At 72.5% G+C, this 50,567-nt stretch carries 42 protein-coding genes; 12 read left to right on the plus strand and 30 right to left on the minus strand.

From position 1 onward, the window contains the following. Positions 1–8 precede the first annotated feature (8 nt). Positions 9–1,646 (minus strand): succinic semialdehyde dehydrogenase, encoded by a 1,638-nt coding sequence (locus FNH09_RS12915; RefSeq protein ID WP_152887309.1) that lies wholly within the window; start codon positions 1,644–1,646, stop codon positions 9–11. Positions 1,647–1,898: 252 nt separating this feature from the next. Continuing rightward, on the minus strand, positions 1,899–2,801 hold the full coding sequence (locus tag FNH09_RS12920) for an MBL fold metallo-hydrolase (RefSeq protein WP_152887311.1): 903 nt from the start codon (positions 2,799–2,801) through the stop codon (positions 1,899–1,901). A gap of 105 nt (positions 2,802–2,906) precedes the next feature. Here FNH09_RS12920 and FNH09_RS12925 point away from each other — a divergent pair, with 105 nt between their 5' ends. Next, positions 2,907–3,854, plus strand: a complete 948-nt coding sequence (locus tag FNH09_RS12925; RefSeq protein ID WP_152887313.1) for an AraC family transcriptional regulator — start codon at positions 2,907–2,909, stop codon at positions 3,852–3,854. A gap of 77 nt (positions 3,855–3,931) precedes the next feature. Here FNH09_RS12925 and FNH09_RS12930 read toward each other — a convergent pair whose 3' ends face one another. From FNH09_RS12930 to FNH09_RS12945, 4 genes are all read right to left on the minus strand, one after another. Next, the gene (locus FNH09_RS12930) at positions 3,932–5,584 is read right to left on the minus strand and encodes a serine/threonine-protein kinase (protein WP_152887315.1); all 1,653 of its coding nucleotides are present in this window, start codon (positions 5,582–5,584) and stop codon (positions 3,932–3,934) included. 196 nt (positions 5,585–5,780) lie between these two features. After that, positions 5,781–7,466: a serine/threonine-protein kinase gene (locus FNH09_RS12935; RefSeq protein ID WP_152887317.1), complete on the minus strand. Its 1,686-nt coding sequence runs from the start codon at positions 7,464–7,466 to the stop codon at positions 5,781–5,783. 181 nt (positions 7,467–7,647) lie between these two features. Next, on the minus strand, positions 7,648–10,176 hold the full coding sequence (locus FNH09_RS12940) for a protein kinase (RefSeq protein WP_162468508.1): 2,529 nt from the start codon (positions 10,174–10,176) through the stop codon (positions 7,648–7,650). 167 nt (positions 10,177–10,343) lie between these two features. Further along, the gene (locus tag FNH09_RS12945; protein ID WP_152887319.1) at positions 10,344–12,392 is read right to left on the minus strand and encodes a serine/threonine-protein kinase; all 2,049 of its coding nucleotides are present in this window, start codon (positions 12,390–12,392) and stop codon (positions 10,344–10,346) included. 351 nt (positions 12,393–12,743) lie between these two features. Between FNH09_RS12945 and FNH09_RS12950 the strand changes: the two genes are divergently transcribed. Next, a complete protein-coding gene (locus FNH09_RS12950; RefSeq protein WP_152887320.1) occupies positions 12,744–13,787 on the plus strand; it encodes a serine hydrolase domain-containing protein in 1,044 nt (347 codons plus the stop codon). 32 nt (positions 13,788–13,819) lie between these two features. Here the strand turns inward: FNH09_RS12950 and FNH09_RS12955 are convergent, their stop codons facing one another. Continuing rightward, positions 13,820–15,526 (minus strand): FAD-dependent oxidoreductase, encoded by a 1,707-nt coding sequence (locus FNH09_RS12955; RefSeq protein WP_162468509.1) that lies wholly within the window; start codon positions 15,524–15,526, stop codon positions 13,820–13,822. A 274-nt stretch (positions 15,527–15,800) separates the two neighbouring features. Between FNH09_RS12955 and FNH09_RS12960 the strand changes: the two genes are divergently transcribed. Then, on the plus strand, positions 15,801–17,009 hold the full coding sequence (locus FNH09_RS12960) for a nucleotide sugar dehydrogenase (RefSeq protein WP_152887321.1): 1,209 nt from the start codon (positions 15,801–15,803) through the stop codon (positions 17,007–17,009). A 112-nt stretch (positions 17,010–17,121) separates the two neighbouring features. Here FNH09_RS12960 and FNH09_RS12965 read toward each other — a convergent pair whose 3' ends face one another. The 4 genes from FNH09_RS12965 to FNH09_RS12980 form a co-directional block, all read right to left on the minus strand. Next, positions 17,122–18,246 carry a GuaB3 family IMP dehydrogenase-related protein gene (locus tag FNH09_RS12965; RefSeq protein ID WP_162468510.1) on the minus strand — a complete coding sequence of 375 codons (1,125 nt, stop codon included), beginning with the start codon at positions 18,244–18,246 and terminating at the stop codon, positions 17,122–17,124. A gap of 197 nt (positions 18,247–18,443) precedes the next feature. Next, positions 18,444–19,949 (minus strand): IMP dehydrogenase, encoded by a 1,506-nt coding sequence (gene guaB, locus FNH09_RS12970; RefSeq protein WP_152887322.1) that lies wholly within the window; start codon positions 19,947–19,949, stop codon positions 18,444–18,446. A 312-nt stretch (positions 19,950–20,261) separates the two neighbouring features. Next, positions 20,262–20,849 carry a sigma-70 family RNA polymerase sigma factor gene (locus tag FNH09_RS12975; RefSeq protein ID WP_152887323.1) on the minus strand — a complete coding sequence of 196 codons (588 nt, stop codon included), beginning with the start codon at positions 20,847–20,849 and terminating at the stop codon, positions 20,262–20,264. A 295-nt stretch (positions 20,850–21,144) separates the two neighbouring features. Further along, entirely contained in the window at positions 21,145–21,756 is a 612-nt protein-coding gene (locus tag FNH09_RS12980) for a response regulator transcription factor (protein ID WP_003948568.1), read from the minus strand. Positions 21,757–22,136: 380 nt separating this feature from the next. On the opposite strand from FNH09_RS12980, the gene FNH09_RS12985 reads away from it, so the two are divergent. Next, complete coding sequence (locus FNH09_RS12985) at positions 22,137–22,466, plus strand: WhiB family transcriptional regulator (RefSeq protein ID WP_152887325.1); 330 nt, start codon at positions 22,137–22,139, stop codon at positions 22,464–22,466. Positions 22,467–22,732: 266 nt separating this feature from the next. Here FNH09_RS12985 and FNH09_RS12990 read toward each other — a convergent pair whose 3' ends face one another. After that, positions 22,733–23,629: a LysR substrate-binding domain-containing protein gene (locus FNH09_RS12990; RefSeq protein ID WP_162468511.1), complete on the minus strand. Its 897-nt coding sequence runs from the start codon at positions 23,627–23,629 to the stop codon at positions 22,733–22,735. An 80-nt stretch (positions 23,630–23,709) separates the two neighbouring features. On the opposite strand from FNH09_RS12990, the gene FNH09_RS12995 reads away from it, so the two are divergent. From FNH09_RS12995 to FNH09_RS13005, 3 genes are all read left to right on the plus strand, one after another. Beyond that, a complete protein-coding gene (locus tag FNH09_RS12995) occupies positions 23,710–24,378 on the plus strand; it encodes an MOSC domain-containing protein (RefSeq protein WP_152887326.1) in 669 nt (222 codons plus the stop codon). A 198-nt stretch (positions 24,379–24,576) separates the two neighbouring features. Next, on the plus strand, positions 24,577–25,350 hold the full coding sequence (locus tag FNH09_RS13000) for an SDR family NAD(P)-dependent oxidoreductase (RefSeq protein WP_152887328.1): 774 nt from the start codon (positions 24,577–24,579) through the stop codon (positions 25,348–25,350). A 99-nt stretch (positions 25,351–25,449) separates the two neighbouring features. Continuing rightward, positions 25,450–26,157, plus strand: coding sequence for an ester cyclase (locus FNH09_RS13005; RefSeq protein ID WP_152887330.1), 708 nt, complete (start codon positions 25,450–25,452; stop codon positions 26,155–26,157). Between the two features lie 207 nt (positions 26,158–26,364). Here the strand turns inward: FNH09_RS13005 and groL are convergent, their stop codons facing one another. From groL to FNH09_RS13025, 4 genes are all read right to left on the minus strand, one after another. Next, positions 26,365–27,987 (minus strand): chaperonin GroEL, encoded by a 1,623-nt coding sequence (groL, locus tag FNH09_RS13010; RefSeq protein WP_152887332.1) that lies wholly within the window; start codon positions 27,985–27,987, stop codon positions 26,365–26,367. Positions 27,988–28,122: 135 nt separating this feature from the next. After that, positions 28,123–28,431, minus strand: coding sequence for a co-chaperone GroES (groES, locus tag FNH09_RS13015; RefSeq protein ID WP_003998759.1), 309 nt, complete (start codon positions 28,429–28,431; stop codon positions 28,123–28,125). Positions 28,432–28,682: 251 nt separating this feature from the next. Then, the gene (locus tag FNH09_RS13020; RefSeq protein WP_338017553.1) at positions 28,683–29,492 is read right to left on the minus strand and encodes a polysaccharide deacetylase family protein; all 810 of its coding nucleotides are present in this window, start codon (positions 29,490–29,492) and stop codon (positions 28,683–28,685) included. Continuing rightward, positions 29,489–30,505 (minus strand): polysaccharide deacetylase family protein, encoded by a 1,017-nt coding sequence (locus tag FNH09_RS13025; protein WP_152887336.1) that lies wholly within the window; start codon positions 30,503–30,505, stop codon positions 29,489–29,491. Before FNH09_RS13025 ends, FNH09_RS13020 begins: the two co-directional genes overlap by 4 nt. Positions 30,506–30,595: 90 nt before the next feature. On the opposite strand from FNH09_RS13025, the gene FNH09_RS13030 reads away from it, so the two are divergent. After that, complete coding sequence (locus tag FNH09_RS13030) at positions 30,596–31,756, plus strand: class I SAM-dependent methyltransferase (protein WP_338017554.1); 1,161 nt, start codon at positions 30,596–30,598, stop codon at positions 31,754–31,756. 172 nt (positions 31,757–31,928) lie between these two features. Here the strand turns inward: FNH09_RS13030 and FNH09_RS13035 are convergent, their stop codons facing one another. From FNH09_RS13035 to FNH09_RS13055, 5 genes are all read right to left on the minus strand, one after another. Then, the gene (locus FNH09_RS13035; protein ID WP_162468512.1) at positions 31,929–33,191 is read right to left on the minus strand and encodes a sigma-70 family RNA polymerase sigma factor; all 1,263 of its coding nucleotides are present in this window, start codon (positions 33,189–33,191) and stop codon (positions 31,929–31,931) included. A 49-nt stretch (positions 33,192–33,240) separates the two neighbouring features. Then, a complete protein-coding gene (locus FNH09_RS13040; protein ID WP_152887340.1) occupies positions 33,241–33,597 on the minus strand; it encodes a YciI family protein in 357 nt (118 codons plus the stop codon). Between the two features lie 183 nt (positions 33,598–33,780). Next, the gene (locus tag FNH09_RS13045; RefSeq protein WP_162468513.1) at positions 33,781–34,854 is read right to left on the minus strand and encodes an LCP family glycopolymer transferase; all 1,074 of its coding nucleotides are present in this window, start codon (positions 34,852–34,854) and stop codon (positions 33,781–33,783) included. A 130-nt stretch (positions 34,855–34,984) separates the two neighbouring features. Beyond that, complete coding sequence (locus FNH09_RS13050) at positions 34,985–36,358, minus strand: glycoside hydrolase family 10 protein (RefSeq protein ID WP_202919656.1); 1,374 nt, start codon at positions 36,356–36,358, stop codon at positions 34,985–34,987. Between the two features lie 82 nt (positions 36,359–36,440). Further along, the gene (locus tag FNH09_RS13055; protein WP_238426643.1) at positions 36,441–37,550 is read right to left on the minus strand and encodes a LacI family DNA-binding transcriptional regulator; all 1,110 of its coding nucleotides are present in this window, start codon (positions 37,548–37,550) and stop codon (positions 36,441–36,443) included. Positions 37,551–37,702: 152 nt separating this feature from the next. Here FNH09_RS13055 and FNH09_RS13060 point away from each other — a divergent pair, with 152 nt between their 5' ends. The 3 genes from FNH09_RS13060 (at position 37,703) to FNH09_RS13070 (ending at position 42,745) form a co-directional block, all read left to right on the plus strand. Beyond that, complete coding sequence (locus FNH09_RS13060) at positions 37,703–40,048, plus strand: beta-xylosidase/alpha-l-arabinosidase (protein ID WP_152887342.1); 2,346 nt, start codon at positions 37,703–37,705, stop codon at positions 40,046–40,048. A 196-nt stretch (positions 40,049–40,244) separates the two neighbouring features. After that, positions 40,245–41,699 carry a M48 family metalloprotease gene (locus tag FNH09_RS13065; RefSeq protein WP_152887344.1) on the plus strand — a complete coding sequence of 485 codons (1,455 nt, stop codon included), beginning with the start codon at positions 40,245–40,247 and terminating at the stop codon, positions 41,697–41,699. Beyond that, on the plus strand, positions 41,696–42,745 hold the full coding sequence (locus tag FNH09_RS13070; protein WP_152887346.1) for a hypothetical protein: 1,050 nt from the start codon (positions 41,696–41,698) through the stop codon (positions 42,743–42,745). Before FNH09_RS13065 ends, FNH09_RS13070 begins: the two co-directional genes overlap by 4 nt. Before the next feature lie 83 nt (positions 42,746–42,828). Here FNH09_RS13070 and FNH09_RS13075 read toward each other — a convergent pair whose 3' ends face one another. The 4 genes from FNH09_RS13075 to tsaB are packed head-to-tail and all read right to left on the minus strand — an operon-like array spanning position 42,829 to position 45,359. Next, on the minus strand, positions 42,829–43,089 hold the full coding sequence (locus tag FNH09_RS13075) for a hypothetical protein (protein WP_152887348.1): 261 nt from the start codon (positions 43,087–43,089) through the stop codon (positions 42,829–42,831). After that, positions 43,086–44,183: a tRNA (adenosine(37)-N6)-threonylcarbamoyltransferase complex transferase subunit TsaD gene (gene tsaD / locus FNH09_RS13080; RefSeq protein ID WP_152887350.1), complete on the minus strand. Its 1,098-nt coding sequence runs from the start codon at positions 44,181–44,183 to the stop codon at positions 43,086–43,088. Before tsaD ends, FNH09_RS13075 begins: the two co-directional genes overlap by 4 nt. Further along, the gene (rimI, locus tag FNH09_RS13085; RefSeq protein ID WP_338017555.1) at positions 44,176–44,706 is read right to left on the minus strand and encodes a ribosomal protein S18-alanine N-acetyltransferase; all 531 of its coding nucleotides are present in this window, start codon (positions 44,704–44,706) and stop codon (positions 44,176–44,178) included. The genes tsaD and rimI overlap by 8 nt, the downstream gene beginning before the upstream one ends. Continuing rightward, positions 44,703–45,359 (minus strand): tRNA (adenosine(37)-N6)-threonylcarbamoyltransferase complex dimerization subunit type 1 TsaB, encoded by a 657-nt coding sequence (tsaB, locus tag FNH09_RS13090; RefSeq protein WP_162468514.1) that lies wholly within the window; start codon positions 45,357–45,359, stop codon positions 44,703–44,705. The genes rimI and tsaB overlap by 4 nt, the downstream gene beginning before the upstream one ends. Before the next feature lie 257 nt (positions 45,360–45,616). Between tsaB and FNH09_RS13095 the strand changes: the two genes are divergently transcribed. Continuing rightward, a complete protein-coding gene (locus tag FNH09_RS13095) occupies positions 45,617–46,171 on the plus strand; it encodes a hypothetical protein (RefSeq protein WP_338017556.1) in 555 nt (184 codons plus the stop codon). Positions 46,172–46,224: 53 nt separating this feature from the next. Here FNH09_RS13095 and FNH09_RS13100 read toward each other — a convergent pair whose 3' ends face one another. The 5 genes from FNH09_RS13100 to FNH09_RS13120 all read right to left on the minus strand — a co-directional run bounded on the left by FNH09_RS13100 (position 46,225) and on the right by FNH09_RS13120 (position 50,558). Continuing rightward, positions 46,225–46,416, minus strand: a complete 192-nt coding sequence (locus tag FNH09_RS13100; protein ID WP_152887352.1) for a hypothetical protein — start codon at positions 46,414–46,416, stop codon at positions 46,225–46,227. Between the two features lie 163 nt (positions 46,417–46,579). Continuing rightward, the gene (gene tsaE, locus FNH09_RS13105) at positions 46,580–47,092 is read right to left on the minus strand and encodes a tRNA (adenosine(37)-N6)-threonylcarbamoyltransferase complex ATPase subunit type 1 TsaE (RefSeq protein WP_152887354.1); all 513 of its coding nucleotides are present in this window, start codon (positions 47,090–47,092) and stop codon (positions 46,580–46,582) included. Then, positions 47,058–48,305, minus strand: coding sequence for an alpha/beta fold hydrolase (locus tag FNH09_RS13110; protein WP_162468515.1), 1,248 nt, complete (start codon positions 48,303–48,305; stop codon positions 47,058–47,060). Before FNH09_RS13110 ends, tsaE begins: the two co-directional genes overlap by 35 nt. Continuing rightward, positions 48,302–49,570 carry an alanine racemase gene (gene alr, locus FNH09_RS13115; RefSeq protein ID WP_152887356.1) on the minus strand — a complete coding sequence of 423 codons (1,269 nt, stop codon included), beginning with the start codon at positions 49,568–49,570 and terminating at the stop codon, positions 48,302–48,304. The genes FNH09_RS13110 and alr overlap by 4 nt, the downstream gene beginning before the upstream one ends. 61 nt (positions 49,571–49,631) lie before the next feature. After that, positions 49,632–50,558, minus strand: coding sequence for a L,D-transpeptidase (locus FNH09_RS13120; protein WP_338017558.1), 927 nt, complete (start codon positions 50,556–50,558; stop codon positions 49,632–49,634). Between the last annotated feature and the right edge of the window lie 9 nt (positions 50,559–50,567).

A 50,567-nucleotide genomic window follows, 5' to 3' on the forward strand; every position in this document is an offset into this window, starting at 1 on the left:
GGGCGGGGCTAGCGGAAGCGGAACGCCTTCATGACCTTCAGGCTCCGGCTCATGAACTCCGCGTACTTCTCGTCGCTCATCCCCAGCGCGGGCGCCATCGGCAGCAGTCGCTGCTGGGCGACCGTCTGGGCCTCGGTGTACTTGAGGATGCCCTCGGAGCCGTGGCGGCGGCCGAGGCCGGAGTCCTTCATGCCGCCCATGGGCGACTGGACGCTGCCGTAGGCGGGCGCGTAGCCCTCGTTGACGTTGACCGTGCCGGTGCGCAGGCGGGCGGCGACCTCCCGGCCGCGCCGGCCGTCCTTCGTCCAGACCGACGAGTTCAGACCGTACGGCGTGGAGTTCGCGTGCTCGACCGCCTCGTCGTCGGAGCCGAAGCGGTAGATCGACACGACCGGGCCGAAGGTCTCCTCGGTGCACACGGACATCGGGGCCTCGACGCCGTCGAGGATGGTCGGCTCGAAGAAGTAGGGGCCGATGTCCGGGCGGGCGACCCCGCCGGCGACGAGCTTGGCGCCCTTGGCGACGGCCTCCTCCACATGCCGCTTCACGGTCTCCAGCTGGCGTTCGCCGACCAGGGAGCCCATGTCGGCGCCGTAGGCGAGGGAGGTGCCCAGGCGCATGGCCCGGGTGCGGGCGGCGAAGCGCTCCAGGAAGGCGTCCGCGATCGACTCGTGGACGTACAGCCGCTCGATGGAGATGCAGAGCTGGCCCGCGGAGGAGAAGCAGGCGCGGACGGCGCCCGCGGCCGCCTTCTCGATGTCGGCGTCCGCCAGCACCAGCATGGCGTTCTTGCCGCCGAGTTCGAGGGACACCCCCACCAGACGGGCGGCGGCGCCCTGGGCGACCTCGCGGCCGGTGCGGGTGGAGCCGGTGAAGGAGACGTAGTCGGCGTGCTTGACGACCTCGGGGCCGACCACCGGTCCGTCGCCGAGGACGACCTGGAAGACGCCGGCGGGCAGCCCGGCCTCGATGAGCAGGTCACGGGCCCACAGCGCGGTCAGGCAGGTCTCGGTGTCCGGCTTCATCACGACCGCGTTGCCCGCGACGAAGGCCGGCAGGGCGTCGCCGACGGACAGTTCGAGCGGGTAGTTCCACGGCGCGATCTGGCCGACGACACCCCGCGGGTGGCGCAGCTCGGTGACCCTGGTGAGGGTGGGCATGGCGCCCGCGTGCCGCTTGGGCCGCAGATAGGCGGGTGCCTTGCGGCCGTAGTGACGGGCGGCGACGGCGACGGCCTGCACCTCCTCGTGGGCGTGCAGCCGGGCCTTGCCGGTCTCCAGCTGGATCAGGTCCAGCACCTCGGCCTGGCGGGCGAGGACGAGGTCGTGGAAGCGGAGCAGGACGGCGGCCCGCTGCCGTACGGGGGTCCGCTCCCAGACGGCCTGGGCGGCGCGCGCCGCCTCGAAGGCCCGGCGGACGTCCTCGGGGGTGGACTCGGGCAGATCGGCCAGCTTCTCGCCGGTGAACGGCGTGTGGTTGGCGGTCCGGCCCGAGCCGACCACGCCCTTGGTGAGCTGGGCGACCAGCTCGGGGGTGACCACGTCGGCGGCGGTACGGGCGCCCGCGGGAGCGGGGGCGAGGGGGTTGGTGCCGGTCTGTCCGGGGGTGCCCGTGCCGGTCTTCTCCGGGGCCTGCGAGTCCGTCATGAGCCGCAGCGTATGCCGGTGCGGAGGCTTTGGGTACCCGTCGGTAATCGGGATTCACCGAGTACACACACGCCGCCAGCAGTCACTGGCAACAAAGGCGCTGATCAGGGCGTGTTCCCCTCGATCTCCAGCCGTTCACGGGCGTCCGCGAACTTCGCCGCTTCCGGAGTCGCCCAGGATCCGCCCCGCCCGGGGTTGTCCGCCCCGCCCGGGACCGATCGGCTCCCCCAGGGCCGACCTGCCCGCCCGGGGCTATCCGGCCCAGGGCACGGGCGTGAACGCGCCGCCCCGGCGCCGCACCTCCATCACTCCGGTTCCGCCGAAGTGCGCCGGGATGACCAGCTCGCCCAGTTCCGCGGCCCGTTCGAGGACATGGCGGCGGCCTGCCGCGGCCCGGCGCGGATCGAGGCAGAAGCAGCTGCTGCACTCGGGGTGCACGATCTGCACCGGGCTGTGCAGCACGTCCCCGACGAACACCGCCCGCTCGCCCCGGGAGGCGACCCGCAGGACGGCGGAGCCGGGGGTGTGACCGGGGACGGACTCCAGGGTGAGGTGCGCGTCGACACGGTGGACGCCGTCCCAGAGCCGGACCTGCCCGGCGCGGTGCACGGGCGCGACGCTGTCCTCGTAGGTCAGCCGGTCGTCCACCCGTACGCCGCCCCCGTAGCCGCCCGTGGGGCCGAAGTGGGCGTCGTCGGCGGCCGGGATCAGATAACGGGCCCGGGGGAAGGTGGGCACCCACTCCCCCGCCTCGTCCCGGGTGTTCCAGCCGACGTGGTCGCCGTGCAGGTGGGTGTTGACGACGACGTCGACGTCCTCGGGGCGGACACCGGCCCGGGCCAGCCGCCCCAGGAAGTCCCCTCGGCGTCGGTGGAACAGGGGATTCCCGGGCCGTTCACGGTCGTTGCCCACACCGGTGTCCACCAGTACGGTCCGTCCGCCGGAGCGCACCACCCAGGTCTGGAGGGCGACCACGGCCAGGTCGCCGTCCGGCTCCCAGTGGTCGGGGGCCAGCAGTTCCCGGTGCTCCTTCCAGACCTCGGGACCGCAGTCCGGGACGAGGGCGCGGGTCGGCGCGTAAGGGGCCTGCCACTCGACGATACGGAGGATCTCGACGTCGCCGAGGGTGAGACTCTGCACGTGTTCATCGGTCATGGCGGCAAGCCTAGGAAGGACCAGGTGAGCTTCACGATGCCTGATCGGCTCCTGTCGATACGCGAACGTCTCACTGGCAAGCCTCTGAACGCCTAGGCTGACCCCATGGACGTGGTCAGCGACGCGATCTCCGCCATGCGCATCGGGCGCCCCTCCTCCCAGCGGCTGCGAGTGGGCGGACGCTGGTGCACCCGGCTCGCCCCGTACGAGGGAGCCGGCTTCCACGTGGTGCTGGCGGGCGGCTGCTGGCTGCTGCCGGACGGCGGAGGCGAACCGGTCGCGCTGGGTCCGGGCGACGCGGTGCTGCTGCCGCACGGGACGGGCCATGTGCTGGCCGACGGACCGGCGGACCCGGCGGAGGCGGGCCGGGCGGTGCCGTTCGAGGAGGTGCACGGAACCGGACCCGGCATCGGCACCGGAACGGGCATCGGCAGTCCCGGCGGCGGCGGGCGGGCGACCGAGCTGCTGTGCGGGAAGTACCGCCTGGACCGCAGCCGGGCGCACCCTCTGATGGCCGAGCTGCCGGAGGTGGTGCATCTGCCCAACCGGGTCGGCGAGCACCCCGAACTCCGCACCGCCGTGGACCTGCTCGCCCGCGAGCTGGACGACCGGCGCCCCGGTTCCTGCCTCGCCGTGCCGAGCCTGCTCGACCTCCTGCTCGTCTACATGGTCCGCGCCTGGACGGCGGACGCGGAGGCGGGCGCATGGCCGGCGGTGCTGAGCGATCCCGTGACCACGGCCGCCCTGCGCGCCCTGCACTCCGACCCGGCCGCCCCCTGGAGCAACGAACGCCTGGCCGCCGAGGCGGGCGTCTCCCGCGCCACCCTGGCCCGCCGGTTCACCGGGCTCGTGGGCCGGCCGCCGATGGCGTATCTCACCTGGTGGCGGCTGACCCTGGCGGCGACGCTGCTGCGGAGCTCGGACGCGCCGCTGGCCTCGGTGGCCCGCCGGACCGGATACAGCAGCCCCTACGCCCTCTCGCACGCGTTCAGCCGGGAGTTCGGCGTCACTCCCGGGAAGTACCGGCTCCCGGGCACCGAGCGGCACCCCTGACCGTCCCGGCCGGCCGGAATTGCGGCGGACGCCTGACGTCGGGCCCGTACCGCCGGAATTCCGGCGGACGCCGGACGTCAGGCCCGTACGAACGTGTCGACGGCGACGTCGAAGTACTCCCGGGCCTCCCGCACCTTCCCCACCGGCGCCGACACCCACACGTCGTACATCCGCCCGTTCTCCTCCCAGCACAGGTCGAAAGTGTGCCGGGGGCCCTCGGCCGTGCTGAAGCCCTGCCAGCTGAACTCCCAGAGGGCGGCGGGCCGTCCGTTGTGGGCGGTCTCGACGACCCGGCCGTCGTGGTAGCCGGGGTTGGTGTCCGGGCCCTCGGCGGCGGAGCGCCGCATCACCGCGAGCGGGCCGCCCGGCTTGGTGTCGCTCACTTTGATGCCGAGCCGGAAGACCTCCCCCGGTGACATGTAGAAGATCCGCTCGCCCTGGGGCTTGCGGGTGAAGTCGTCCGGCACCGCGAGCGAGAAGCCGGCCGGGTCGTCGGCGAGGCGGTAGCCGGAAGGGGCGGTGGGACGGTTCGCGGACGCGGGGGCGGGCGAGTGCGTCACGGCCGCGGTGTCCGTGCCGGAGGCGGGGGCGGAGGCCGAGCCGGTGGAGCTAGTGGCGCCCGTGGCGCCGTGCGACGGCGAGGCCGGCCGTGAGCTGACGGGGCCGTGCGAGGGCGAGGACACCGGCGTGCCGCTCCCGTCGCCGCCCCCGTGCATCAGCAGGGCCGCGGCCGACACGCCCGCCCCCGCCATCGCGGCGACCAGCAGCGCGGCCACCAGCACCCCGCGCGTGGAGGGGGCCGGGTCGGCCGGGGCGGGCTCCGCCCGGCTGGGCGACTCGGGCCGGCTCCGCGGCTCGGGGCGCGTCGGCGTGTAACCGGAGGACGCCGGTTTCGGGGTGCGGCCGGTCTCCAGGAAGGCCCGCAGCATCCGCTCCGCCTCCGCCGCCTCCAGCCGCTGCTCCGGATCGCGTTCGAGCAGGCCCCGTACGACCGGAAGCAGTGGCGCGGCCTGCTCGGGCGTACGGATGTCGTCGGAGACCACGGCGTGCAGGATGCCGCCCAGGGAGTCGCGCCGGAAGGGTGACGCGCCGCTGAGGACCGTGCACAGCAGCGCCCCCAGGGACCACAGGTCGGAGGCCGGTCCGGCACCGGCGCCGGACATCCGCTCGGGCGCGGTGTACTCGGGCGAGCCGACGAAGGCACCGGTGTCGGTGATCGTGGTGGCACCCGCGACCTGGGCGATGCCGAAGTCGGTGAGCACGACCCGGCCGTCCTCGCCGACCAGGACGTTCGCCGGTTTGATGTCGCGGTGCAGGACACCGGCGGCGTGCGCCGCGCGCAGCGCGCTCAGCAGGGCGATGCCGATCCGGGCGGCCTCGCCGACGTCGACCGGGCCGCGCCGGGCGATCCGGTCGGCCAGCGAGCCGCCGTCGATCAACTCCATCACGATGTAAGGGCGTTCGTCCTGCTCGACGACGTCGTGCACGACGATGACGTGCGGGTGGCGCAGCTGGGCGACCGCCCGGGCCTCGCGCAGCGTACGGTCGTGCTGCCTGCGGGTCTCCTCCGGGGAGAGCGTCTCGTCGAAGGCGACCTCCTTGACCGCCACCTGACGGCCCAGCAGTCGGTCGGTGGCACGCCAGACGACGCCCATGCCTCCGCGACCCAGCCGGGCCTCCAGCCGGTACCGGCCCGCGATCACGCGGGAGTCGTCCCCCTCGGTCCCCATGAGTCTCATCATGCCGCACCGGACGCCCGCCCTCCGGGCCGCCCACCGGCCAAATCCACCCACTCGGGGCTGATTCACGACCGGTGGGTTCCGTCACAACGTGCCGGTCACGAACGGTCGTTCACACCCGGCCGGAAGCACCGGGCGAGACGGGGGGCCTGAACGTCCGGGTGGAACGCCCCGGCCGGTCAGGACGTCACGCCTCGGGCTGCCAGCTCTGGAGCAGCCGCTTGAACTGCTCCTGCGTGGTGGGCCAGTCCGCGGCGGGCGAGGACATGTACAGCGCGTACTCCACGCCGTTGCGGGCGATGTACACCTCGTCGATCGCGTGCCGCGGTCCGGGGAACTTCGTGTCCTTGGCCAGCGCCGTCCACGTGTACTCCCACAGCGAGGCCCGGCGGTCTCGGTAGGTGTTCGCCCCCAGCTGGAGCTTCTTGTAGTCGACCAGACGGGTGAGCTGCTGGTCGAGGTCGAGCTGGTGCTGGTAGGGATCGGCGAAGTCCGGGGACGTGTCGAGGGCGATCCGTACGAAGTGCTCGCCGCCGTCGGGCGAGTAGTCGATCTGCTTGAGGTCGCCTTCGTCGCTGAAGACCGACCGCTTCCAGCCCTTGGGCAGGGCGATGCTGAAGCCCAGCGGGTCGGGGACGGTCTTCCAGCTGTCGGGGGCCGTCGCCGGGTCGGTGTCCGACGTGCCCGACGCGCTCGACGTCGGGTCGGGCGACTGGCCGGAGGAGCCGGTGTCCGCCCGCTGGCGGCGGGTCTTGTCCCACTGGTGCAGCCCCACCGCCGTGGCTCCGCCGACCAGGGCGGCGAGCACGACCACCAGGACGAGCGAGCGCAGCCGACGCCTGCCGGGGCGTGCGGACGGCACGGTCCCGGCCGGGACCGCGGCGGTGCCCGGCGGCCCCATCGGCGTCGGCCCCACGACCGTCGCCCCGGTCCCGGGCCCGGTGGCCGGCGCCCCGTACGCGGGCCCGTACTCCGTCGCACCGGTCCCCGTCTCCCGCAGCCCGGGAGCGACGGAGCCACCGTGCTGCGTCGGCACGAACGCCTGTGCCGCGCTGGGCCGCCGTCCCTCCGCCGCCTCGGCGAGCATCTGCTCGGCCTGCGCCGCGTCCGGACGGGCGGCGGGGTCCTTGCGCAGCAGGGCGCTGATCACGGGCTCCAGCGGACCGGCGTACTGCGGCCCGGCGACCTCCTCCTCGACGACCGCCTGCATGGTGGTCAGCGGCGAGGTGCGGCGGAACGGCGAGCGGCCCTCCACCGCCGTGTACAGCGTCGCGCCGAGCGCCCACAGGTCGGAGGAGGGACCGGGGTCGTGGCCGCGGACGCGCTCGGGCGCCAGGTAGTCGACGGAGCCCACGACCTCGCCGGTGCGGGTGATGGTGCTGTCGCCCTCGATCTGGGCGATGCCGAAGTCGGTGAGCAGGACGCGGCCGTCGTTGCCGAGCAGCACGTTGCCGGGCTTGACGTCCCGGTGCAGGACGCCCGCGGTGTGCGCGGCGGTCAGGGCGCGCAGCACCCACAGACCGATCCGCGCGGCCTCGGTGGCCTCGACGCGCCCCTGCTCCTTGACCTCGTCGGCCAGCGAGCGGCCCTCGACCAGCTCCATCACGATCCACGGACGGCCGTCGTGTTCGAGGACGTCGTGCACGGTGACGACGGCCGAGTGGTTGATCCGCGCGGCGGCCCGCGCCTCCGCCCGGGTGCGCGCGAGCAGCACGCCCCGGTCCCCGTCGGAGACGTACAGCGCCGCGGTCAACTCCTTGATCGCGACGGTCCGGTGCAGCAACTCGTCGTGCGCCCGCCATACGCGGCCCATGCCGCCGCTGCCGATCGGGTCGGCCAGCCGGTAGCGACCCGCGAGGAGCAGGCCCTGCATCTGATTCACGTTGCCCCGCAATGCTCTTGACAGGCTCAGACTAAGGACCGGTCCGCGTCCAGGGAACACGCGGAGCGCCAAGGACACCGCACTGTGACGGTTGTCGCTTCTGGCCCGCCGCGGGAACCGCGGCCTCACGGTCCGCGAAGCGGCGCGGCGCGCCGGTGCGCCGCTTTCCGGATCAGCCGGTGAACTGGTAGGTGGACGACGCCTGTTCGTACAGTTTGGTCACCTCGTCGCGCTCGGCCTCGGGGCCGCGCACCTGCACCACGTGGTAGCGCCCGTCGATCAGGATCGCCAGGTTGCGCACGAACAGCTGGCGCCCGCCGGCGTCACTCCAGGTGAACTGGCCCTCGGCCATGGTCCGTCCGCCCACCTCGATCGTCCGCAGCCCGCCGGAGGTGGCCCAACTGGACGCCCGGTAGGGCCCCAGCTCGTACTCCTTCTCCCGCTGGTAGACCATCGGATCGGTGCCGTACGTCGAGGCGCGGTCCCGGCCGGGCACCACGATCAGCTCGAAGTCCCCGTGGGTGTAGAGCACTTGGCCGAGCCCGTTCTTCGGGGTGCGGTCCCAGCCGTTCGCCACCGCGATCCGGAAGCCCTCGGTGTCCTTGCGCACGGTGAAGCCGTCGGCGACGTCGGGGCCGCCGGTCTGCGTCGCGGTGGGACCGGAGGACGCGGAGGAGCTCCCGCCGTCCGCGGGCGAGGTCTGGTCGGGTCGGGGCTCGCTGCTCGCCTCGGGGACGGTGTCCCCCTGCGCGGGCGTCGTACGCGCCGAACCGGCGGTGCCGGCCGCGCCGGTGTCCGTGGCCTTCGGCATGAACAGCACGGCGTACGCGATCGTCCCGGCCAGCGCGAGCAGGATCAGCAGGAGCAGGGTGCGGCCCAGGCGGCGCGGCGAGCCGGACGGTTCCTGCCTGGCCCGCTTGTGCCGGCCGTGCGCCGTGGTGGCGGGCAGTCCGGCGCGGCGCCTGCGCACCAGTTCGCCGCGCCGCCGCACGATCGGCAGTCGGCTCGGGTCGACGGGCGGCGCCGCCACGACGTGCACACCGGCGTCCGGCTCCGGTGCCGAGCGCACCAGCGAGCGCAGCCAGCCGCCCAGTTCCTCGAAGTCGATCCGCTCGGTGGGGTCCTGGCGCAGCAGCGACTCCACCACCGGGCGCAGCGCTCCGCACTCCTCGGCGAACGCGGGCGGTTCCGCGCACACCATCTGGACCAGCTCGGCCGTCGACTCCTCCGGATACGGGGCATGCCCCTGTACGGCCCTGAAGAGCAGCGCGCCCAGCGCCCACAGGTCGGTCGCGGGCCCGATGGGCGCGGCGAGCTGCCAGTTCTCGTGCACGGGTCCCGCCTGCTCCGGCGCCCAGCGCTCGGTCACCGGGCCCACCAGCGCCATCCGCGCCTGCCGGGCCCGCTCGGCGGCCAGCGCCGTCGCCGGACCGCGCCGGACGGGGGCGCCGGGGGCGGCGTCGCCCCAGCGGGCCGGGGGCTGCGCAGGATCGGCCGGCAGGAGGGCGCCACGGGCCCCGGGCACGGGAGCCACGGGGCGCGGCTGAGCCCCCTGCCAGGGCGCTCCGCGCACGCCGTAGGGGTCGGCGATCTGCCCCGGCGGCACACTGCCCGTCGGGGTCTGCACCGTGCCGGCCGTGGGCTGCCCAGCGCTCCCGGGGGCGTACGGCGGCTGCGGTCCGCCGTCGGGGCTCGTGCCGTCGGGAGCCGGACGGGCTCCGGGCAGGGCCGGTCGGCCGTTCTGTTGCAGGTCCTGGACCCGGGCCGCGGCCCGTGCGCCCGCGCGGTACGCGGCGATCGCGCCGGCCCGCGCGGCCCGGACGTCCCCGCCGCTCACCGGCGCCGCCCTGCGGGCCACGGCGGCCGAGGCGCCGCCCGGGCCGGCGGCCGGTTCGGTTCCGGTCTGCGGCAGGCCTCCGGCGGCCCGTGCCTCGATGGCGGCCCGCCGGGCGGCCTCGGGATCGACGGCGCCGACCCCGCCGGGGCCACCGAGGGCGCCCTGGGGGCCCGTGAGGTCTCCGGGCGCGCCGACGGGCCCGGGGCCGGCTGCCGTGCCGTCCTCGGCCCCGTCCTCGGGCGGCACCGGGTCGTATCCGCACAGCGCCTCCTGGGCCGTGCCGACCGCGAGCCCGGTCAGCATGACCCGGCCGTCCTCGCAGACCAGCACCGTGCGGGCGGTGATGTTGCGGTGGACCCAGCCGTGCGCGTGCAGCACCCGCAGCGCCATGAGCACATCGGAGGCGACCTCGGCCGCCCGGTACGGCGACAGCGGCTTCTCGGCGAGCAGCGCCGCCAGCGGCCGCGCGGCCACCAGCTCGCTGACGACCCAGAGCGAACCGCCCTCGGCGAACACGTCGAAGACCTGGTCGAGCCGCGGATGGTCGGGGATCCGCGCGGCCGCCTGGGCGGCCTCCACCGCCCGCCGCACCACGGGATCGGCCGGCCTCCGGGTGCTCGCGTCCGTGCGCGGACGCGACGCCGGCCGTCGGGGCGCACGGTCACGCGCCGTGAACCCCTCGGGCAGCCCGTCCGCGTCGAGCACCTCCGCCTCGACGACCTCCGGCAACGGCACCTGCCTGACGAGGACTTCCTGTCCGCTGTAGGTGTCGAAGGCGCGGCTCTCGGTGAGTTCGTACTCGTCGGAGGGCGGCAACGGCAGGCGGTAGCGGTCGGCGAGCACCCGGCCCGCGTAGTCGTCCACTGTGCCTCCCCCGGCCGCCCGGTCGGTCAATTCCGTTCGTCCCGCGGCCCGTTCCGACCGCATAGCGGGATGCGTACGGTCCGCAAGTACTCACGATACGTGCCGGAGGCAACCCGCAATGAGAGGTTGACCGATCTCGGGCCCCCGGCCCTCGGGGACCGGCACCCTCACTTCTTCGGCTGGAAGGTCTCCGTCAGCGTCTGCCAGGTGCTCTTGCGCAGTTCGCCGTCCCACTCCGACGCCTTCGCCGTGTACATCAGGGCGTAGCCGAGGTGGTTGTTGACGACGAACCCGCGGTCGACGGTCCGGTACTGCGTGCCGCCGTCCACGTAGGTGAACTCCCAGTCGGCGGTGTTCCAGCCGCGGTACTGCACCGCCTGTATCCGGATCTTCTTGTACTGCGAGCGCGTCATGTAGCGCTCCTGGTTCTCCCAGTCCGCCTTCGGGTCGCCCTTGGGCGTGGTGGTCCAGGCGACCAGCAGCTTCTGTCCGTCGGGCCCGGTGAAACGGTCACCCGCGGAGTCCGAGGACTGGTACTTCCACCCCGCGGGCAGGCCGATCGAGTACCCCTGGCCGCCGTCGTGCGTGGACGCCACCGCGGCGGCGGTGTCGCTGGAGGTAGCGGTGTTGTCGTCCGTGCTGGACGAGCCGCCCGAGGACGCGTCCGACGCCGTGCCGTCCGTGGCGCCGGTCGTGGAGTCCGACTTCGTCCCCTGGGAGGCGGACTGCGAGGCGTCGTCGTCCCCACGGGACCCGCCGCTCGTGTCCTCCTTGGTGCCGACGCTCGCGCTCTGGCCGGCCCCGGCCTTGGCGCCGCCGCCGTTCCCGTCGCCGCTGTCGTCGCCCCCGCCGAGGTTGAGGGCCAGCACGATGCCGATCACCGCCAGCACCACCACCACGGCGATGATCAGCAGGGTCCGCTTCGGCACCACGTCGGTGATCGGCGCCTTGGGCACGGACCTCGGCGGCAGATCCGGCAGATCCGGCGGCGTCATCACGGGCCAGCCCGAACTGCGCCCGGCCGCGGTCGCGTTGCCGCCGCCCTGGGCGGCCCGCTCGGCCGCGCCCGCGCCGGGGCCGGAACCGGCGGAGTCGGCCGGCGCGCTCGCGGACACCGACGGGGACGCCGCAGCCGCCGCGCCGGCGGACTTGGCACGGCTCGCGGCGGCCGAGGTCGTCGCACCGGCGACCACGGCGGCCTTGCGCACCGAGCGCAGGGCTCCGCGCAGCTTGTCCGCCGCCTCCTCGCCGCGCTTGTTCCCGGCTCCCGTCGTGCTCCCTTGGCCCTCGGACGAGTCCGGCAGCTCGGGCAGCGGCACGACCTTCGTCGCGTCCGCAGGCTCGCGCTCGGCGGTCTTGGACGCGGAAGCCCGGATCACCTTGTTCAGCATGGCCCGCGCGCCCGCGTCGTCGAGGCGCAGCGCCGGATCCTTGGTGAGCAGTCCGTAGATGACGTCCCGCAGCGGGCCCGCGTTCTTCGGCTCCTCCAGCGGCTCGGTCATCACCGCCGTGAGCGTCGCTATCGCGGAGCCCTTGTCGTACGGCGGGGATCCCTCGACCGCCGCGTAGAGCAGTCCGCCGAGCGACCACAGGTCGGCGGCGGGGCCGGGCTTGTGGCCGCGGGCGCGCTCCGGGGAGATGTAGGAGGGGGCGCCGACAAGCATGCCGGTGGAGGTGATGGACGGGTCGCCCTCGACCTGGGCGATGCCGAAGTCGGTGAGCACGACCCGGCCGTCCTCGGCGATCAGCACGTTCGACGGCTTCACGTCACGGTGCAGGATGCCCTCGCGGTGCGCCGAACGCAGCACGTCGAGGATCGCCAGGCCGACCTCGGCCGCGCGCCCGGGCTCCAGCACGCCGTCCTCACGGATGGCCTCGGCGAGCGACTTGCCCTCGACGAGCTCCATCACGATCCACGGCCGGTCGTCCTCGTCGACCACGTCGTAGACCGTCACCGCGCTGTTGTTGCGGATTCTGGCGATGGCCTTCGCCTCGCGCAGCGTCCGCGTGATCAGCCGGCGCTTCTCCTCGTCGTCGATGTTCGTCGGGAACCGCAGCTCCTTGACGGCTACCGTGCGGCCGAGAGTCTCGTCCTCGGCGCGCCACACCGTACCCATGCCGCCGCGGCCGAGCACATCTCCCAGCCGGTACCGCCCCGCGAGGAGACGTGCGCTCTTCCCCTGACGGGATGTCCCCGCCCGCTCCGCCTCCGACATGCGTCCCCTCATGCAACCCGCCCTGACAGAGCCTCCATTGTCCCCCACCCGACAAGTGCTCGACGCCCAGGGTGCCCATCTCCGCGCGGCGGGGTCCGGACACCGGATCACGGGTCCCCCGGAACCCGCCCGTCAATCCCGCCGGCCGAACCCGGCCAAGGCCTCCGGCGGTTTCCGGCCAAGGTCCCGAGCGGGTCCCGGCCAGGACTCAGACCCGGTCCCGGCCCTCGCCCCGATCCGTTCCCGGCCCGGGCTCCCACCCGGTCCGGCCGCGTCCCGGCAACCCGCCGATCCGTCGAAACCGGCGCCCCGCCACCCGGCATGATGGGCCGTGACAAGGGAGGGACCGGGATGCCGCCGCGCCGGACGCTGCTCGCCGTGCCCGTCTCCCTGCTGCTTCTCAGCCTGGCCCCGGCCGGCTCACAGGCACACTCCAGCCCGCCCACGGACACGGTCCTCGCGCAGCTGACGACCCGGGGCAGGGCGCCGGCGGCGGCCCTGCTGGCCCAGGACGGGACAACCACCCGGTACGCCCACGACGGTCCTGGAATCTCCCGCTCCGACCACTTCCGCGCGGGCAGCATCACGAAGACCTTCATCGCGACGGTCGTCCTGCAACTGGCCGCCGAGCACCGGCTTTCGTTGTCCGACACCGTGGAGCGGCACCTGCCCGGCCTGGTGCGCGGGGCGGGCAACGACGGGCGCGCGCTGACCCTGCGTTCCCTGCTCACCCACACCAGCGGTCTGTACGACTACACCCGGGACACCGGGGGCACCCTCCCCCTCACCGCCACCCGGGCCGTACGGATCGCGCTCACCCACCCTCCGGCCGACCGTGGCCGATTCGCCTACTCCAACACCAACTACGTCGTGCTCGGCATGGTCGTCGAACAGGTCACCGGCCACTCGTACGCCACCGAGACCACGCGCCGCATCATCGCTCCGCTGGGTCTGACGGGCACCTCCTTCCCCGGCTCCCGCACCTCCCTGCCCTCACCGCACGGCCGCGCCTACGCCGCCGACGGGTCCGACGTCACCGCGCTGGACCCACGGGTGGCCGGGGCCGCGGGCGAGCTGGTGACCACGCTCGCCGATCTGGACCGCTTCTACGCGGCGCTGCTGGGCGGCGAGTTGCTGCCCCCGGGCGAGCTGCGCGAGATGCTCGACACCCGTGCCGCACACGGCTTGTACGGCATGGGGCTGTTCCCCGTGAAGCTGCCGTGCGGGACCACGGTGTGGGGACACAACGGGCGCATCACCGGCAGCTACGTGCGCACCGCGGCCACCTCGGACGGCCGTCATGTCCTCACCTTCCGGGTGAACACGACGGAGATCGCGGCCCCCGACCTGGAACCGGCCCTCCTCACCGCCGAGTTCTGCCCCGTCACCTCGTGAGACGGCCGACGTCCCACGACGCCACGGCCGCCCTACAACGGCACGATGTCCGGCGCCCCCAGCCGGGCCGCGTCCGCCGTCAGGTCGTCGGGCTGGAGCTGCGACTCCCGCTCCGCCTCCACCCGCTTCTCGTAGTGCTCGATCTCGCGCTCGATCTGGCTCTTGTCCCAGCCCAGCACCGGCGCCATCAGCTCCGCGGCCTCACGGGCGCTGAGCGTGCCCCGGTCGAAGGTCTCGATGGAGATGCGGGTGCGCCGGGTCAGCACGTCGTCCAGGTGCCGGGCGCCCTCGTGGGAGGCGGCGTAGACGATCTCGGCGCGCAGGTAGTCGTCGGCCGCCCGCAGCGGCTCCCCCAGCGAGGGGTCGACGGCGATCAGGTCGAGCAGCTCCTGCGTCGCCGAACCGAAGCGGTTCAGCAGATGCTCCACGCGCACCACGTGCAGTCCGGTCCGCGCGGCGATCCGCGCCCGCGCGTTCCACAGCGCCCGGTAGCCCTCCGCGCCCAGCAGCGGGATGTCCTCGGTGACGCACTCGGCGACCCGCATGTCGAGCCCGTGCACCGCCTCGTCCACCGCGTCCTTGGCCATCACCCGGTAGGTGGTGTACTTGCCGCCCGCCACGACCACGAGCCCCGGCACGGGATGGGCCACGGTGTGCTCGCGGGACAGCTTGCTGGTGGCGTCCGACTCACCGGCCAGCAGCGGGCGCAGTCCCGCGTACACGCCCTCGACGTCGTCCCGCGTCAGCGGCACCGAGAGCACCGAGTTCACATGCTCCAGCAGATAGTCGATGTCGGCGCTGGAGGCGGCCGGATGGGCCTTGTCGAGGCTCCATTCGGTGTCGGTGGTCCCGATGATCCAGTGCCGGCCCCAGGGAATGACGAACAGGACGGACTTCTCGGTGCGCAGGATCAGTCCGGTGGAGGAGTGGACCCGGTCCTTGGGCACGACCAGGTGGATGCCCTTGGAGGCACGGACGTGGAACTGCCCGCGCTCCCCCACCATCGCCTGCGTGTCGTCGGTCCACACTCCGGTCGCGTTGACGATCTGCTTCGCGCGGACCTCGTACTCCCCGCCGCCCTCGACGTCCTCGACCCGGGCGCCGACCACGCGCTCGCCCTCGCGCAGAAAGCCGGTCACCCGCGCCCGGTTCGCGGCATGGGCGCCGTACAGGGCGGCGGTGCGCACCAGCGTGGCCACGTAACGGGCGTCGTCCATCTGGGCGTCGTAGTACTGAAGGGCGCCGACGAGCGCGTCCTTCCTCAGACACGGAGCGACCCGCAGGGCGTGACGCCGGGTCAGATGCCGGTGCGTGGGCAGGCCGCGGCCGTGGCCACGGGCCATCGACATGGCGTCGTAGAGCGCCACGCCCGAACCGGCGTACAGCCGCTCCCAGCCCTTGTGCTGCAACGGATACAGGAACGGCACCGGCTTCACCAGATGCGGCGCGAGGCGCTCCAGCAGCAGGCCGCGCTCCTTCAGCGCCTCTCTGACCAGCGCGAAGTCCAGCATCTCCAGATAGCGCAGGCCGCCGTGGATCAGCTTGCTGGACCTGCTCGACGTGCCCGACGCCCAGTCGCGCGCCTCGACCAGTCCCGTGGACAGGCCGCGCGTCACGGCGTCGAGAGCGGTGCCCGCGCCGACGACACCACCGCCGACGACGAGCACGTCCAGCTCACGCTCGGCCATGGATGCCAGTGACTCGGCGCGCTGCGCCGGTCCCAGTGTCGCTGTCCTCACCGCTGCCTCCCGCTCGTCGGTCGCGCCGGGCGCACCCCGTGGTGCTGGATCGGGTCCGCATCCCCCATGCCCCAATCCTGACCGGGATGCCCGACTTCAGCCACCAGTCGCTCCCAGCCTGTGGACAACATTCGCGGGACTGCCGGGAAACACAGCCGACCAATACCGCATCAAGGTCATATTTACTCCTAGTGTGACATTGCGCTTCGCTCGTCTTGTCCACACGGCTTGCGCACCTGTCCCGCTTCGGCTATTGGGAAGGACGGCCCACGTCATGCCCGCAGATCTCGCCGTCATCGGACTCGGTCCTCTCGGCCTGCCCCTGGCCCAGGCAGCCGTCGCCGCCGGTATCGCCACGCTCGGATACCCGACCGGGCCGGAATCCGGCTCGCTCAGCCCCGCCGAACTGCGCCGGATGCTCTCGGGGGGCTTCCGGACCGCCGCCGGACCGGCCGAGCTCGGCCGCGTCCGCACCGCGGTCATCTGCGCGCCGACCCCACGCGGCGCCGACGGCGGATTCGACCTGAGCCAGGTGGAGACGGCCGCCCGCACCCTGGCCGAGCGGCTGCGACCGCACACCACCGTGATCCTGGAGTCCCCCGTGTACCCCGGGACGACCGAGGAATTCCTGCGTCCGCTGCTGGAGGAGGTCTCGGGGCTGCGGGCCGGCCGCGACTTCCATCTCGCCTACGCGCCGGGCCGGGTGGACCCCGGCAACCGCGACTTCACCCCGGCCAACACCCCCAAGGTCATCGGCGGCCTCACGCCCGCGTGCACCGAGTCCGCCGCCGCCTTCTACGGCCGGCTCACCGACAAGGTGGTACGCGCGCGTGGCCCCCGCGAGGCCGAGACCGTGCACCTCCTGGAGACCAACTACCGGCACGTCAACATCGCCCTCGTCAACGAGATGGCCGTCCTCTGCCACGACCTGGGCGTCGACCTGTGGGACGTCATCCGCTGCGCGGAGACCAAGCCGTTCGGCTTCCAGGCCTTCCGTCCCGGCCCCGGCGTCGGGGGCCACGCCGTCCCGCAGGACCTGGCCGGGCAGGCGGGCCGCACCCTGCGGATGGTCGAGCTGGCCCAGCAGGTCAACAGCCGGATGCCCCGGTACGTCGTGCAGCGCGCCGCGGCCCTCCTCAACGAGCACGGGAAGTCGGCGCGCGGCGCGCGCGTGCTGCTGCTCGGCATCACCTACAAGGCCGACCTGGCCGACCAGCAGGCCACCCCCGCGCACGAGATCGCGACCCGCCTCATGGAGCTCGGCGCCTCCGTCAGCTACCACGACCCGCACGTGCCGTCCTGGAGCGTCCTGGACCGCCCGGTGCCCCGCGCGGACTCCCTCTACGAGGCGGCGGCCCACGCCGACCTCACGATCCTTCTCCAGCAGCACCGCACGTACGACATGCAGGGCCTGTCGGTGAAGGCCCAGCTCCTGCTCGACACCCGGGGCGCCACTCCGACGGGATCGGCACACCGGCTGTGACCGGGGGTGCCGCCCCCGGGCCGCCCGGGCGCGCGAAAGGGCCGGCCACCTCTCCGACGAGAGGTGACCGGCCCTGACCGGCGTCCCGCGGCATGCGCCGCAGGCCTGCGGCCTACCGCTTGTGCTGCGAGTCCGCGACCGTCACCTCGACGCGCTGGAACTCCTTCAGCTCGCTGTAGCCGGTGGTGGCCATGGCCCGGCGCAGGGCGCCGAAGAGGTTCATCGAGCCGTCCGGGGTGTGCGAGGGGCCGGTGAGGACCTCCTCCAGCGTGCCGACCGTGCCGAGGTCGACCTTCTTGCCGCGCGGCAGCTCCTCGTTGACGGCCTCCATGCCCCAGTGGTGGCCCTTGCCGGGCGCGTCCGTGGCACGGGCGAGCGGGGAGCCCATCATCACCGAGTCGGCGCCGCAGGCGATCGCCTTGGGCAGGTCGCCGGACCAGCCGACCCCGCCGTCCGCGATCACGTGCACGTACCGGCCGCCGGACTCGTCCATGTAGTCGCGGCGGGCGGCCGCCACGTCGGCGACGGCCGTGGCCATCGGGACCTGGATGCCCAGCACGTTGCGCGTGGTGTGCGCGGCGCCGCCGCCGAAGCCGACCAGCACACCGGCCGCGCCGGTGCGCATCAGGTGCAGGGCCGCGGTGTACGTGGCGCAGCCGCCGACGATCACCGGGACGTCCAGCTCGTAGATGAACTGCTTCAGGTTCAGCGGCTCGTGCGAGCCGGAGACGTGCTCCGCCGACACGGTCGTACCGCGGATGACGAAGATGTCCACGCCCGCGTCGACGACCGCCTTGGAGAACTGGGCCGTGCGCTGCGGGGACAGCGCCGCCGCCGTGACCACGCCGGAGTCGCGCACCTCCTTGATGCGCTGCCCGATCAGCTCCTCCTTGATGGGAGCCGCGTAGATCTCCTGGAGTCGCCGGGTGGCGGTGTCGTCGTCCAGTCCGACGATCTCGTCGAGCAGCGGCTGTGGGTCCTCGTACCGCGTCCACAGGCCCTCGAGGTTGAGCACGCCCAGGCCGCCCAGCTCACCGATGCGGATCGCGGTGGCCGGGGAGACGACCGAGTCCATGGGGGCGGCCAGGAAGGGCAGCTCGAAGCGGTAGGCGTCGATCTGCCAGGCGATCGAGACCTCCTTCGGGTCCCGCGTACGACGGCTGGGGACGACGGCGATGTCGTCGAAGGCGTACGCCCGGCGGCCGCGCTTGCCTCGCCCGATCTCGATCTCAGTCACGTCTGTGGCCTTTCCCTCTGCGTTTCAGCGTCTACCAGTATCGCCGACGGGCACGCCGAGGGCGGCCCCGGAGCTCCGGAGCCGCCCTGGTCCACACCTCGTCCACACCTCGGACGTGCCGTCGTACCCGACCTGGTGCGTGTCTCGTACGACCTCACGCGCGCGTGCCCCCGTACGGGATCACGCGCGCGTGCGGGTCACTTGCTGCGGCTGTAGTTGGGTGCCTCGACCGTCATCTGGATGTCGTGCGGGTGGCTCTCCTTGAGGCCCGCGGAGGTGATCCGCACGAAGCGGCCCTTGGACTCCATCTCCTCGATGGTGGCGGCGCCCACGTAACCCATGGTCTGGCGCAGACCGCCGACGAGCTGGTGCAGCACGTTCGCGAGCGGGCCGCGGTAGGGCACCTGGCCCTCGACGCCCTCGGGCACGAGCTTGTCGTCAGAGGAGACCTCGGCCTGGAAGTAGCGGTCCTTGGAGTAGGAACGGCCCTGGCCGCGGGACTGCATGGCACCGAGCGAGCCCATGCCGCGGTACGACTTGAACTGCTTGCCGTTGATGAACAGCAGCTCGCCCGGCGACTCCTCGCAGCCCGCCAGCAGGCTGCCCAGCATCACCGTGTCGGCGCCGGCGGCGAGCGCCTTGCCGATGTCGCCGGAGTACTGCAGGCCGCCGTCACCGATCAGCGGGACGCCGGCCGCGCGGGCGGCGAGGGACGCCTCGTAGATGGCGGTGACCTGCGGAACACCGATGCCGGCGACCACGCGGGTGGTGCAGATGGAGCCGGGGCCCACGCCCACCTTGATGCCGTCGACACCGGCGTCGATCAGCGCCTGCGCGCCGTCGCGGGTGGCGACGTTGCCGCCGATCACGTCGACCGACACGCTCGACTTGATCTTCGACATCCAGCTGAGGGCGTTGCTGTTGTGGCCGTGCGAGGTGTCGACGACCAGGAAGTCCACGCCGGCATCGGCGAGGGCCTGGGCGCGCTCCAGCGCCTCGGGGCTGGCGCCGACGGCGGCACCGACCAGCAGGCGGCCCTCGGCGTCCTTGGCGGCGTTGGGGTACTTCTCGGCCTTGACGAAGTCCTTGACCGTGATGAGGCCCTTGAGGACGCCGTCGTCGTCGACCAGCGGAAGCTTCTCGATCTTGTGCTTGCGCAGCAGCTCCATGGCCTCGACACCGGTGGTGCCGACCTTGCCGGTGACCAGCGGCATCGGCGTCATGACCTCGCGCACCTGGCGGCTGCGGTCGGACTCGAAGGCCATGTCGCGGTTGGTGACGATGCCGAGGAGCTTGCCGGCCGGGTCGGTGACGGGCACACCGCTGATGCGGAACTTCGCGCAGAGCGCGTCCGCGTCGGCGAGCGTCGCCTCCGGGTGGACCGTGATGGGGTCGGTGACCATGCCGGACTCGGACCGCTTGACCAGGTCGACCTGGTTCACCTGGTCCTCGACCGAGAGGTTGCGGTGCAGCACGCCGACGCCGCCGAGGCGGGCCATCGCGATCGCCATGCGGGACTCGGTCACCTTGTCCATGGCGGCCGAGAGCAGCGGAATGTTGACGCGCACGTTGCGCGAGATGCGGGACGAGGTGTCGACCGCGTTGGGGAGCACTTCCGATGCACCCGGCAGCAGCAGCACGTCGTCGTAGGTCAGCCCGAGTGTCGCGAATTTTCCGGGCACTCCGTCGACGTTGGCAGTCATGACACCTTCCCCAAATGGCCTTGATCGGTGCGGATGTCCATGCTAACGGGAAGCAGGGGTCGCTCATTCCACGGTTTCCACGGTCCGGAGCGACTTCGGGGTTCGTATGTTCGTACGGAAACCTGTACGGGCACTCGTACGGGAACGAGGGATCGCCCGTTCAGGTCCGGCGCGCGACCGGGGGCCCGGACGGCCGGGTCCGGTCGGCAACCGAGGGCCCGGACGGCCGGATCCGGCGCGCGAGCGAAGGCCCGAGCGGCCGGACCGGTCCCCTGCCACCGACCGGAGATTCGGCCCGGCGACATGGCGCGCTCACTGCTCGGCGAGCGCCCGCAGCCTGCTGAGCGCACGGTGCTGAGCCACCCGGACCGCACCGGGTGACATTCCCAACATCTGACCCGTTTCCTCCGCCGTCAGCCCCACCGCGATCCGCAGCAACAGCAGCTCACGCTGGTTCTCGGGAAGGTTGGCCAGCAGTTTCTTCGCCCACTCCGCGTCGCTGCTGAGCAGCGCCCGCTCCTCGGGACCCAGCGAGTCGTCGGGGCGTTCCGGCATCTCGTCGGACGGGACGGCCGTCGACCCGGGGTGACGCATCGCGGCCCGTTGGAGATCGGCCACCTTGTGCGCGGCGATGGCGAAGACGAACGCCTCGAACGGGCGGCCGGTGTCCCGGTAGCGGGGCAGGGCGAGGAGGACGGCGACGCAGACCTCCTGCGCCAGGTCCTCCACGAAGTGGCGCGCGTCGCCCGGCAGCCGGGACAGCCGCGTGCGGCAGTACCGGATCGCCAGGGGATGGACATGGGCGAGCAGGTCGTGCGTGGCTTGGTCGTCCCCGTCGACGGCACGGTGGACCAGTGCACCGATCGCCCCGGGGGCAGTGGCCACGTCGTCCTCACGCATCGGACCATGGTGCCCTGCGGCCGACTGGTCCGCGGCACCGCGTCCATCGTTGTGCACCGAAGCGTTATGAGCAGGTGCGCCGGAACTCATCTCCTGCGCCCTCCTCTTCAGCTCGACCGACTCGTCCCCGAGGAACTCCACACCTCAAGGATGCGGCATCCGCGGCGAAACAGGCAGCGGGCCTCGGGCGAGCCCGGTTGCCGTCCCCGCTAACCGTGAGGTAAGCGGGGACCACCTGGGACTTCCTACGGGTTCTGCTGCCCCCTCTACGACGCGCCCGGTCCATCCGGCACGCCTAGCGCACCAGGCCCCAGCGGAACCCGAGCGCCACCGCGTGCGCACGGTCCGAGGCGCCGAGCTTCTTGAAGAGGCGTCGGGCGTGCGTCTTGACGGTGTCCTCGGAGAGGAACAGCTCCCGGCCGATCTCGGCGTTGGAGCGGCCGTGGCTCATGCCCTCCAGTACCTGGATCTCACGCGCGGTGAGCGTGGGCGCGGCACCCATCTCGGCCGAGCGCAGGCGGCGCGGGGCGAGGCGCCAGGTCGGGTCGGCGAGGGCCTGTGTGACCGTGGCGCGCAGTTCGGCGCGCGAGGCGTCCTTGTGCAGATAGCCGCGGGCGCCGGCGGCCACCGCGAGGGCGACTCCGTCCAGGTCCTCGGCGACGGTGAGCATGATGATGCGCGCACCGGGGTCGGCGGACAGCAGCCGCCGTACGGTCTCGACGCCGCCCAGGCCGGGCATGCGTACGTCCATCAGAATCAGGTCCGAGCGGTCGGCCCCCCAGCGGCGGAGGACTTCCTCGCCGTTGGCCGCCGTCGTCACGCGCTCGACGCCGGGCACGGTCGCGACCGCGCGGCGGAGCGCCTCTCGGGCAAGCGGGGAGTCGTCGCAGACGAGGACGGATGTCATGGCCGCCCTCCGCAGCTGATGCGCGTCACCTTGTGCCTCCAGGCTGTTACGAATCGTCACCTGTGCGGTCGACCGTCTCGGACGCCTGCCCGAGCGTTTGCGTTCTCAACCGCATCCGCACTCTCAACGACGGTCACTCGAAAGAGTTACGGGGCTCTGTGCCATCTTCGGCACTCTACGTGAGGGGACGGACACGGGGCAGTCGCGCGCGGCGGTCCTACCGTCTTTCATCACAAGCCATGCCCCATTTAGACCCATTTCTTCCCATCTGTTGGTGTCCGAGGCTAGATTCGCAATGAGTCATATTTTCATCTCCTTAGATCGTAGATGTACGGTCGTGAGCACCGTATCCGCTCAGAACGGCTGCAAGGGGTCACGCAATGGCAGATTTCTCCCGCCTTCCCGGACCGAACGCGGACCTGTGGGACTGGCAGCTCCTCGCCGCCTGCCGCGGGGTGGACAGCTCGCTGTTCTTCCACCCGGAGGGCGAGCGCGGAGCGGCTCGGAGCGCTCGTGAGAACTCGGCCAAGGAGGTCTGCATGAGGTGTCCGGTCCGCGCGCAGTGCGCGGCGCACGCACTGGCGGTGCGCGAGCCGTACGGCGTGTGGGGCGGATTGACCGAGGACGAGCGCGAAGAGCTCATGGGCCGGGCGCGCAACCGGCTCGTATCGGCGTCGGCCACCGCCATGGACGGCGGCTCGAACACCTGAAGGAACGTTTTTTCATTTACGTCTGAACATCACGCACGAACGTCATGACGCCATAGCCGGAGCGCCAGGGACAGCCATGGCCGGAGCGCCATGGACATGCAGGCATGGCCTGGCGGCAGTGCGGCCACCACCGGGGAGCTGTACGCCCCCGGCATTCGCTATGTGCGGCGTCTCCGCGTCATGCGCGGCGCCTCTGCGTTCGTGTTGTGCGGCGCCCCGATGCCCGGACGCCCGGCGCTTCCGGCGCTTCCGGCACTTCCGGCGCCTCAGCGGACGGCCGCGCGCTCCAGCTCCGCCAGCGTCGCCGCCACCGCCGGCACCTGAGCCAGATCGGGCAGCGTGAGCGCGACGATCCTCCGCCGTACCGCCGGCTCCACCGTCACGGTGCGCACCCCTCTGGGCCGTACGGACTCGACCGCGAGCTGGGGCAGCACGGCGACGCCGAGACCGGCACCCACCAGGCCGACCACCGCGGGGTAGTCGTCGGTGGCGAAGTCGATGCGCGGGGTGAAGCCCGCGCTCTCGCACGCCTCCACCAGTTGTCCGCGACAGCGCGGGCAGCCCGCGATCCACGGTTCCCGGGCGAGTTCGCCGATGTCCACGGACTGCGCGCGGGCGAGCCGGTGGTGTTCGGGCACCAGGCCCACCAGACGGTCGGTCAGCAGAGGGCGTACGACGAGGTCGTCCCATTCCTCCGCGCCCGCCGCGCTCTCGTAGCGGAAGGCGAGCGCCACGTCGCAGTCGCCGTCGCGGAGCTTCTCGACCGACTCGGGCGGCTCGGCCTCCTCCAGGGAGACGCGGGTGCCGGGATGTGCGGCGCGCAGGGCGGCGAGGGCGGCGGGCACGAGGGTGGAGCTGCCGCTGGGGAAGGAGACCAGCCGGACCCGGCCCGCGCGCAGACCGGCGATGGCGGCGACCTCCTCCTCGGCGGCGGTGAGTCCGGCCAGGATGCCCGCCGCGTGCCGGACGAGGGCCTCGCCGGCCTGGGTCAGGCGCATCTCGCGGCCGCTGCGGATGAGCAGCGGAGTGCCGACCGACGCCTCCAGGGCCTTCATCTGCTGACTGACGGCGGGCTGGGTGCAGCCCAGCTCGCGCCCCGCCGCCGAGAAGGAGCCGCTGGCGGCGACGGCGCGCAGAACGCGGAGATGACGGGCCTCGATCACCCTTCGAGCATAAGCGCTTCTTGGATGCGGCGCCCGATAATGCGTCGACGCTTTGGGAGCGGGCCCTTTAACGTGGATCCATGGAGCTTCTCTCGGTGAACCTGGGCCGCCCGCGGGCCGTGCCCTACACGGATCAGGCGGAGGGCCTGACCGGCATCGACAAGCGGCCGGCCGAAGGACCCGTGCAGGTGGCCGCCCCCGGACCGAAGGGGACCGGCGGGAGCGGGCTGGCCGGGGACGCGGTGTGCGACAGACGGCACCACGGCGGCGACGACCAGGCCGTGTACGCCGTCGCGCGCGAGGACCTCGACGACTGGGAACGCGCACTGGGCCGAAAGCTCGCCAACGGCATGTTCGGCGAGAACCTCACGACCCTCGGGGTCGACGTGTCCGGCGCGCGGATCGGCGAGCGCTGGCGCGTCGGGCACGCGGTGGTGCTGGAGGTGACCTGCGGGCGGATCCCGTGCCGCACCTTCCAGGGCCACCTGGGCGAGTCGAGGTGGGTGAAGCGGTTCACGCAGAAGGGTGCCCCGGGCGCCTATCTCCGGGTGATCGAACCCGGTGAGATCAGGGCGGGCGATCCGGTCGAGATCGTGCACCGGCCCGACCACGACGTGACCGTGGCCCTCCAGTTCCGGGCGTCCACGACGGAACGGGAACTGCTGCCGCGACTGCTCCCGGCCGGCGAGGCACTGCACCCGGAGTCGCTGGCCGCGGCCCGGAAGTACGTGGAACAACAGCGGTCCTGAACCGTCGTCACGCGCCCCCGGAAAAGCCTCGTACACCCCGGGAGGCCGCGTGGGCCAAGCGTTCCCGGACCGTCCGGAAGCCTTGCGAGCCGGGCGGACCCGAGCCGTCCGGAAGTCTCGTGAGCCGGGCGGACCCGGCCGTCCCGACGTCCGCCGCACCGAGCGGACCAACACCGTCCGGGTAACTACCCTTGGGCCATGACAACGGCTCTGATTACGGGATCGACGGCGGGCATCGGTGCCGCGTTCGCGCGGCAGCTGGCCGCGGACGGGCACAACCTCGTGCTGGTGGCACGCGACACCAAGCGGCTTCGGGAGCAGGCGACCGAACTGCACGACCGGCACGGCATCGAGGCGGAGGTGCTCACGGCGGACCTCGCGTCGGACGACGGCATCGACCTGGTGGCGGACCGGCTCGCCGACCGCAGGAACCCCGTCGACCTGCTGGTCAACAACGCGGGTTTCGGCAACAAGGGCCGTTTCCTCGACGTGTCGATGGCCGACGAGCTGAAGATGCTCAAGGTGCACTGCGAGGCGGTGCTGCGGCTGACGGCCGCGGCGACCGGCGGGATGCGGGAGCGCGGTCGCGGCGGAGTCGTCAACGTCGCCTCGGTCGCGGCCTTCGTGCCCCGGGGCACGTACGGGGCGTCCAAGGCGTGGGTCGTGCAGTTCACCCAGGGCGCCGCCCGGGACCTGGCGGGCAGCGGCGTACGGCTGATGGCGCTGTGCCCGGGATTCGTGCGGACCGAGTTCCACCAGCGGGCCGGGATGGGTACGGACAACATCCCGGGCTGGATGTGGCTGGACGCCGACAAATTGGTCGCGGCGGCGCTCGACGATCTGGCGCGCGGGAAGTCCCTGTCCGTCCCCGACCCGCGCTACAAGGTGCTGATGGGCCTGGTGAAGGTGACCCCACGGGGACTGCTGGGCGGTGTCACCTCGCGGACGGGCCGCAAGTACGGGCCCCAGTGAGCGAGGGCGCGATCGCGTCACCGCCGGACAGGTGACGCCGCCGCTCCGGTGGGAGAATGACCGGAGGGAACCGGACCCAGGGGGGCCGGAGGCGGCGTCATGACGTTCGTACAGCTCATCGAGTGCAGGACGAGCCGGTTCGACGAGATGAACCGGCTGCTGGACACCTGGGTCGAAGAGACCAGGGGCAGACGGAGCGCGACGCACGATCTGATCGGCAAGGACCGCTCGGACGACGCGCACTTCGTGCAGATCGTGGAGTTCCCCTCGTACGAGGACGCGATGCGCAACTCGCATCTCCCCGAGACCGACCGGATCTTCCAGGAGATGGCCGCCCTCTGCGACGGGATGCCGACCTTCACCGATCTGGAGGTGGTGCGCGACGAGCAGTTGTACGCGGCCAACGCGCGCAGGCTCTTCGAGCTGATCGCCACCGAAGGTGAACTGCCTCCGCTGAACAACGTGATGGCGGAGCATTACCACGGCCACGACCCCGCCAACGAGCAGGACACGCTCGGGCTGGAGAACATGCGGCGCGAGTGCGAGATGTGGCGGGGAGCCTTCGACTTCGCGTTCACCGTCGACGACCAGATCGCCCAGGGCGACCGGGTGTGCACCCGCTGGACCTGGCAGGGCACGCACCGCGGCGACTTCCTGGGAATCCCGGCCACCGGCCGGCGGGTGTCGATGACGGGCACGACCGTCTTCCGGTGCGGCGAGGACGGCAAGCTCGTCGAGGGCTGGTGGCAGTACGACAGACTCGGCCTGATGGCACAACTGGGAGCGCTGGACGAACTGGAGACCTGAGCCGCCGGCTCCCCTTCGAACCCGCGAGGGGCGAAGCCCCCGTTCCCTTTCACCGGGGACGGGGGCTTCCGCCGTAGCCCCTCGGACAGCACTCCGCCCCGCCGCGGAGTGCGGCGGGGCGGAGTGGTGAGGCCTGGTTCAGCCGGTGGCTTCCCTGGTCGGGGATGCCGGTGCCGGGTCAGGGCCCGCCGGTGTCACCGGGGTGCGTCAGTGGGAGTGGCCGTGGCCGTGGCCCGCCTCGGCCGGCTCCTCTTCCTTCTTCTCGACGACCAGGGTCTCGGTCGTGAGCAGGAGGGAGGCGATGGAGGCGGCGTTCTCCAGGGCGGAGCGGGTGACCTTCACCGGGTCGATGACGCCGGCCTTGATCAGGTCGCCGTACTCGCCGGTGGCGGCGTTGAAGCCCTGGCCCTTGTCGAGGTCGGCGACCTTGGAGGTGATGACGTAGCCCTCCAGGCCGGCGTTCTCGGCGATCCAGCGCAGCGGCTCGACGACCGCGCGGCGGACCACGGCGACACCGGTGGCCTCGTCGCCGGTCTTGTCGAGGTTGCCCTCCAGGACCTTGGCGGCGTGGACCAGCGCGGAGCCACCACCGGAGACGATGCCCTCCTCGACCGCGGCGCGGGTCGCGGAGATGGCGTCCTCCAGACGGTGCTTCTTCTCCTTCAGCTCCACCTCGGTGGCGGCGCCGACCTTGATCACGCACACGCCGCCGGCCAGCTTCGCGAGGCGCTCCTGGAGCTTCTCGCGGTCCCAGTCGGAGTCGGTGTTCTCGATCTCGGCCTTGATCTGGTTGACGCGGCCGTGGACGTCCTCGGTCTTGCCGGAGCCGTCGACGATCGTGGTGTCGTCCTTGGTGACGGTGACGCGGCGGGCCGAGCCCAGCACGTCGATGCCGGCCTGGTCGAGCTTGAGGCCGACCTCCTCGGAGATGACCGTGGCGCCGGTGAGGATCGCCATGTCCTCCAGCATCGCCTTGCGGCGGTCGCCGAAGCCGGGCGCCTTGATGGCGACGGCGTTGAACGTGCCGCGGATCTTGTTGACGACCAGGGTCGACAGGGCCTCGCCCTCGACGTCCTCGGCGATGATCAGCAGCGGCTTCGAGGAGTTGGTCTGGATGACCTTCTCCAGCAGCGGCAGCAGGTCCTGGATGGAGGAGATCTTGCCCTGGTTGATGAGGATGTAGGGGTCCTCCAGGACGGCCTCCATGCGCTCCTGGTCCGTCACGAAGTACGGCGACAGGTAGCCCTTGTCGAAGGCCATGCCCTCGGTGAAGTCCAGCTCCAGGCCGAAGGTGTTGGACTCCTCGACGGTGATGACACCGTCCTTGCCGACCTTGTCCATCGCCTCGGCGATGAGCTCGCCGACCTGCTGGTCCTGCGCGGACAGCGCGGCCACGGCGGCGATGTCGGACTTCTCCTCGATCGGGCGGGCCGAGGCGAGCAGGTCCTCGGAGACCGCCTTGACCGCGGCGTCGATGCCCTTCTTCAGGGAAGCCGGGGAAGCGCCGGCGGCGACGTTCTTCAGGCCCTCGCGCACGAGCGCCTGGGCGAGCACGGTGGCGGTGGTGGTGCCGTCACCCGCGACGTCGTTCGTCTTGGTGGCGACCTCCTTCACCAGCTGGGCACCGAGGTTCTCGTAGGGGTCGTCGAGCTCGACCTCGCGGGCGATGGTGACGCCGTCGTTGGTGATGGTCGGGGCGCCGAACTTCTTGTCGATGACGACGTTGCGGCCCTTGGGGCCGATCGTCACCTTGACCGTGTCGGCAAGCTTGTTGACGCCGCGCTCGAGGGCGCGACGGGCGTCCTCGTCGAACTTCAGGATCTTCGCCATGGGAGCGTTGGCCCTCTCGGAAATCTCGAGGTGAATCAGGATGAACGACTGCGCCCCCGACGCCCGGCTGATTAACGGTCGCGGGGGCCGGGGGCGCAGTTCAAAAACAAAGTGCTTCGCGAGGAAGCGAGGTGACTACTTCTCGATGATCGCGAGGACGTCGCGAGCCGAGAGGACGAGGTACTCCTCGCCGTTGTACTTCACCTCGGTGCCGCCGTACTTGCTGTACAGCACGATGTCACCGGTCTTGACGTCGAGCGGAAGACGCTCGCCGTTCTCGAAGCGGCCCGGGCCCACGGCCAGGACGACGCCCTCCTGGGGCTTCTCCTTGGCAGTGTCCGGGATGACCAGGCCAGAGGCCGTGGTCTGCTCGGCGTCCAGCGGCTGGACCACAATGCGGTCCTCGAGCGGCTTGATGGCAACCTTGGAGCTGGTGGTCGTCACGATCCGACCTCCCCCTTCGGAGATCTCACGGGGTTAACTGTCTGAGGTGGCGACCAGGTGGATCCGTCGTCGCGGGTGCCGGACCTGCCCGTCGCTTGTTGGCACTCTCCAGGGGGGAGTGCCAGAGCCGAGACTATGACCGCGATTAGCACTCGGTCAAGCGGAGTGCCAATTGCGGACGGCGCGGCGCGGTTTTTCGCGTCCGCTCGACGGCGGCGCGGGGTTCGGTGGGCGGTGCGTGCGCGGGCGGACTACAGGTAGTCCTCCAGCCGAGCCACCGTCAGTCCCTGTTCCTGAATCCGGCGCAGCAGGTGGGTGGTGCGCTTCCCGAGGCTCGGGGCCGGGCTCTCGTCCGGACTGATGGCCACGATGTCGCCGGGGAGCAGTCGGTGCGGACCCCAGGCGTACCTCAGGCCGGCCTCGCCCATCGACACCCGCCACAGCACCAACGTCGAGATACCGCACCGGGCGGCGGCCCGCAGGGTGGCGTGGTCGTACGTCCCGTAGGGCGGCCGGAACAGCCGCGGGCGCAGACCGAAGCGGGACCTGAGCTTCTCCTGCTGCCCGCAGATCTCCGCGCGCTGGCCGACGTAGGGCAGTCCGCGCAGGGAGGGGTGGTCGAGGGTGTGGTTCTGGAGGCTCGCGCCGACCGAGCGCAGCCGGGCGAAGTGGTCGTACCCCGGTCCGGCGATGCTGTCGGTGAGAAACATGCTGACCGGGAGCCGCAGTTCGCGGACCATGTCGACGAAGCGCGGGTCGCGTTCGGCCCCGTCGTCGTAGGTGAGGAAGACGACCCGGTCGTGGGTCCTGACCCGGTCGACCACCGCCGGCAGGCCCGATGCGGTGGCGGTGAGCGGCCGGGCCGCCCGTCGGGGAGCCTCGGCCAGCGGGGCCGACAGACCCCAATGGCGGTAGGCCTGTTGGGCGCCCGGGCCGTTCGGGTGCACCCGTTGGGCCGCCTTCCTGCCCAGCCGTTCGATCGGGTCGACGGACTGGGCACAGCCGGTGAGCAGCAGCACGGCCGACGCCAGCACTCCCGCGGTCAGCGCCCGCAGCCTCACAGGTAGTCCTCCAGGCGGGCCACCGCGTACCCCTTGTCGGTCACCTTCCTCAGGAACCGGCGGATCATGTCGGGCATGGTGCCGTGCCATTCGGACCGGCCCCGGAAGTGGGTCAGGACGATGTCGCCGGGGTGCAGGTCCTGGTCCGACTCGCGGTACTCCCAGTGGTCGACGAAGACCTCCTCGTCCCAGATCGGGGCGTACTTGATGCCGCAGGCCTTCGCGGCGACCAGGGTGTCGTGGTTGTAGTTGCCGTAGGGCGGACGGAAGACGGTCGGGCGCCTGCCGTACTGACGCTCGATCACGTCCTGCATGCCGCAGATCTCCCGCTTCTGCTCCTCGTACGACAGTCCGGGCAGGTAGGGGTGGTGCAGGGTGTGGTTGTTCAGGACCACCCCGTTGCGCTGCATCTTCCTGAAAAAGCCGTAGTCGTCCTTGATCAGGTAGTCGCTGAGGAAGGCGGTGTACGGGATCTTCAGTTCGCTCATCATGCGCAGGAACGTCGGGTCCTTCTCGGCACCGTCGTCGACGGTGAGGAAAACGATCTTCTTCTTGGTGGGGATCGTGGTGAAGACCGGGGGCAGGTCCTGCTCCTCCTGGCCGGCGACCTCGAAGCCGTCGCGTGCGGTGATCCGCGGCTTCCTCGCGGGGGGCGACGGGGGCGTCAGCGGGACCCGGGCCAGGCCCCAGCGCCGGGCCGCGGCCACCCGCGCCGCGTGCGCGGCACGCAGCCGGCCCGCGTAGGCGTCGAGGGCGCGGGCTGGGGGCGCCTGGAGCCCGGGCGGTTGCCCGGGGGCCGGGTGCACCCGAGCGGCCTCACCGCCCTGCGCGCAGCCCGAGGCGACGGCGGCGACGGCGAGCACGGCGATACCGGCGCGGATCCGGGAGGCCCGGCAGGCGCCGGAGACCCGGCGGGCGCGGGTGACCCGGCAGGCGCGGGAGACCCGAGAGATCCGGGAGCTTTTCAAAGTACGAACAAAACCACTTTTTTCATCTTGTACGACTACTCGCATGTTGCCGGATCCTCCCAGGCCACGGCCGCCGCCCCGGCCCGACACCGCCACCGGAGGCGCGCCGTCCACCGACTGGCCCACAATGAGCCGGTGAACGACCTGCACGCCCTCCTCACGCCCGAAGGCCGCGCCCTCCTCCACGAGGTCCGCGACACCGCCCCGGCCGACGAACTCGCCGTCGCCACCCGGCTCCGCCGCGAGCACCCCGCCGACCTGGTGTCGGCGGCACTCGGCCAGGCACGGCTGCGGCAGCGGGCGGCGGCGAAGTTCGCGGCCGAGGACGCGCAGCGGATGTTCTTCACGCCCAACGGGGTGGAGCAGTCCACCCGGGCGACCGTGGCCGGCCATCGCGCGCGGCGGTTCGAGGAGCTCGGCGTGACCTCGGTCGCGGACCTGTGCTGCGGCATCGGCGGCGACGCCATCGCGCTCGCCCGGGCCGGCATCCGGGTCCTGGCCGTGGACCGCGACCCGCTGACGGCGGCCGTGGCGCGCGCGAACGCCGACGCGCTGGGGCTCGCCGAGCTGATCGAGGTGCGGGAGGCGGACGTCACGGAGGTGGACGTGTCGTCGTACGACGCCGTCTTCGTGGATCCGGCGCGCCGGGGCGGACGCGGCCGCATCTTCGATCCGGAGGCGTACTCGCCGCCGCTGTCCTGGGCGGTGCGGACGGCCCTTTCGGCCCCGCGTGCCGCGCTGAAGGTCGCGCCCGGCATTCCGCACGAGGCGGTGCCCGCCGAGGCGGAGGCCGAGTGGACCTCGGACGGCGGTGACGTGAAGGAGGCGGTGCTGTGGTTCGGGACGGACCCGGGGGCGGTGCGCGCCACCCTGCTGCCCGGCCCGCGCACCCTGCTCTCCCGCGGCCTGCCCGATCCCGAGGTCCGTTCCGTCGGACGCTACTTGTACGAGCCCGACGGCGCCGTCATCCGTGCCCATCTGGTGGCCGAGGTGGCCGAGGAGGTCGGCGGCGGCCTCGTCGACGAGACGATCGCGTACGTGACGTCGGACGAACTGCGCCCGACCGTGTACGCCTCGGCGTACGAGATCACCGACCAGCTCCACTTCAGCGTCAAGCGGCTGAAGGCGCTGCTGCGGGAGCGTGAGGTCGGGGTGCTGACCGTCAAGAAGCGCGGGTCGGCGGTGGAACCGGAGGAACTGCGGCGCAAGGTCAAGCCGCAGGGGCCGAACGCTGCGACGGTGTTCCTCACGCGGGTGGCGGGCGCGCCGACGATGCTGATCGGCCGTCCGGCCTAGGGCCTGCCCTGGGGGGCGCTTCCGGCGGCGTGGGCCTGCGGCCGGGTGCGGGTCCGTCGTGGCCGGGCGCGCAGTTCCCCGCGCCCCTTCAGGGCACTGTCCACCTCAGGGCGTTGTCCACCTCAGGGCGTTGTCCACTTCAGGGCGCTGTCCGCCTCAGGGCGTTGTGCCGTCAGGATGTGGGGCTGTCCGCTCGTCGTCGTAGCAGCCGTCTTTCCCGTTCGTTGCGTGCGAGGGCGGCCGCCCGTGCGAACTCCGTCCGTGCCTCCGTCGTGCGGCCCAGCCGTGCCAGCAGGTCCCCCCGGACGCTCGGCAGCAGGTGGTAGTCCCGCAGGGCGGGTTCGGCGGCCAGGGCGTCGACGATCTCCAGGGCCGGGGCCGGGCCGTCCGCCATCGACACGGCCACCGCGCGGTTGAGCTCGACGACCGGGGAGGGGGCGCGGACGGCGAGCAGGCCGTACAGGGTCGCGATGGCCCGCCAGTCGGTGTCCTCGTAGGTGTGGGCGTGGGCGTGGCAGGCGGCGATCGTGGCCTGGAGGACGTACGGGCCGGGGACGCCGGTGGCGACGGCGTCGGCCCGGGCGAGGGCGTCGACACCGCGGGCGAGGAGCATGCGGTTCCAGCGGCGGCGGTTCTGGTCCTTGAGCAGGATCGGCTCGCCGTCGGGGCCGGTGCGGGAGGCGGTGCGGGAGGCCTGGAACTCCAGCAGGGAGGCGAGGCCGTGCGCCTCCGGCTCCTTGGGCATCAGCGCCGCGAGCTGCCGGGCGAGCCGCAGGGCGTCCTCGCACAGCGCCGGGCGCAGCCAGTCGTCCCCGGTGGTGGCCGCGTACCCCTCGTTGAAGATCAGGTAGATGACGTCGAGGACCGAGCCGAGGCGGGCCTCGCGGTCGGGGCCGCTCGGCACCTCGAAGGCGACGTTCCGGGTGGCGAGGGTCCGTTTGGCGCGGACGATGCGCTGGGCGACCGTCGGCTCCGGGGTGAGGAAGGCGCGGGCGATCTCGGCCGTGCTCAGCCCGCCGAGCAGGCGCAGGGTGAGGGCGGTGCGGGCCTCGGCGGACAGCACCGGGTGGCAGGCGGTGAAGACCAGCCGGAGCAGGTCGTCGTCGATGCCGTCCGGATCGGCCGGCTCCTGCGCCGGCACCGTGGTCTCCAGGTCGCGGCCGATCTCCGCGAGCTTGCGGGCGTAGTTCTCCCGGCGGCGGACCAGGTCGACGGCACGGCGGCGGGCGGTGGTCACGAGCCAGGCGCCCGGGTTGTCGGGCACCCCGTCCCGCGGCCACTGCTCCAGTGCCGCGACCAGGGCGTCCTGGGCCAGCTCCTCCGCGATGCCGATGTCCCGCACGATCCGGGTGGCGGCAGCGATGACGCGGGGGGACTCCAGACGGAAGACGGTCTCGATGGCGCCGCGCGGGTCGGCGGGGGGTTGCGAGCTCACAACCCCCCATCGAACACCTCCGCACTGACAGCGACTAGCGAGGAACCGCTCAGCCCTCGGCGATCTCGCGCACCTCGCAGGTCACCGTCCAGAAGTCCTCGTGCACCTTCAGGAAGCGCTTGGTCCACTCCACGGCCTCGGCCATGTCCTTGCACTGCATGATGGCGTAGCCGCCGACAACCTCCTTGGCCTCGGTGAAGGGCCCGTCGGTCACGGACAGCTCCCCGCCCGCGTAGTGGACGCGCTTGCCCTGCGCGCTGGGCGTCAGGCCCTCGGTCTGGAGCATGACGCCGGCCTTGGTGATCTCCTCGATCAGTTCACCCATCCGCTGCATCAGCTCGGGGCTGGGTCCCTCGGCGGGCGCGGTGGCTTCGTCGATCTGCACGAGCGACAGGTAGCGGGGCATGGTGACTCCTCACGGTGGTGGGCGACCCGTACGGCGCCGAGTCTCCCGGGCGGGGTCCTTCCCCGCCTCTCACCTGTGCGTCGAACAGGGGACGGCCGGATCGACACGGTCGCCGAGATTCTTCGAGGAATTCTCTCCGGGGCGTGTTTCCGCAGGTCATAGGCCTGCTCCGAACGAGGTGCCCTATCGCAGGGACTCCCACAGCTCGCTCGCCGCCGGTTCCCGGGCCACCACCCGGTTGGGATCCGACGGGGCGGTCACCACCGGCATCATCACCGTCTCGACCCGGTCTGCCGCCAGGCCCTTCAGGCTCTCGCCCAGGTCGGTGAGTTCGCCCAGCGAGTCGAGTCCGGTGTCGGTGGTCAGGCTGCCGGTGACGGCGTCGGCTACCCCGTAGAGCTGGGTGGGGTCGGTCAGCAGGTCGATCGAGGCGATCTGCTCCAGCAGCGCCTTCACCAGCTTCTGCTGGAGGCCGATGCGGCCGAGGTCGCTGCCGTCGCCTATGCCGTGCCGGGTGCGGGCCAGGGCGAGGGCCTGCTTGCCGTCCAGGTGGTGGGTGCCCGCCGCGAGGTGCAGATGGCTGTCGTCGTCGTCGATGTCCTCGTCGGTGGTGACGGTGACCCCGCCGAGCGCGTTCACCAGTTTCGCGAAGCCGGAGAAGTCGATCTCGATGTAGTGGTCCATCCGTACGCCGGTGATCGACTCGACGGTCTTCACCGCGCAGACCGGACCGCCCACCGCGTACGCGCTGTTGAACATCGCGCCGTAGGCCACCGCCGTCGAGCGCCCCGACGACAGCGGGCAGGGCGGACGGGTGACGAGGGTGTCGCGCGGGATGCTGACCACGGTGGCCGTGGTGCGCCCCGCGTCGAGGTGCACGACCATCGCCGTGTCGGAGCGGGCGCCGGAACTGCTGCCGCCGCCGAGTTCCCGGTTCTCGGCGCCGCTGCGCGAGTCCGATCCCAGCACGAGGATGTTCAGCGCCCCGGTCGGCGGCGCGGAGGCGGTGGCCGAGGGGGACGCCGACCCGTCGGGCGTGGGCGTGGCCACCGCCCTGGCCGGGCGGTCGTCGCCGAGCGCGCTGTTGATGTCGACGCTCTTGATGTTGTTGTTCAGGTGCCAGTAGACCCAGCCCGTCGCCGCGACGCCGAGCACCAGGGCGCCCGCGAGGGTGAGGCCGGCGGCTCTCAGGACGATCGACCGCCGGCCTCCGCGTCTGCCCCTGTCCCAGTCCTGTTTCTCGTCGTGTCCGGTCACGCAGAGGAACGTAAGTCCGAATTATTACAACGGACTTGCCTGGGGCCGTTTTCTTCAGAAAATCTCACTTTTCTCAGGACGAACTCAGCACAGTCTTGAATCCAGCGCAGTCCCGCAACCCGGAGCGGCCTCAGCCCAGGGTCACCGTGGGCAGCGGATTGCTCCCGCTCCAGGACGCGTTGAACCCGAAGGTCACCGAACCGCCTTCCGGGACCGACCCGTTGTAGGAGGCGTTCACGCACGAGACCGCCGCGCCCGACTGGGTGCAGGTCGCGTTCCAGGCCTGGGTGATCTGCTGGCCCGCGCCGTACGTCCAGACCGCCTTCCACGAGGAGAGCGAGGCACCCGAGCAGGCGATCCTCACCTGCCCGGTGAAGCCGGTGTTCCACTGGTTGACCACGCTGTACGTCGCCGTGCAGGCGCCGGTGGAGGGCGGCGGCGTGGTCGTCGTCCCGCCGAGCGCCTCGGCGACGCCGTAGTACGCGGGCTTCGGGGCGTAGTTCGCGTCGTACAGCGTCGCCGCCCCGTACCCCGGGAAGGTGCTGTCGACCCAGGAGTCGGAGTCGGTGAAGCCCCAGACGGTCAGATTGACGCAACGCGTCACGGCCACGCAGGCGGCGGTGACCGCCTTGTAGTCGGCGGCCTGCTGGGCCAGTTTCGTGCTGTCGGCCGGCAGCGCCATCCGGATGTCCAGCTCGGTGATCGCCACGTCGACGCCGAGGTCGGCGAAGCGCTGGATGTTCTGCTGGAGCGTGGACGGCACCTGGCCGAGGATCAGATGGGCCTGGAGTCCGACGCCGTCGATCGGGACGCCGCGCTCCTTCAGGGACTTGACCAGGTTGTACAGGGCGGTGCTCTTGGCGTTGACGCCCTCGACGTTGTAGTCGTTGATGTACAGCTTGGCGGCCGGGTCGGCGGCCCGCGCCCAGGTCAGGGCGCTGGCGATGTAGTCGGCGCCGAGGCCGTTGTACCAGAGGGTCGAGCGGTAGGTGCCGTCCTCGTTGAAGGGTTCGTTGACCACGTCCCAGGCGGTGATCCTGCCCTGGTAGCGGCCGACCTCGGTGCTGATGTGGTTCTGGAGCAGGGTGCCGAGCTGGGCCGACGTCCAGGTGCCGTTGGTCAGCCAGCTCGGGTTCTGGCTGTGCCAGACCAGGGTGTGGCCGCGCACCTGCTGGTTGTGCGCCTGCGCGAAGGCGACGATCTGGTCGGCCTCGGCCCAGTTGAAGGTGCCCTGGGTCGGCTCGACCGACCCCCATTTCATGGCGTTGCCCGGGGTGAGCGAACCGAACTGGGCCCCGGCGATGTCGCCGTAGCTGCCGGTGAGCTTGGAGCCGGTGACCGCCGTGCCGACGACCTTGCCCTTGGCGGCCGCGAGGTCGCGCAGGGGGGTGTCGGCGGCCTGGGCGGACGTCATGCCGGCGGCGAGCAGGGCGCCGACGGCGGTGACGCCGGTGAGCAGGGCGGCGAGCCGGGTGCGTAAGGATGACGATCTGGAGGTTCTCATTGCGGGTGCCTCCGAAAGTTTCGGTCGTCCAGCCGATTGACTTCGGTGGAGTGTGGAGGCACCTGCCTCACCCGTCAATACGTCAACTTCCGGCCACGGGAGCCGCAGGAGCAGCAGGATCCGTGGGATCCCCGGACGCCGCGGGAGCCGCGGGAGCCGCGGTGCTGGACCGCACCACCAGACTCGTCGCCAGCTCCACCCGGGTCGCCACCTGCGCCCCCTCGTCGCGCGCCAGCTCCAGCACCAGCCGGGCCGCCGCCTCCGCCATCTCGGTCAGCGGCTGCCGTACGGTCGTCAGCGGCGGCCCCACCCAGCGCGCCACCGGCAGATCGTCGAACCCGACCACACTGAGGTCGTCCGGGATACGCAGCCCCAGCTCACGGGCGGCCTCGTAGAGCCCGAGCGCCTGGAGGTCGTTCCCGGCGAAAACGGCGGTGGGCCGGTCCGGGCGGCTCAGCAGTTCGCGGCCGAGCCGGTAACCGGCGTCGTGGTGGAAGTCGCCCGCCCTGATCAGCCCGGCGTCGACCGGCAGACCGGCCGTCTCCAGGGCGGCCCGGTAGCCGTCCACCCGGGCGCGGCTGCACATCATGGTGGCCGGTCCGCTGATCGCGCCGATACGGGTGTGGCCGAGGTCGATCAGGTGCCGGGTGGCGGCCAGGCCGCCCTGCCAGTTGGTGGCGCCGATGGACGGCACGTCGGCGCCCGGGTCGCCGGCCGGGTCCATCACCACGAACGGGATGGACCTGCTGGTCAGCAGGGCGCGCTGGGACTCGTCGAGCCCGGACAGGACGAGCACGACGCCGTGCGGGCGACGGGCGGCGACCTGGTCGGCCCAGGTCCGCCCGGGGGTGAGCCGGCCCGCGCTCTCGCTCAGCACGACGCTCAGCCCGGCGTCCCGGGCCACGTTCTCCACGCCCCGGATGACCTCCATCGCCCAGGCGCTCTCCAGTTCGTGGAAGACCAGGTCGATCAGCGGCGAGCGGCTGGCCTCGGCCCGGCGGCGCCGGTAGCCGTGGACGCGCAGCAGCTCTTCCACCCGGTTGCGGGTGGCGGGGGCGACATCGGCACGGCCGTTGAGGACCTTCGAAACAGTCGGCGCCGACACGCCCGCCTCACGGGCGATCTCGGCGAGCGTCGCGGTCCGGCTGGACCGCCCTGTCATCTGGGCTTCGGCAGGCTCCGGGGCTGTCATGGCGGCGATCGTATCCCTGCACGACCTCTTGACGAACCCCCTGCCTCACCATAGGTTCCCGGAACATTCGGGTCACCACTCGAAACATTCGAACAGGGCCTTCGACACCGGCGTCACCAGTACCCCGAACACCTCCTACCGAGTGGAGCTTCATGACCACCGCCCCCTGGCGTGACCCCGCTCGGTCCGCCGCCGCCCGCGTCGAGGACCTGCTGGCCCGGATGACCCTGGAGGAGAAGACCGCCCAGCTGTACGGAGTGTGGGTGGGAGCCGACACGGACGGGGACGGGGTCGCCCCGCACCAGCACGACATGACCGACCACCACTCCGCCGACGACTACGCCGAGTTGATCACCCTCGGCCTGGGCCAGCTCACCCGCCCCTTCGGCACCGCCCCCGTCGACCCGGACCTCGGCGCCCTGGCGCTGGCCCGCGCCCAGCGCCGCATCGCCGCCGCCGGCCGCTTCGGCATCCCTGCCGTCACCCACGAGGAGTGCCTGGCCGGCTTCACCGCCTGGCGCGCCACCGCGTACCCCGTACCGCTGGCCTGGGGAGCGAGCTTCGACCCGCCGCTCGTCGAGGAGATGGCCCGGCACATCGGCCGCGACCTGCGCTCGGTGGGCGTGCACCAGGGTCTGGCCCCGGTCCTGGACGTGGTCCGCGACCCCCGCTGGGGGCGGGTCGAGGAGACCATCGGCGAGGACCCGTACCTGGTCGGCACGGTCGGCAGCGCCTATGTGCGCGGCCTGGAGTCGGCCGGGATCGTCGCCACGCTCAAGCACTTCGCCGGGTACGCGTCCTCGGTGGGCGCCCGCAACCTCGCGCCGGTCCGCGCGGGCCTGCGCGAGCTCGCCGACATCACGCTGCCGCCCTTCGAGATGGCGCTGCGCGAGGGCGGGGCGCGCAGCGTGATGGCGGCGTACAACGAGACGGACGGCGTGCCGGCCTCGGCCGACCCCTGGCTGCTGACCGACCTGCTGCGCGAGGAGTGGGGCTTCACGGGCACGGTGGTCGCCGACTACTTCGGCATCGGCTTCCTCCAGACCCTGCACCGGGTCGCCGGTTCGCCCGCCGAGGCGGCCGGGCTGGCCCTCGCGGCCGGCATCGACGTGGAGCTGCCGACGCTGAAGTGCTACGGGCGGGACCTGGTCGCGGCCGTGCGGGAGGGTACGGTCCCGGCCGAGCTGGTGGACCGGGCGGCCCGCCGCGTCCTGCTCCAGAAGTGCGAACTGGGTCTGCTGGACGAGGACTGGTCCCCGGAGCCGACGGCCTCCGTCGACCTGGACTCGGCGGCGAACCGCGCGCTGGCCCGGCGCCTCGCCGAGGAGTCGGTGGTGCTGCTGGACAACCCCGACGGCGTCCTGCCGCTGGCCCCCGACGCGCGCGTGGCGGTCGTCGGTCCGCGGGCGGCGGACCCGCTCGCGATGCTGGGCTGCTACTCGTTCCCCTCGCACGTGCTCACGCACCACCCGCAGGTGCCGATGGGCATCGACGTCCCCACGGTGCTTCAGGCGCTGCGCGCCGAGCTCCCCGACGCGAAGGTCACCTTCGCCGAGGGCTGCGGGGTCTCGGACCCGGACGACTCGGGATTCGCGGAGGCGGTGGCACGGGCCTCGGAGGCGGATGTGTGCGTGGCCGTCCTGGGCGACCGGGCCGGCCTGTTCGGCCGCGGCACGTCCGGCGAGGGCTGCGACGTGGCGGACCTGGACCTGCCGGGCCGCCAGGGCGAGCTGCTGGACCGGCTGGTGGCGACCGGCGTGCCGGTGGTCCTGGTCCTGCTGACCGGCCGCCCGTACGCGCTCGGCCGCTGGCAGGGCAGGCTGGGCGCGGTGGTCCAGGCGTTCTTCCCCGGGGAGGAGGGCGGCCCGGCGGTGACGGGGGTGCTGTCGGGCCGCGTCAACCCCTCCGGGCGGCTGCCGGTGAGCGTGCCGCGGCTGCCGGGCGGCCAGCCGTGGACGTACCTCCAGCCGCCGCTGGGCCTGGCGGGCGAGGTCAGCAACCTGGACCCGACCCCGCTGTACCCCTTCGGACACGGCCGTTCGTACACGGAGTTCGCGTGGGAGGACTTCGCGGGGCCCGAGGCGCGTACCGGCACGGACGGCACGGACGGCTCCACCGGTACGAACGGCACCGACGGCACGTACGACGTGTCGGTGACCGTCCGCAACACGGGTGGCCGGGCGGGCGCCGAGGTGGTTCAGCTGTACCTGCACGACCCGGTGGCGTCCGTGACCCGCCCCGACGTCCGGCTGGTCGGCTACCGGCGGCTGGAACTGGCGCCGGGCGAGGCGCGGCGCGTGACGTTCCACTTCCACCCGGACCTGTCCGCCTTCACCGACCGCGCGGGCCGCCGGATCGTCGAACCGGGCGCACTGGAGTTGCGGTTGGGCGTCTCCAGCGCCGAGATCCGGCACACGGCCCGGCTGACCCTCACGGGCCCGGTACGGGTCCTGGGGCCGGACCGCCGACTGCGGTGCGAGGTGAGCGAGAGCACGTGAGCGAAGACGCGTGAGCGAGAGCACGTGAGCGAAGACGCGTGAGCGAGGGCACGTGAGCGAAGACGCGTGAGCGAGGGCACGTGAGCGGCCGGGACCGCGTGATCCACGCCTGGCCGATGTTCGTACTGTTGTGCCCACGCCGTGTGCCAGAATCCGCCGGAAGCGCAGGCGGACGCACGTGACAGGAACGCACCCCATGGACATACGACCGCAGCCGCTCCGCGAGTGGCTGCTCATCGGCGCGATGCTGACCGTGGCCTGTCTGCCACACATCCTCATCGCCATCGTGCTGACGATCGCGAGCCTGGCGTTCCACGCCCTGTGGATGCTGGTGTGGCTGGGCGGGATGTTCGTGGCCGGCGCCACGAGAGGCTTCATGAGCGGGGACCAGCCACCCGGCCGGGCCGTGCGGCCGGAGGACGAACCGGAGCTGGTCGCGCTGGTGCAGGACGTGGCCGAGCGGGTCGGCTTCCGGGAACCGCTGCTGGTGCGGATCGTCCCCGATGTGGACGCGTCCATGGGACCGGTGAAGGTCGGCGGTGTGCGCACCTACGTCCTGCTGCTCGGTCTGCCCCTGCTGCGCATGCTGACCGATGCCCAGCTGGCCTCGGTCGTCGCCCATGAACTGGCGCACGTCCACCATGCCCGCGACCGGCGCATGTCCGCGCTGCGGTTCGCCCGCGCCTGTCTCGCGGACCGGATGGACAGCCGGTTCCGACCGCTCGGCCCGCTGGCCGCACCGCTGCTGCGGGCCACCCAGCCGCGGATGTGGGAGGCGGAGACGGCCTCCGACGCCGACGCCGTCCGGGTCGCCGGCACCGCGGCCACCGCCGAGGCACTGCGCCGGACCGGGACGATCCACGCGGCGTTCGAGGGTCTCGGCGCCGACTGGATGCTCTCGGCGGCCGCGGAGGACGCCTACCCCGAGGACCTGTACGAGGCCCTGGAGAGCGCCCTGGCCGAGCCGCTCGTGGCCGACCGCAGTGTCCAGGCCGCCGCCTCGGAGGAGGAGATGGACGCCGCCTCCCCGTACGCCGTCGAGGACCATCCGCCGTTCGACCGCCGGATCGCCGCACTGCCCGCCGACGTCGAGGCGGCCACGCCGTACACCGGTACTCCGCTCGCCCTGCGGACCGCGGAGTCCGTCGAGCGCTGGTGCGTGCGCCTGCTGGCCGACCTGGAGGACACACCGGCCGACGACTTGCGCCCCATCCGTCTGCTCGACCTGCCCGACGACCGGCTGCACGCCCTGAGCGACCGCACGGGCCTCACGCTGCTGAAGGACGCCACCGGCCACGAGACGCCCGAGGAGGCCGTGGCCGCCGCCCTGGACACCGTCATCGACGGCACCTGGCCGCGGCTGGCCCGCCGCCTGGAACCGCAGCTGCGCTGGATGCCCGCCGCGGTGCGTTCGGTGGTCGCCCCGGAGGTGCTGAGCACCGCGATGGCCCAGGGGCTGGAGTCCGTGCTGCGCGCGGCCGGCTGGACCTACACCTCCCGCTGGGTGAACAGCGTCCTGGTCGCGCCCGACGGCACGACGGTGGTCGACCTGTACGAACCGATCACCGCCGCCCTGAAGGACGGCGACCCCGCGCCCGTACGGGCCCTGCTGGCAACCGCCGCCACGCCCCGGAAGGAGACGGCCGCATGAGACGCCCAGGACCCGCCCTGCGCATCGCGCTCCTCGGCTTCACCGTCACGGTCGTCGGCTACGCCCTGTTCGCCGGCTGGCTCGTCGGACACGCCTACGCCTACGCGCAGGCCCGCGACCGGGCCACGGCGACGGCCACCGGACTGATCGTCGAGGACGGCATCGGCGACGACGAGGACATCCGCGTGCGCTGGACCGACGCGGACGGCCACCCGCACGTCCAGCGCTTCGGCATCTACGACACCGACCGCTACACCAAGGGCAAGCGCTTCAAGGTCGCCTACGATCCCGCCGAGGCCGACCCGCAGGGCTTCCCGGCGGACCGCGACGAGACCGCGGCCGAGGACGACCGCGAAGTGCCCGCCGTGCTCGGCGGGTTCGTCCTCGTCCCGCTGAGCGGGATCTGGCTCTGGCGCGGACTGCGGTTCCGGCTGGCGGCCCGGCGGCCGGGCCGCCCGATGACGGCCACGGTGCGCCGCGGGGAGCGGCTGAACCTGGGGAACGCGTTCCAGAACTCGAACAGCACGTGGCTAGTGCTGTCGCCTGCGGACCTGCCCGAACAGACCGACCGGTCGGAGCCGTCGGAGCCGTCGGAGGCATCGGAGGCATCGGAGGATTCGAAGCCGACCGAGCGCTGGCAGTGGGTCATGTGGCACCCGGCCCTCGACGAACTGACGGACGGCCGGGCACAGGTGACGGTGCATGCCCGCGACAGCCGGCCCGCCGTGGTACGGCTGCCCGACGGCACCCGGCTGGTGCCGCTGGGGCGGCTGCGCCGGAACCCGCCGAAGAACGTGTTGCTCGACGACCACGAGGTCGGCCGGCTCGACCTGCGGGACGCCTTCGTCCGCCCGGCCGGCGCCGAACTGCGCCCCGCCCGCCCGTGGTGGTGGCCGGGCGCGGGCATCGCCGCGCTGGGCACCGTGCTCGGCGTCTTCGGGGGCTTCCTGATGGGCGGCGGCACGCTGGTCGCGGTGGTGGCGTTCGCCCTGTTCGCAGCGACCCTGCTCACCGCGGTCTGGACCCTGTCCGCACCCCAGCCCTGAGCCGGTTGTGCCGGTGTCCCGGTGTCCCCCGGGACACCGGGTCCCTCACCCGATCCGTCGACCCCCGTGGGACGTACGTCCCGTCACTCCTCCGCCACCCGTTCGAACCGCCAGCGGTGTACCGGCCGGGTGACCGAGCCCGTTTCCGGTTCGGGGAGTTCAGGGAGGTCGGCGTCGTGGGGGGCGTCCCACCAGGTGATGACGAGGACGCGGTCCTGGGGGGCGCGGAAGGTCTCCCGGCGCAGCGGCGGCCGGCCGGGCAGTCGCTGTTCCCTTGCCCAGGCGAGCAGTTCGGCGCCGCGCCCGGGCACCGCCCGTGCCTCCCACATCAGCGCGACGGTCATGAGTAGAGGTTGTCCTTGCTGACCTCGTGGACGTGATCGTGGCTGTGCTCGCGGCCGGGTACGTGAGTGTCCGTCACCGGCAGGGAGGAGTCGGCCGAGAGGTCCCAGTCGGACGCGGACCGGCCCCGGGCGACCATCTCCGCGCCGAGCGCGGCCACCATCGCACCGTTGTCGGTGCACAGCTTGGGGCGCGGCACGCGCAGCCGGATCCCGGCCGCCTCGCAGCGCTCCTGGGCGAGGACCCGCAGCCGGGAGTTGGCCGCGACACCGCCGCCGATCATCAGATGGTCGACGCCCTCGTCCTTGCAGGCCCGTACCGCCTTGCGGGTCAGCACGTCCACGACCGCCTCCTGGAAGGACGCCGCCACGTCACGCACCGGCACTTCCTCCCCCGCCGCCCGCTTGGCCTCGATCCAGCGGGCCACGGCCGTCTTCAGTCCGGAGAAGGAGAAGTCGTACGCCGGGTCGCGCGGCCCGGTCAGTCCGCGCGGGAAGGCGATGGCGCTCGGGTCGCCCTCCTTGGCGTACCGGTCGATGACCGGGCCGCCGGGGAAGCCGAGGTTCAGCACCCGGGCGATCTTGTCGAAGGCCTCGCCCGCCGCGTCGTCGATCGTCGCGCCCATGGGGCGGACGTCGGAGGTGATGTCCGTGGACAGCAGCAGCGAGGAGTGGCCGCCGGAGACCAGCAGGGCCATCGTCGGCTCCGGCAGCGCGCCGTGCTCCAGCTGGTCGACGCAGATGTGGGAGGCGAGGTGGTTGACGCCGTACAGCGGCTTGCCGAGCGCGTAGGCGTAAGCCTTCGCCGCCGAGACGCCGACCAGCAGGGCACCCGCAAGACCGGGGCCCGCGGTGACCGCGATGCCATCCAGGTCGCGCGCGGAGACCCCGGCCTCCTTCAGCGCGCGGTCGATGGTCGGCACCATCGCCTCCAGGTGCGCGCGGGACGCCACCTCCGGCACGACCCCGCCGAAGCGCGCGTGCTCGTCGACGCTGGACGCGATGGCGTCGGCCAGCAGGGTGGTGCCGCGGACGACGCCGACGCCGGTCTCGTCGCAGGAGGTCTCGATCCCCAGGACCAGGGGTTCGTCAGCCATTGATCTCTGTTCCTTGTTCGGGGGTGGAACCCTCGGCGGAGCCGCCGCCGGATTTCATGGTCAGGCGCATCACCAGGGCGTCGACGTTGCCCGGCTGGTAGTAGCCGCGGCGGAAGCCGATGGGCTCGAAGCCGAACCGCTCGTAGAGCCGTTGGGCGCTGACGTTGTCGACCCGGCATTCGAGCATGACCTCGGCGCACTCGAAGGTGGTCGCGGCCCGCAACAGGTCGGTCAGCAGCCGGGAGCCGAGGCCGGTGCCCTGGTGGTCACGGGCGACGGCGATGGTCTGCACGTCCGCCAGGTCGCCGGAGGCGGCCAGGCCCGCGTAGCCCACGACCCGACCCTCGGACTCGGCCAGGACGTACCGCCGGGTCGCCCCGGGGCCGCGCGAGTGGGCCAGTTCGGACCAGAACATCCCCCGCGACCAGGCGTCCTCGGGGAAGAGTTCCTTCTCCAGCTCCAGCACGGGGTCGATGTCCCACCAGCGCATCTCGCGCAGGCTCGGAGTCACGGGTTCGGTCACTTGGGGGTGACCACCTTGTAGTTCTTGGGCACCTGCGCGTCGGGCCGGCGCAGGTACAGCGGCCGGGGTTCGGGCAGTTCCTCGCCCGCGGCCAGTCGCTCGGCGGCCAGCGCGGCGAGGGCGGCTGCGGAGACGTGCTCGGGCTCGCGGGCGACCGGGAAGGTGTCGGGGTAGAGCAGCGCGCCCGCGCCGACGGCCGGGAGCCCGGCCACCTGCTCGGCGATGTCGGCGGGCCGGTCGACGGCGGGGCCGGTCAGCCGGGTCCGGGAGTCGGCGTACGTCGCCCAGTAGACCTCCTTGCGGCGGGCGTCGGTCGCCACGACGAAGGGGACCTTCTCGATGTCGGCGGCGTACGCGAGGCCGTCCAGCGTGCACAGGCCGTGCACCGGGACGCCGAGCGCGAGCCCGAAGGTGTCGGCGGTCATCAGACCGACGCGCAGCCCGGTGTACGGGCCGGGTCCGGTGCCGACGACGACCGCCGTGACGGCGTCGAGCTTCAGCCCGGCTTCGGCGAGCACACGGTCGACGGCCGGCAGCAGCAGCTCGCCGTGCCGGCGGGCGTCGACCTGGCTCGACGAGGCGATGACGTCCGTGCCGTCGTGCAGCGCGACGGTGACGGCGGGGGTGGCGGTATCCAGAGCGAGCAAGAGCACGCAAACAGCCTACGGCTCCGCGGCCCGTGCCGGACGCGCTGTGCCCGGGCCGGGGTACGGGAAAGCCCGCGGCCCGGGTACGGGGAAGCCTGGACCGGGGTACGGGGAAGCCCGCGCCGGGGTACGGGGAAGCCCGCGTCGGGTCCGACACGGGCCCCGGCCGCGGACTCGCACGCCCGGGCCGGGCGGGACCCGGCTGCTAACGTCGCCGGGAGGCACGGCGTACGGCACTCGGCACGAATGCAGAGGTGACAGCGGTGGCAAGCAGCAGCGCGGGGTTCGTGGCCGGGCTGACCGCGACGGCCGTGGCGGCGGTCGCCTTCCTCGCCTACCAGGCCTCGTCGACCGTCCCGGCCGGTTTCGACGCCACCGCCGACGTCAGCGCGCCCCCCAAGGCGGCCGTGAAGGCTCCCCGGGACCGGCGCAAGCCCACCGCGCTGCCGGGGAACTCCGGTACGGGTGAACGGGTCGTGTACTCGGTGGACGACGACCGGGTGTGGCTGGTCGGCGGGAGCGGCCGGGTCGAGCGCACCTTCGCGGTCACGCCGGGCAGCGTCGACCCGCTGCCGGGTTCCTACTTCGTCACCTCCCGCTCGAAGGCGGTCACCGGCACGGACGGCACCCCCATCGAGCACGTCGTGCGCTTCGCCGACGTGGGCGACGTGGTCATCGGCTTCAGCGCGGCCGTGGAACCCCCGGAGGACCCCTCCGACACGACCGTGAAGACGGGCGGCATCCGCGAGTCCCGCAAGGACGGCGACGCGATGTGGGTGTTCGCGACGATCGGCCAGAAGATCGTCGTGATCCGCTGAGCGACGGCTCCCCGCCGGTCGGGCGGCTCGTCGGCGCTCCGTCGGTTCGCCGGTCAGGCGGCCTCGCGGCGGCGCTCCGTCAGGTCGTCGGGCGCGCGGGGCGGGGTGGAGATCGCGTCCGCGGCCGCGCAGGACGCCAGCAGCTCGCGCATCGACGGTCCCCGCGTCGACGATCCGTGCAGGGACAGGCCGCGCAGGGTCGACCCGCGCTGCGCGGACTGCGCCTGGGGTTCCGTAGCCGGCATGGACGTCTCCTGAGGGCCGGGGGCGGACGCGGTTAGGTAGACCTAACTACGAACTGGATACCATGTGACCACGCCCGGAGTGCCCGGCGCAACATCTTGCCGACGGGTTGTCGGAACGTTCATGCGAACGTCTCAGCCACCGCGGGCCCCGTCCCGGACGGTCTCAAGCCGACAGAACGCTCAGGTCGACCGTGTTCCAGCGCTCCCCGAGGCCGGTCACGGTCACGTGCCGCACCTCGTCGGTCGTGTCGCCCACGGCCCGGTGGATACGGACCTGGAGCCGCTCGTCGGTCAGCTCCTCGACCTTGCCCTCGCCCCATTCCACGACGATCACGGACTCGGGCAGCGAGACGTCGAGGTCGAGGTCCTCCATCTCGTCCAGACCGCCGCCCAGCCGGTAGGCGTCGACGTGCACGAGCGGAGCGCCGTCGCCGAGCGGGGGGTGCACCCGGGCGATGACGAAGGTCGGGGACGTGACGGCGCCGCGCACGCCGAGGCCCTCGCCGAGCCCGCGGGTGAGCGTGGTCTTGCCCGCGCCGAGCTCGCCGCTGAGCATCACCAGGTCGCCCGCGCGCAGCAGCTTGGCCAGACGGCGGCCCAGTTCGCGCATCTGGTCGGGCGAGGTGACGGTCAGTTCGAGGTCAGCCGGGCTGTGCGGTGCTGCTGGTGCTTCCATAGCCACCCACGGTAGCCCCTGCGGGCACGGCACCGGCGCGGGTCAGCAGGTCGGCGAGGCGGTCGGTCACCACCTCCGGGTGTTCCAGCATCACCAGATGCCCGGCGTCCGGCACGAGCACGAGTTCGGCGTCCGGCAGCAGGCCGGCGATGGCCTCGCTGTGCTCGCTGGGCGTCACCAGGTCCCGGACCCCGGCCAGCACCAGCACCGGCATGTCCTTGAACAGCCCGAGCGCCTCGGTCTTGTCGTGGTCGGTGAACGCCGGATAGAACTCGGCGACCACGTCGATCGGCGTGCTCTCGATCATTCGTTCGGCGAATCGCTCGACCGCGGGGTCGACGTCCCGGGACGCGAACGAGTACCGCTTGATGATCCCGGCGAACAGCTCCGCCGTCGCCCTGCGCCCCTTCTCCACCAGTTCGGCCTGCTGCCCCAGCGCCTTCAGCACACCGGGGAGCACCCGGCGCACCGCGTTGACGCCGGCGACGGGCAGCCCGAAGTTGATCTCGCCGAGCCGCCCCGACGACGTACCGACCAGGGCCGTGGCGACCACCCGGTCGCGGATCAGCTCCGGGTACTGGGCCGCCAGCGCCATCACGGTCATCCCGCCCATGGAGTGGCCGACCAGCACGATCGGTCCGTCCGGCGCGGCGGCGTCGACGACGGCCTTCAGGTCCCGGCCGAGCTGGTCGATGGTGAGCGGCACACCGCCGTCGACCTGCGCCGCCCCGCGCCCGGACCGGCCGTGGCTGCGCTGGTCCCAGTGCACGGTCCGCACGACCCCGCGCAGCGCCGCCCGCTGGAAGTGCCAGGAGTCCTGGTTGAGGCAGTAGCCGTGGCTGAAGACGACGGTGACGGGGAGGGGGGCCTTGCGGCCGAAGAGCCGGCGCCTGCGGGGTGCCGGGCCGCCCTCGGGCTCGACGTCGTCGACCTCGTAGTACAGCTCGGTGCCGTCGTCGGCGTACGCCTTGCCTGGGGTGCCGCGCAGCGCGCCGTACGGGCCGGTGGAGTCCAGCGCGAGCCGGGCCCGCCTGCGCATCCCGCGTCCGACGGTCATCCGCTCGATGGCGACACCGGCGGCCGCGCCCGCGGCCAGCACGCCTATCGCGGCACCCGCGAGACCGGTCGTCCTGCGCCAGCCGCCGGACGCCGCCGCGGCGGAGGCGACGGCCGCTGTGGCGCTCGCGACGGCCTCCGCACTGCTCTCGCTCACGTACCGCTCCTCTTCCCCGTGTCGGCCGTGACGGCCGGACCGGCCGCCGTCGCCGTACCGGCCGGGTCGGCCGTGGTGGTCGTGGTGGTCGCCGTACTTGTCCCCGGTTCCTCGTTCACATAGACGCGCGGAACCCGGGTTCCGATGCGCGTGACGATTTCGTAAGCGATGGTGCCCGCGGCCTGCGCCCAGTCCTCGGCGGTGGGCTCGCCGTGGTCGCCGGGGCCGAAGAGCACCGCGCGGGAGCCGGGCTCGGGCTCGTCGCCGCCGAGGTCGACGACGAACTGGTCCATCGCGATGCGCCCGGCGGCCGTGCGCCACTTGCCGTCGACCAGGACCGGTCCGCTGCCGGAGGCGTGCCGCGGGATGCCGTCCGCGTAGCCGACGGGCACCAGGCCGAGGGTGGTCTCACCGGGGGTGACGTAGTGGTGGCCGTAGCTCACCCCGTGACCGGCCGGGACCCGCTTCACCAGCGCGACGGACGCCGACAGCGTCATCACCGGGCGCAGCCCGAGGTCGGCGGGGGTGCCGAGTTCGGGGCTGGGCGAGATGCCGTACACGGCGATCCCGGTCCGCACGAGGTCGAAGTGGCTCTCGGGCACGGTGAGCGTGGCGGGCGAGTTGGCGATGTGCCGCACCTCGGGGCGGACGCCGCGCGCCTGCGCGTACGCCAGCATCTCCCGGAAGAGGTCGAGCTGCGCGGCGATGGAGGGGTGCCCGGGTTCGTCGGCGCAGGCGAAGTGCGACCAGAGCCCGGTGATCCGGACCAGCCCCTCGGCCTCGGCCGCCAGGGCCGCGCCGACCAGCTCGGCCCAGTCCTCGCCGGGCTGGCAGCCGCTGCGGCCGAGCCCGGTGTCGGCCTTGAGCTGCACCCGCGCGGGCACACCGGCCGCCCGCGCCGCCCGCGTGACCTCACGCAGTGCCCACATCCCGCTGACGGACACGTCGAGGTCGGCCTCGATCGCCTCCTGCCAGGGCCCGCCGGGCGTCCACAGCCAGCACATGATCCGCCCCGGCAGCCCGGCGGCGCGCAGCGCCAGGGCCTCCTCCGGGGTGGCCGTGCCGAGCCAGGTCGCTCCCGCGTCGAGGGCGGCCCGGGCGCAGCGGACCGCGCCGTGGCCGTACGCGTCGGACTTCACGACGGCCATGAGGGCCGCGCCCGGCGCGAGGGCGCGCAGGGTGCGCACATTGGCCCGCAGGGCCGCCAGGTCGATCTCGGCGCGGGCACGCAGGGGGGCGGTCGGCGAAGGTGCTGTCTCATTCATGGCGCCCCCAGTGTCTCAGAGGGGTGCGGCGGCCCTTCGGCACCGGCCCGGGTCCGGAGTTCTAAGGCGCCGGCCTGTGCCCCCACACGTACACGCGGTCGTTCTGCTTCAGCACGCCCCACAGGGTGCGCGCGTCGCCCAGGGTCAGATTCACGCAGCCCCAGGAGCCGACGGTCGTGTAGAGGCTGCCGTACACGGCGTGGAAGGCCTCTCCGCCGTCGAAGAACTGGGCGTACGGCATGGGGGTGTGGTAGATCGTCGACACGTGGTTCTTGTGCCGCCAGTAGATCGTGTGCCATCCGGGCCGTGTCCGGTGCCCGATCCGCCCGCTGCGCATCGGCACGGGCCCGAACAGCACCTGCTCCCCCTTCTGCACCCACGTCAGCTGCCGGTCGAGGTCGACACAGGCCACCCGGTACGTCCGCACCGGGCACTTCCCGGCCGCGTTGGGGTCCTTCCTCGCGGACTTCAGCATCATCCGCGCCCAGGTCACGGTCCCGGCGAACCCGCTGGCGGGCTTGATCTTCTCCTTCTCCTGGAACGCCCGGATCGCCCGGCAGTCGGCCGCCGACTGCTTCCCGTCCACCGTCAGCTTCAGCCAGCGCTCGACCTGCCGCTGGAAAGGCCCGGTCTGCCGGCTGCACGTCACACCCGAGACCGCGTCGATCAACGGGACGTACTCGACCAGCGCGTAGGTCCCGCGCCCGGCTGCGCGCGGCTCCACGGCGTCCTCGGCGGCGCTGGGCGCATAGGTCCGCGGTGCCAGCATCTGGTCGGGGGTGTCGATCTGCCAGGGCTGGTACGGCCCCGGCGGCACCCCCGGCACGAGCTCGCCCTCGACGCCGGCGGCGGGGCCGGGCGCGGGAACGGGACCTGTGACGGGAAGGGCGGCGGGAAGGGCGGCGGGAGGCCGGGGCGCGGCCTGGGCGGCGACGGCACCGGCGGGAAGGACGGCGACGGCGGCGAGCAGAGCGCCGATCCCCCGCACCGCCCGCGC

This window comes from Streptomyces adustus (assembly GCF_009377175.1).
Classification (GTDB): domain Bacteria; phylum Actinomycetota; class Actinomycetes; order Streptomycetales; family Streptomycetaceae; genus Streptomyces; species Streptomyces adustus.

What these genes read in the sequence shown, in the direction of transcription:
- FNH09_RS12915 (WP_152887309.1), bottom strand. Translation starts at nt 1,646, where the DNA reads ATGACGGACTCGCAGGCCCCGGAGAAGACCGGCACGGGCACCCCCGGA.
- FNH09_RS12920 (WP_152887311.1), bottom strand. Translation starts at nt 2,801, where the DNA reads ATGACCGATGAACACGTGCAGAGTCTCACCCTCGGCGACGTCGAGATC.
- FNH09_RS12925 (WP_152887313.1), top strand. Translation starts at nt 2,907, where the DNA reads ATGGACGTGGTCAGCGACGCGATCTCCGCCATGCGCATCGGGCGCCCC.
- FNH09_RS12930 (WP_152887315.1), bottom strand. Translation starts at nt 5,584, where the DNA reads ATGGGGACCGAGGGGGACGACTCCCGCGTGATCGCGGGCCGGTACCGG.
- FNH09_RS12935 (WP_152887317.1), bottom strand. Translation starts at nt 7,466, where the DNA reads ATGCAGGGCCTGCTCCTCGCGGGTCGCTACCGGCTGGCCGACCCGATC.
- FNH09_RS12945 (WP_152887319.1), bottom strand. Translation starts at nt 12,392, where the DNA reads ATGTCGGAGGCGGAGCGGGCGGGGACATCCCGTCAGGGGAAGAGCGCA.
- FNH09_RS12950 (WP_152887320.1), top strand. Translation starts at nt 12,744, where the DNA reads ATGCCGCCGCGCCGGACGCTGCTCGCCGTGCCCGTCTCCCTGCTGCTT.
- FNH09_RS12960 (WP_152887321.1), top strand. Translation starts at nt 15,801, where the DNA reads ATGCCCGCAGATCTCGCCGTCATCGGACTCGGTCCTCTCGGCCTGCCC.
- guaB (WP_152887322.1), bottom strand. Translation starts at nt 19,949, where the DNA reads ATGACTGCCAACGTCGACGGAGTGCCCGGAAAATTCGCGACACTCGGG.
- FNH09_RS12975 (WP_152887323.1), bottom strand. Translation starts at nt 20,849, where the DNA reads ATGCGTGAGGACGACGTGGCCACTGCCCCCGGGGCGATCGGTGCACTG.
- FNH09_RS12980 (WP_003948568.1), bottom strand. Translation starts at nt 21,756, where the DNA reads ATGACATCCGTCCTCGTCTGCGACGACTCCCCGCTTGCCCGAGAGGCG.
- FNH09_RS12985 (WP_152887325.1), top strand. Translation starts at nt 22,137, where the DNA reads ATGGCAGATTTCTCCCGCCTTCCCGGACCGAACGCGGACCTGTGGGAC.
- FNH09_RS12995 (WP_152887326.1), top strand. Translation starts at nt 23,710, where the DNA reads ATGGAGCTTCTCTCGGTGAACCTGGGCCGCCCGCGGGCCGTGCCCTAC.
- FNH09_RS13000 (WP_152887328.1), top strand. Translation starts at nt 24,577, where the DNA reads ATGACAACGGCTCTGATTACGGGATCGACGGCGGGCATCGGTGCCGCG.
- FNH09_RS13005 (WP_152887330.1), top strand. Translation starts at nt 25,450, where the DNA reads ATGACGTTCGTACAGCTCATCGAGTGCAGGACGAGCCGGTTCGACGAG.
- groL (WP_152887332.1), bottom strand. Translation starts at nt 27,987, where the DNA reads ATGGCGAAGATCCTGAAGTTCGACGAGGACGCCCGTCGCGCCCTCGAG.
- FNH09_RS13025 (WP_152887336.1), bottom strand. Translation starts at nt 30,505, where the DNA reads ATGCGAGTAGTCGTACAAGATGAAAAAAGTGGTTTTGTTCGTACTTTG.
- FNH09_RS13040 (WP_152887340.1), bottom strand. Translation starts at nt 33,597, where the DNA reads ATGCCCCGCTACCTGTCGCTCGTGCAGATCGACGAAGCCACCGCGCCC.
- FNH09_RS13050 (WP_202919656.1), bottom strand. Translation starts at nt 36,358, where the DNA reads ATGAGAACCTCCAGATCGTCATCCTTACGCACCCGGCTCGCCGCCCTG.
- FNH09_RS13055 (WP_238426643.1), bottom strand. Translation starts at nt 37,550, where the DNA reads ATGACAGCCCCGGAGCCTGCCGAAGCCCAGATGACAGGGCGGTCCAGC.
- FNH09_RS13060 (WP_152887342.1), top strand. Translation starts at nt 37,703, where the DNA reads ATGACCACCGCCCCCTGGCGTGACCCCGCTCGGTCCGCCGCCGCCCGC.
- FNH09_RS13065 (WP_152887344.1), top strand. Translation starts at nt 40,245, where the DNA reads ATGGACATACGACCGCAGCCGCTCCGCGAGTGGCTGCTCATCGGCGCG.
- FNH09_RS13070 (WP_152887346.1), top strand. Translation starts at nt 41,696, where the DNA reads ATGAGACGCCCAGGACCCGCCCTGCGCATCGCGCTCCTCGGCTTCACC.
- FNH09_RS13075 (WP_152887348.1), bottom strand. Translation starts at nt 43,089, where the DNA reads ATGACCGTCGCGCTGATGTGGGAGGCACGGGCGGTGCCCGGGCGCGGC.
- tsaD (WP_152887350.1), bottom strand. Translation starts at nt 44,183, where the DNA reads ATGGCTGACGAACCCCTGGTCCTGGGGATCGAGACCTCCTGCGACGAG.
- FNH09_RS13100 (WP_152887352.1), bottom strand. Translation starts at nt 46,416, where the DNA reads ATGCCGGCTACGGAACCCCAGGCGCAGTCCGCGCAGCGCGGGTCGACC.
- tsaE (WP_152887354.1), bottom strand. Translation starts at nt 47,092, where the DNA reads ATGGAAGCACCAGCAGCACCGCACAGCCCGGCTGACCTCGAACTGACC.
- alr (WP_152887356.1), bottom strand. Translation starts at nt 49,570, where the DNA reads ATGAATGAGACAGCACCTTCGCCGACCGCCCCCCTGCGTGCCCGCGCC.